Below are 57,671 nucleotides of genomic sequence, written 5' to 3' on the forward strand. Positions count from 1 at the left end.
ATCGACTCTTCGACGGCGTCCTGTATCTTGGCATTAACTCTCCAAATCCAGGTCGTGATTTCGGCGGGCGGGCTTATATGGAAGATTGGAAATGGTATCTGGATAAAACCTTTGCGGTAGGCGGCGATATGGATGCGTTAAACGAAGCGGCTAAGGAAGTATCCGATGCGCTGAACGAGTCTGGCGTGAAGGAAAAGGTTGTCCTCATGATTCCGGATCCAGGTGAATCGATCACTAATTTCGGAGCTGTTGAACAAGGTGGAGAATCGCTGAACTTCAATGATTCCGTTGGCAAAGAGAAAGCCCTTGCGAACCGTGAAAAAGCAGTTCAATGGTGGCTGCAGCAAGTCAAATCGAGATGGGAAGCAAAAGGTTACGCTAACCTCGAGCTTGTAGGTATGTACTGGTTCGAAGAGCAAATCAGCACAAGCCAATCCGGACCGGATCTGATCCGTTCGGTGAGCAGTACCCTGCATGATATGCAAATTAGCGGCAAGGACCTGAAGTTCTTCTGGATTCCGCACTTCTTCGCTTATAAAGCGTTCATGTGGAAGGATGTTGGCTTCGATGCGGTGACGATCCAACCGAACTACTTCTTCGAGCCGACGGATATCGAGCGCTTGGAGGATTCTGCGAATCTGGCGAAGCAGTATGGCATGTCCAATGAACTCGAGTTCGATGATCGGATGCTGACGGACGGCGTGTTCCGCGAGCGGTATATCGATTACTTGAACAGTGGTGCGAAGACAGGGCTCATGAAGGATGGCTTCAAATCGTATTATCAAGGCAACAATGCAGTCTATAACACCGCGGTAAGTAAAGATCCAGCGACACGCGTTCTTTACGACTGGCTGTATCAATTTGTTAAAGGAACGTATCAGGTCAATGAGGCTCCGCCTTCCGAGGTAGACGTGCAGATGAACGGCAATCCGTTCCAGAGCGGGTTGAAGCTGCCCGATTCAGAATCCGTATCCTTTACATGGAAGCTTAGAACGGATGATGGTCTGACGAAAGTGACGGCGACGTATGACGGCAAGCCTTATACAGCGGGTACTGTTATTCCGCTTGCAGGCAAGCTTGGCAAGCTTGGCAAACATGAGCTTAACATTACCGTTACCGCGGGGCGTATGGTGACAAAGTCATATGTTATCGAAGCAACGACGAGTGCATCTGGTATGAAAGCGCTAGTCGACCGCTTCGAAAAAGCGAAGCAATTTACGAATTCTGCAACGGTGCGTTCTTTGAACAACTATTTGGAAATGATGATGCGCTATGAAGGGAACGATGCAGCGCAAGTCACCAAATATCTCCAAGGCTTTAACGCAAAGCTGGATGAATTCAAGAAGGCGGGTACGATAAAAGATGAGGCGTACAATACGCTGAAGGAAAGCGTCTATTACCTAATAGGCAATTTGGCGCAGAATAAAACGGTAGAAGCTTCGTCGACCGAAGGCAATAATGCGAATTATGCACCGGCTAAAGCCGTCGATGGATTCCCTGCTTCAAGATGGGCGAGCGAATACGTGGACAATACTTGGTTCCTGGTCGATCTCGATGAAGTGAAGGAAATGGATACGGTTCGAATCGATTGGGAATATGCTCGTGCCGATAAATACAAACTTCTTGTGTCGAACGATAAGCAGAACTGGATCAATGTCATGCCAAATGACGGAATTATTACCGCGCATGATGGCAAAGAAACGATTCAGTTCAACCCGGTCAAGGCAAGATACATGAAGTTACAAGGCATAAAAAGAGCAACCGATTACGGATATTCCATCTACGAGTTTGGTGTCTATAACCTCTCGGGCGCTGTAGACGTGAAGGGCATAGAGGGCATACAAGTAAAGGTTGACGAGGAAGCGAAAAAAGTAACGATTGATGGATTGCTGATGAATGGCGTCCTTACAAATGTGAAGTTGAAGGTGCTTGATCCGAAAGGCAAGGTTCAACTCGAAGATGAGACGAAGAGTACAGTCGCGGGAAGCTTCCAATTCACATTCAAACTTACGGGTAATTTAAAGGGAACCAATGAGGCGTATCTATCGACTGGCTATATGAGCGAGCCTGTAAAAGTGACCTTTGAATACTCAAAAGAAAACCCGGGTAAAGGTCACGATAAGTAATGGAGAAATAATCCATCCAAGCAGCAATACGACCTGCGCTGAAACTTCCTGTACCGGTTATCGAATTATCTGTCCGAGTAAGACTAATAAACGAAGTGAAAACGTTTGAGTCGTAACATAACAAGCCGATTAGGTGCCAGACCACGGGGTCTATACCTAATCGGCTTGTTTCTATGTACAGAGGTGATGATAAGACGGAATATCAAGATATTATTAAGGTTTTAGTGGGATTGTATTATGTATTGTATAATAGAACGACTGCCTCAACAGGTATTTATAACATAAAACATAGGAGGATACATGTCCTGGAGCAAATTGAAGCAACAACTGGAGAGTTTTCTCTGTCCTGCGTTATACGGCAGGGTTGAATATCGCGCAAGCAGTTATCGTTATTTACCTGATAAATCAGGGGATTGTTATATTTCGGTAGATAAAAAGAACGTACTCAAAATGAATGATAGAACTAGCTCAATTAGATGGTATCAGACGGAGCAGGAGATTAAGAATGATTCAGATCTCCAAATTCCTATTAACCATGAAGACATTGAAGCGGTTAGAAAAGATAGTAAGGGGATCATCCCGGAGGATCGGCTAATAGTCATTGCAAGAAGCAGAAAAATATCAGAAGTTGCAAAGGAGCTTTTGTCAGCACAGACATCATTAAGTAAATCGAACTTTATTGTTATAGCTACTAAGTATTTATCTATTTCCATAGAGGAGAGCTTAGAAAGCAATGATATCTTATTGAATATTTTAGCTATAGTGGACAGACGAGTTGGGAAAAAGCGAATTTTAAACATGAGTGAGAAGATGAAGTTAAAGCATCCAATTGTGCAATATTTTTATGAACTAAGGCGTAGTACATTATAAATATAAATAACTTCATTGAATATTCAAGAAACACTCCCTACAAAAATCCCTAATTCTACGCGACTTCTTCCCGCCATAACAATAGCCATGATATTGAGAGGGATGTTCGCATATGGTGCATATGGAATCGGAGAGTGTCGCTCTACTGGTAAGGAAGGATACAGTGTTATGAGATCCTTATATTTATTGGACTTTACGGACAAGTATGAGAAAAAATCGTTGTTAAAGAGAGGGCATCATTGCCGTCTCTTTTTTGTTTCTTTGGTCACTTTTTTAGCATTGCTCTGACTCTGGTTCCCGCTACGGCATCCTACGATCACAAGCATGAAAGAATGCACGGAAATTAACGTTGATGCTTATGTTTAACCCCTCTCTGCTCTGCTAGGTGACGGGAATCATAGACGTACTTATGTGAGGTTGCTACGATGTTCCATGGAAATTAAGTGAAAGTGATCACAAGAAATTACAGAAGGAGTTATTTATCGTGAAAAGAATCGTAACACTGAGCACCCGCAAACTGATGGATACCGCAAAACACGGCGGATGCGGCGCATGCCAGACATCTTGCCAGTCCGCTTGTAAAACTTCCTGCGGCGTAGCAAACCAGAAGTGTGAAAATGCAATGAACAGATAGGATTCGGAATGTTACCGCCCATTGCTCTGCTGATGGGCGGCTATTTTTAAGAAATGGATACTATCCCTAAAGGATGGCAAAGCCGTTTCTACTTGTGTGCAAAAGGAGCTTGATTAGTAAGTATGATTCATCAATATAAACTAAATGGATACAATATCGTGCTCGATACCTATAGTGGCTCGGTGCATGTTGTTGATGACCTAGCATATGAAATTATAGCGGATTATGAGAAAACTTCCCCCGAAAAAATCGTGACAACGCTGTTGGATAAATATAAAGATGATTCCAGCATTTCCGAGAGCGACATTCGAGAAACCATCGCGGATATCGAGGAACTTAAAAATGATGGACAGCTCTTTACAAAAGATGAGTATGAGAACCTCTCGCTCGATTTAAAAAAACGAAAAACTTATGTTAAGGCACTCTGCCTCAATGTTGCGCATACCTGTAATTTGTCATGCGACTATTGCTTCGCTAGCCAAGGGAAATACAACGGAGATAGGGCAATCATGAGCTATGAGGTTGGACAAAAAGCTATCGATTATCTGCTTGAAAACTCAGGTCATCATCGAAACCTGGACATTGACTTTTTCGGCGGGGAACCGCTTTTGGCCTGGAAAGTTGTTAAACAGATCGTAGCTTATGCAAGAAGCAAAGAACAAGAATACAAAAAGAAGTTCCGCTTCACCTTCACGACGAACGGGATGCTGCTGAACGATGAGGTCACCGAGTTTTTAAATCAGGAAATGTACAATGTCGTATTAAGCCTGGATGGAAGAAAAGAGGTTCATGACCGGCTTCGCCAAACGATTAACGGAAAAGGCAGCTATGATCATATTCTTCCGAAGTTCCAGGAATTCGTTCGTAAGCGCGGAGACCAAGAGTACTATGTACGGGGAACTTACACTCGTAACAATGTCGATTTCACCAACGATATATTTCATATCGCAGACCTTGGTTTTGACAAAATCTCTATGGAACCAGTCATCTGTGATCCAAAGGAGCCCTATGCGCTTACCGAGGAGGACCTGCCGGAGATATACAACCAGTACGAAATTCTCGCCAAGGAAATGATCGGTCGCGGCGAAGAAGGCAAGGGGTTTACCTTTTATCACTACATGCTTGACCTCTCAGAAGGGCCTTGCATCCAGAAGAGAATCACTGGCTGTGGGTCAGGAACCGAATATCTTGCCGTCACCCCTTGGGGAGAGCTTTTTCCTTGCCACCAGTTCGTAGGGGATGAAGAGTATAGCATGGGGAACCTCTGGGATGGCATCACAAAGCCTGAGCTGCAATGTCAATTCAAAGAGAGCAACTGCTACTCGAAGCCGGAATGCAAGGACTGCTGGGCTAAACTCTACTGCAGCGGTGGTTGTCCTGCCAATGCACTGCACGCGACGGGTTCTCTGGTCGGAAACTATGACTTCAGCTGTGACGTCTTCCGCAAAAGAGTCGAATGTTCCATGATGGTAAAGGTGGATGAATCCATTAGAGCGATGGAAGAACAACCTAACTAATTAAAATAATGGATCAATAAACCATAACCGAGAAATAGACACTTTTAAATAAAGTGCTCTTTCTCGGTTTTTCAGGCAATTCCCCTATTTCTTCTTCTACGTCGTTCCCCACATCTCTTACTTTTAACCTGGTTGTTCAATTGTTTTTTTAACTCGAATTTATTTGCTTTTTTATTACTTTCTCCGAAGCGGTGCAAAGGTCTTTCCCATGACGCGCATGCAGTCGTGCGTCATCCATCTGCTCCGTAACACAATCAAATATGTCGCGAAAAAGGACGCGTTGGCCGTTATGACTGCCCTCTAACCCGTGTACCAGGCCCACACACTGGAGGAAGTGGTAGTGGCTTTCTCGTCTATTCGGGAGACGTGGGAGAAGAAGTATCCCCTCGTCGTTCGCTCGTGGGAAGGCAACTGGTTGGAGCTCACGACGTACTTTGACTTTCCTGCGTAGATTCGTAAGCTCGTCTACACTACGAACAGCGTCGAAGGGTTCCACCGACAGCTCCGTAAGGTAACCAAGACCAAGACGGCGTACCCTACTGATGACGACGTATTTTGTTAAAAATCCCGGAGAGTTCTTTAAGACGACTATATGAGCACTCAGTATTAGACTAATAGCTGGAGTGTATCTTCAAGCCATTTAACATAACTTTGTTCTCGACTAATAGCCCTGCTTAAAACCAGATAATGTCCAAATTGCCAAGAATCAGGCGACTTAAAATTATCATTTGCTAACTCCAGCGAGTTCTGATTGCTCAATAATATCTCTAATTTTGCAATTCTCTTTGTAATTTGGTCCTGTAGTAGTCGCTTTCTCTCCTCCATAGAAATCGCAGCTGAAAAATACATCATTAACATAAATTCATCTTTTTCTGTCTCTGGTAGTGTTTTAGGTTGTGTTAGCCAATCAAGTAATTCTTGCTTGCCTTTTTGCGTAATGCAGTAAACTTTTTTCTCTAGTTTAATTCCTGTGATAAGGGTACGGTATTCGATCAGCCCCTCCGCTGTCAGCCTTTTAAGTTCTGGATAAATTTGACTATGTTTAGCGCTCCAGAACTCACCAATCTCCCGCTTAAACTGATTTGAAATGTCGTATCCACTTATTTCTTCTTTTTCTATCAGACCCAATAGAGCATATTTTAAAATTCGCATTTGCAATCTCCCTACGATACATGTTTGACATCAATATACCACAATGCTAGAATAATTATGTTGATTTAAACATGTTTATATTTACATGTTTCGTCGTTATATTGCTATTCATTTCAACATGTACCAAAACACTATTTATGAGAGAAGGATTTAAGCATGGACAAGTTTATTGGTAGTCACATGATTTATACTTATGAGAATGGTTGGGAATATGAAATTTACATAAAAAATGAGGATACCATAGATTATCGTATTCACAGTGGCATGGTAGGCGGTCGTTGGGTGCGTGACCAAAAAGTGGATTTGGCTAAACTTGTAGAAGGTGTATATAAAGTGTCCTGGACAGAGCCGACCGGTACGGATGTGTCACTGAATTTCATGCCTGATGAGAAGCGGATGCATGGAGTTATTTTCTTTCCAAAATGGGTCCATGAACATCCGGAAATCACAGTTCGCTATCAAAATGACTTTATTCCATTAATGGAAGAATCTCGTGAGAAATACGATACCTATCCAAAATATGTCGTACCGGAATTTGCCGATATTACATTTTATGAAAACGCGGGTGTGAATAACGAAGAGTTAATTTCAATTGCACCTTACACCGGTATGACGGATGATATTCGTGCGGGAAAACCCTTGAACAAATAAAAAAATAATAATTACAATTTGTGCTGGGCTTACGCTATACTAAACCAGCTTTTTTGGGGCTATCAATCTCTTGTTTGTGCTCTTTACAGCGATTTTTTCTTCGCTACCAACTGCTTGGAGAGTTCGGTTTGTATAAAAAAATGATCGGGCGCGGTGAGCAAAGCAAGGCGTTTACTTTTTATCACTACATGCTTGACCTTTCGGAAGGGCCTTGCATCCAAAAGAGAATGACTGGCTGTGGGTCAGGAACGGAATATCTTGCGGTCACCCCTTGGGGAGAGCTTTTTCCTTGTCACCAGTTCGTAGGGGATGAAGAATACAGCATGGGGAACCTCTGGGATGGCATCACAAAACCTTAACTGCAATGTCAATACAAAGAGAGCAACTGCTACTTGAAGCCGGAATGCAAGGACTGCTGGGCGAAGCTCTACTGCAGCGGTGGTTGTCCTGCCAATGCACTGCACGCGACGGGTTCTCTGGTCGGAACCTATGACTTCAGCTGTGACGTCTTCCGCAAAAGAGTCGAATGTTCCATGATGGTGAAGGTGGAGGAATCGATTAGAGCGATGGAAGGGCAACCTAGCTAATTAACCTAACGGACGAATAAACTATAACTGAGAAATCGACACTTTTAAAAGAAGTGCTCTTTCTCGGTTTTTTTGTTTTAACTAGAACTATGATCATAGATTGTCTTCTTCATCGGCAACCAGGATGTGGAATTCACTAATATATATGACTAAAGTCATAATAAATTCGTGATTTAGCGTATTTTTTTGTCGAAAAATAAACTATTTTCTAAGAAATGTCGATATAATAGGATAGAAATCTGCTTTTCTGTATTAATTGCAATTACGGAAGCGTTAACAATTGTATGAATAGTCATTCGACAAGGAGGAAAGCAATGTTAAAAAAGTTAGGCAAGATTGGATTGGCTTTTATATTAGTCATTGGACTGCTACCGATGATTTCACTCCGGGCATACGCTGCCATACCCTCATTCACCCAAACGGTGGACTTTCCCATTCAGCCTCCAGTTACAAACGCCTCGGGTAAGAATGTTTCTGATGTTGATGTTCTTCCTGACGGAAGTACCGCAGTAGTGTTGAACACATTCGCTTATCAAGGCAATTCCTACGTTTATACTTATTCTTTGAAGGTTTTTGACAGCACAGGAGCACTTAAAACAGATGTTAATCTTAGCAACTTAATGGATACCTACTACCAGATGATTGATGTGAACATGCTTGCGCTAAGTAATGGCAATATTCTGATTACTTACAATAAAAGCGACAGCGGAGCAAACAATTTGCAATTGGGGACTGTTAGGGAGAATAACCCCAACGCCTATTTCATGGTGCTAAACCAGTCAGGACAAAAGGTAGTTGGCCAGACGCAGATTAATACATACTCTGCTGCCAGTACCCCGGCACTCACGCGGTTTATATCTATAACGGAATTGTCCGACGGCAACGTAGCTTTTTCCTGGCAGCGAAACGACAATATGAGCACGGCTACACGTGTATTCTCTGTTACGGGTACCCCGGTTTCGGGCGAAACACTTCTGGTTTCCCATAATGCGAGCATGTCTTATGTATCCGCTGGAGACGGTGTATATATGGTTGCTTATAATTCGGGAGTAGGACCTCAGTCGGATACTATTAAGCTGAAAATATTCAGTAATAAAGGAGATCTGTTAAACACAATTGATAAAGGAATAAGAACGAATGAAAAACAGCTCTATTTGTCTACGTTGAACAACGGGAATTTCATGTTCAGCCAATATTACTATATAACGGACTCTTCAACGGTTTCTTTATATGATAAGAACGGTACGAGTAAGGGTGATTTTACAGTAAGCGGCTATCTAGGTGAATCTTCGGCTGCTATTTATAGGGATGGTGCAAATCCGGGATTCGTAACTGTAAGTACGGACCCTACTTCTACCAATGCCATCAATGATGCGTACAACAACTTTAAAGAATGGTCGGGAACGCAGTATGCTTATCTGAATTATTATGACAATGACGGTAAACTGGTCTTTACATCGGATCAGCCGGTGGATTCCGCTCCGGTGGCTATGCAGGGTTTCAATGAAGACACTTGGATGTTCGATGTGGAATATTATCCAAGCTTCCGGTTGTATCCCACTTTTAGCGACAAGCTTGTCTTTGTAACAACTGATAATACAGATGCAACTCATTTTAGGATAACTGCTAAAATATTGGGGGCGGGAGCTTCTGCACCGGCAGCCATCATTGACTATGCTGCTGAGCAACTGACCGGACTGACGCCAAACAGCGCTTACTCGATTAACAACGGTGCGGTGGCGGTAACGTCAACAGTGGATGGTACGCTCACTATAGACAGTAGTTGGTTGGGAACGTCACTGAGCATCGTGAAAAAAGGTGATGGCTCAACGACAACGGATAGCCCAGCACAAACGCTGATTATTCCATCCCGTCCAGGGGCACCGACTGGTGTAACGGCGACGAATGAAACGGCAATAAGTGCTAACGATGGTACATTGACCAACGTAACAACTGCCATGGAGTATAAGAAGGGTGAGGTGGGTACTTGGACGAATATTTCAGGTGCAACCGTAACGAGACTTGTTCCGGACATGTACTATGTCCGGACAAAAGCGACGGTGACGGCGTTTGCGTCAGAAGCGAAGAGCATGACGGTGGCTACGTTCGTGGCAACACCGGAAGCGACACCAGCAGCCATCATTGATTATACGGCAGAGCAGTTAACCGGACTGGCGCCAAGCGGCTCATACACGGTGAACGGTACGGCAGTAACAGCGACAACAGATGGTAAGCTGACCATTAACAGTGGTTGGTTGGGTACGTCGCTGAGCATCGTGAAAAAAGGCAATGCCTCGACGACATTGGATAGCGCGGCGCAGATGCTAAGCATTCCGTCACGTGCAGAGGCGCCGACTGGTGTGATAGCGACGGATGAAACGGCGATCAGTGCTAACAATGGTACTTTGACGAACGTGACAACCGCGATGGAATACAAGAAGGGTACAGCAGGTGCATGGACGAATGTAGCAGGTGCAACCATAACGGAACTTGTTCCGGACACGTATTATGTGCGGACGAAAGCAACGGCGACGGCTTTTGCTTCAGAAGCGCAGAATGTTACGGTGGCTACTTTCGTGCCAACGCCGGAAGCAACACCGATAGCGACCATTGATTATGCGGCAGAGCAGTTATCAGGCTTGACGCCAAGTGGCTCGTACACAGTAAACGGGGCTTTGGTAACAGCGACAGCTGATGGCAAATTAGCTATTGATAGCAGTTGGTTGGGAACGTCACTGAGCCTTGTGAAGAAGGGCAATAGTTCGACGACTACGGATAGCGCAGCGCAGACGCTGAGCATTCCGATCCGTCCAGTGGCGCCGATAGGTATAACGGCGACGGACGAAACCGCAATAAATGCTAACAATGGTACACTGACGAACGTGACAAGCGAGATGGAATACAAGAAGGGTGCGGCAGGTGCATGGAAGGATGTGACGGGTGTAACCGTAACGGGACTAACTCCGGACGTGTACCATGTGCGGACAAAAGCGACGGCGACGGCATTAGCGTCAGCTTCAGTGCAGATGGCGGTGGTTGCTTTTGTGGCAACACCGGAAGTGGTGCCCGCAGCCGTTATTGATTATTCGACTGAACAACTGACAGGCCTCACGCCGAATGGCTCGTACACAGTAAACGGGGATTTGGTAACAGCAACAACTGATGGTAAATTAGCTATTGGTGGCAGTTGGTTGGGAACGTCGCTGAGTATTGTGCAGAAAGGCAATGGCTCGACGACAACGGATAGTGCGGCGCAGACGCTAAGCATTCCGTCCCGTGCAGGGGTGCCGACTGGTGTAACGGCGACGGATGAAACGGCGATAAATGCCATCGATGGCAAATTGACGAACGTAACAACCGCGATGGAATACAAGAAGGGCACAGCAGGGGCATGGACGGATGTGTCAGGCACAACCGTAACAGGGCTTACTCCTGATACGTATTATGTCCGGACGAAAGCGACTTTGACAGCATTTGCTTCAGAAGCGAAGAGCGTGACGGTAGCTAAGTTCGTGCCAACGCCGGAAGGAACACCGACAGCCATCATTGACTATGCGGCAGAGCAGTTGACAGGCTTGACGCCAAGTGGCTTGTACACGGTAAATGGTTCAGCGGTTACGGCGACAGCAGATGGTAAGCTGGACATTAATAGTAGTTGGATAGGAACATCGCCAAGCATCGTGAAGAAGGGCAACAGCTCGACGACAACGGATAGTGCGGCACAGACGCTAAGCATTCCGTCCCGTTTAGTGGCGCCGACTGGTGTGACAGCAACGGGTGAAACGGGAATGAACACAAACGATGGAACGCTCATCAATGTTACTAGTGCGATGGAATACAAAAAAGGCACAGCAGGTGCATGGACAGATGTACCGGGTACAAGCGTGACGGGACTTACTCCTGACACGTATTATGTGCGGACGAAAGCAACAGCGACTTCATTTTCCTCGGCTTCGGTGCAAGTGACGGTATCGGCATTCACGAAAATGCCAGAAGCGACACCAGTAGCCGTCATCGACTATGCTACTGAACAGTTGGCAGGCCTGACGCCAAGTGGCTCATACATGGTAAACGATACAGCGATTACGGTGTCAGTAGATGGCAAGCTGGAAATAGATAGCAGTTGGTTGGGAACGTCACTGAGCATCCTTAAGAAAGGTGACGGTTCAACAACAACGGACAGTGCGGTACAGACGTTAAGCATTCCATCTCGTGCAGCGGCTCCGGTAGGAGTGACTGTTACGGATGTAACGTACAATGGAGCTAATAACGGCACCATTCAGAATCTGACAGTCCAAATGGAATACAAAATAGGCAGCACTGGTCTTTGGACAGAAGTTACAGACACAATGATTACTGACCTTGCGCCGGACACGTATTATGTTCGGGAAAAGGCAACGGCAACAGCATTCGCTTCTATTGCCGCTCAGATTACTGTTCATGACTCGAATGCGGTCATCCCGTCCGCGCCTGAAGTCACGGCTGATGATCTGAACAATACGATTGTTGGTCTGGACACGAGTATGGAATTTTCAGTGGACGACGGACCATACGTACGGTACGACGGAACCAACTTACCGGACTTGAGTGGTGAGCACATTGTTAAGGTACGGGTGGTAGCTAGCGGGTCCGTTCCGGCGGGACCGGCAACCACGTTGACCTTTACAATTAATATGCTTAACCCTGCCGGTGGCTTGAACGTGATCGCCATCGATCCAAGTGGCTCGGCAAATAACGGCTATACACAAATCACTGTTACGCCTACATTGGCTGATGGACATAAGCTCTTTTATAAGAACTTTGGCGCTGGTAGCGTCGTCGTACCAAATGTGGGAGATGTCCTGACTGGATACATGCTTGTAGGCAGTGAGGGATTGGTTCCTGCGGCCAATGGGGATACGATTGGGATTGCAGAGGTAGATGCTGACGGCAAAGTGGTGAAATACGGTAGTGCAACAGCAGCAGTGGCGGCTGATCCCGTATCACCTGGTACTGATCCGGTCAGCCCAGGAACCGGAAGTAACTCGAATAGCGGAACAACCCCCGGTAATGCGAACACAGTTGTTACCGATGTGATCGTACTAGTTAACGGTAAGGAAGAGAACGCGGGCAAAGCAACAACAACAGCCTTAGGAAACGTGGCAACAACTATTATCGTCGTTGACCCAGCTAAACTCCAAGCGAAGCTGGACGCGGAAGGTAATGGGGCGGTGGTGACCGTTCCTGTGACGCTGGATTCCAACATCATCGTCGCTGAGTTAAACGGTCAAATAATTAAGAACATGGAGAACGCATCGGCTACCCTAGTGTTTCAGACAAGTAAAGGTACTTATACTTTGCCAGCTGACGAAATCAATATTGATGCGTTAGCTAAAAAACTTGGAAGCGGCTTGAAGCTGGAAGATATCACACTGAAGATTACAATCAGCGAATCCTCAGCATCCATGAACCAAGTAGTGACAGGTGCGGCAAGCAGAGGTGGCTTCACACTCGTTGCACCGTCACTAGATTTCACTGTTACCGCTACTTACGGTACATCGACAGTGGAAGTGAGTCAGTTCAATGCTTACGTAGAGCGGATAGTGGCACTTCCAGGTGGTATTGATCCGAATCGGATTACGACTGGAGTCGTTGTGGAGCCAGATGGCACAGTGCGCCATGTACCGACTAGATTCGTTCTGAAGGACGGCAAATACTACGCAGTTATTAAGAGTGTGACGAATAGTTCGTATTCGGTGATCTGGCATCCGCTGACTTTTGGGGATGTGGAGAATCATTGGGCGAAGGATGCTGTGAACGATATGGGATCTCGTCTGGTGATTAATGGAGTGAACAAAATGACGTTTAATCCGAATGCAGATATCACCCGGGCAGAGTTCGCGGCGATCATCGTACGCGGTCTGGGATTGAAGCTTGGTGAAGGGAAGACCGCGTTTGCGGATGTAGCGGCGAATAGCTGGTATGCAGGAGCGGTTGAAACGGCATCTGAGTACGGTCTGATCACTGGTTTTGAGGACGGGACATTCCAACCGAATGCTCCAATCACTCGTGAGCAGGCCATGAACATTATCGCTAAGGCTATGAAGTTAACCGGCCTTGCGGACCAGACTGGCACAGTGGATGCAACAAGTGTACTTGCTGCCTTTACAGATGCAGGCAACATAGGCATCTGGGCTAAGGACAGTCTGGCGCTTGCCGCCAAAGCTGGCTTAATCAGCGGCCGTGGCGATAATAAGCTGGAGGCAAAGGCGAATGTCACCCGCGCGGAAGTGGCAGTTCTGATTCAGCGGTTGTTGCAGAAATCGGGTCTAATTGATTAGATTGAAATGAGTAACGGGAAAAGCGGATTCAGCATAGGGCTGAATCTGCTTTTTTTTTTTTTTTTTTTTTTTTTTTTTTTTTGTTGGGATATTTTATGTCTATCATTGGAGAATTGCTATGTTTGGAATTGAAGTACTAAAATTATGTATAAAAGTAATGACGGAGTTACGGTTCGGATTTATTTTATAGATTCTGACTGAGAGAGTGGAAGTATAGGGAACCTAGTTACTTTAAGATTATCGGCTAGAGTTAAAATTACATATCACTACGAAAATTAAGGATGGGTAAAAAAAGAGCCAGACTGCAATTTTTTGTAGTTCCATTAGAAGTGGGCATATCGTATAAAGTTTGTTAACACTGAGTACTCAATGCATATGTAGTCGGTGGCTGTGTTGGTTAGGAGTAAGTAGAAACAGAAGGGTGCCCTTGAATCTAAGATGATTATTAACGGCACCTCTTTGATTTAATTTTATTCATGTTTTTATAAAAAAGTTAATAATTACGAAAGCTCATTTCTTTCGCTTTAATTGGTAAAGACGATACATTTCTAGTTCTTCCTTTAACCTTTGTGCTTCCTCAGTTGTTATTTCCTCCAATTTATTTTGGCCAAAGAAAATATAAGGTGGACGTTCATCTTTTAGCAAATCTTCAAGGTATGCTTTGTCCTCTCTTCCAAGTAAAAAATCCACAGAGACTTCGAAAGTGTCGGCAAGTCTAATTAATGTACTTAGATCAGGAACTCTTTTTCCTGATTCATAGCCAGATACTGATACCTTTGAAACTCCTATAGCATCCCCTAACTGTGATTGTGTGAAGCCGTTCTGAACTCTTAATTTTTTTATTCTTTCAGATATTAACATACAACCACCTCAGAGATATTTTACCCTAAAGTTAACGAAAGGTTAACAACGAAATATTGAAGTTAACTAATGGATGATTTATAATATTTGTTAACATATAGTTAACTTTTTTATTGTGAGGGAGGCTCTGTAATGAAGAGAATTGTTTTCTTATCTGGTGGGATTGGGAGTTGGGCTGCAGGGATGAGGGTGAAGGAGAAATACGGCAGTGATGACATCATTAACATATTTACTGATACGAAAAAGAAAAATGATAGACACCCTCATCGGGGTGAGGATCAAGATTTATATCGTTTTTTAAATGAAAGTTGGAGTTACATTGGTGGGGGATTGGAATGGGTGTCTGTGGGTAAACATATATGGCAAGTTTTTGAAGAAGTAAGGTATATGGCAAACACGAGACTTGATCCATGTAGCAGAATACTCAAGAGAGAAGCTGCAAGAAACTGGATAGAAAAGAGATTTGCACCGGAAGAAGTTACTTTATATCTTGGAATTGATTGGACTGAAGAACACCGCTCAAAAAAGTGTAGAGAGTATTGGAAACCGTATCAAGTTGAGTTTCCATTAATTAATGAACCATATTTGTCTAAAGAAGATATGTGTCTATGGGTTGAAAGATATGGAGTCAATAGGCCTCGTTTATATGATATGGGTTTTTCACATAATAATTGCGGAGGATTTTGTGTAAAAGCGGGACAAGGACACTTCTACAATTTACTGAAACAAATGCCTGAACGATATGCCTACCATGAAGCGAAGCAAGAAGAGCTATTCTTAGTCATAGGGAAAAGATTTCCTTTCATAAGAAGAACAGTAGATAAACAAATAAACTATTTAAGTTTAAAGGAATTTAGGAAGCTAGTAGAAAAAGACGAATTGAATAACAATGAAACATCGATTGATTTGATGGACATCGGTGGGTGTGGATGCTTTAATGATGTATGAAAGTAAAATAACCAATAAAAATAGAACACAGGTTCCTTAAAGTTCTGTCCATCTTCAATTTAATAGTGTATAATCACTCCTGGAGAGTATTCTCCAGGAGTGATTTTTTTACGGAAAGGAAGAACTACTAATATGGCTTATGCTAGACATCAGAGTTTTTATATAAGAGATAAATGGTTCAGTAAAGGATTAAGGGCAGTAAAGCAAAATAATAGATTTTTCTTTAATGAATATGCCTTTGAAACAGTTGGATTAGGTAAAAATATGCTTGAATCCTTAAAATATTGGTTGTTTGCTTTTGACGTCCTCGAAGAAAGGACAGCAGAAGGTCAACGAATACATGTCCTAACTGAATTAGGTGAAATCTTATTTCAGAATGATCGACTTTTACAAAAAAATGAATCTTTAGCTATACTTCACTATCATTTGGTGAGGAATAGAAACGATCAGTCTACTGTATTTAATTGGTATTTTAATAGGTACAGAGAAACTTCTGTTAGTAAGCCTGATTTGTTTAACTCTTTTGTAACTTGGGTTAGTCAAAACGAAGCAAAGGAAATTTCAGAGAATTCTCTAAAACGGGATATAGACTGTTTGATTCAATTTTATACCAAATCACCCGATGATAACGATCCTGAGGATGCAATGTTTTCTCCATTTTCGAAGCTAACATTAATGAAGAGTGAACGTTCGGGTGAGGGCTTTGACACAATCAAGAAAATCACCCCGGAGATTAATACAATTGGAATAGCTTCACTCTATTATATTCTTCTTAATTTTGATGCTATCCCTGAGGATAGGCTTATCAGTGTTGATGAAATTGTGAATGGTGATAACCTGTGGGGGAAGACATTTAATCTGTCTCGAAATAAGGTGATTGAAGCGTTAAATATTCTTACTAGCCACGAAAAGTACCCAATTGAGTACGTTAGAACAAATAATTTGGATTATATAAAGTTACCGTTGATAACTTCGGTTGATTATATTAAGAGAGAGCACTTGAAAGGATGACCTACTAGACATGGCTTTTAAGTCCAGCGTTAACATAAAATTCGACTTGGGGAACACTGAGTTAATAAGACGATATATCCCCACACCATCCCATGCTGAGGCAATGAAAGGGATAATTAATGGGTTTACTACTGATACTAACCGAGCACATATTATTGTTGGTCCATATGGCACGGGTAAATCACTATTAGCAAATGTAATTGGAAGTATTGTATCAAAAATGGCTAGCTCTAATGACATAGATACATTAGTTGGAAAGTTTGAACAAGTTGATGAACAAATTGCTTCGAAAATTCAGACTGTTAGCAATTTACCAACATCTTATCTACCAATTTTATTGAGTGGTAATGAGGGTAGATTTAGACATTCTATTTTATCTGGGATATTAAAAAAGCTTAAAGAAAAAGGGATTGACGTTGTATTACCTGGGTTATCCACTAAGATCATAAAGTCTGTAGAGGTGTGGAATCAAAAATTTCCAGATACTTATCATAAGTTTTGCCTTCAGTTGAAGCAAGATGGAAGAAATATTGATGATTGGATTGAAGAGATAAAAAAACAAAATGAAGTTGAGATTAAATATTTCTCAACCATTTACCCATTGCTTAGTGCTGGTGCTACCTTTGATATTGACTACGATTATAGCTTTCTTTCACAAATGGAGTATTTAGTAGCTGTTCTTCAAGATAATAACCTTGGAGTTTTTGTCGTTTATGATGAATTTGCAAGATTTTTGCTAGGTTTAAACGCTGCTAAATTTAATGAAGCAATGCAGGATATTCAAGATCTTGCTGAGCTAGCGAACAGATTTAGTTCGATACACTTACTACTAATCACTCATAAGAGTTTGCGTTACTATTTCAGCACATCTAATGATGATACAGCAAAGGAATTTCAACGCATTGAGAAACGATTTAATCAATATTTGGTGAAAAGTGATCAAGTAACGTTTCTAAGGATTGCTGAAATTATATTAGCAGAGAACATTAATCAAAAGCCGATTATAAGTACTTCAGAGTTTAATAGAACACGGGAAATGTTGAGGAAGTATCCTCTCTTTCCAAGTATTAATCAAACAGAACGTGATGAATTGGTTGTTCGAGGTATGTTTCCCCTTCATCCCGTAGCGATTTTTCTGTTGCCAAACCTAACCCGAGTATTTGGACAGAATGAGAGAACGTTGTTTACTTTTTTAGAAAGTCAAGAAACTGGTGGTTTGCTAAATCATATTAATAAGACTAATGACTATTATTTAGCACATCAGTTGTTCAATTTCTTCTTTCCTGACGCTTATGATATCGGTAATGAAGATTTTTCTGAACATATCCTTCTTTACAGAAAAGCAATGGCTCGTCTTCCTGAAGGATTCTTGAATAAGAAATCAGCAATGAACTTAGTGAAAATCATAACCCTTTGGAATCTGTGCGCAGTACAAAGCGAGCAAAAGTTAAACACCGAATTCTTAAAATTTGCAACGCAAATTAATGAGGACGAGCTATCAGATATTTTACAACTATTAAGCAAACATAAGGTAATTCGATTTAATCGAGTGAATGACTATTGGGAGCTATTCGCTGGTAATTCAGTTGATTTGCAAGAAAAATTAGATCATGAAAAGCAACTATTAAAAGTAGACCAAGTAAAAGAAGTAGAGATATTACACAATAATCTAGTGAAAAAATTTTACTTGCCGGAACGTTACAACGATGAAAAGGGAATGACGCGCTTCTCTGCAGTAAGAATTGTATATGGACGAGATATTATAGAGGGGAAATGGGAACAGAAGGCTCAGGCTTGCGATTTGGCAATATACTATGTTTTAGCGAATGACCAAGAAATGTATAAATCATTAGACTTAATTTTGCGAGATTTAAGCAAAGGATCGAACAGGGAGTTATTCTTTTTACATCATAAGCCGATATCAGATATTTTGCCTGAAGTTTATAATTATATTGGATTGGATTTATTAAGAAAAAACAAGACTTTGCTCTCTGAAGATAGAGGTATTAAGGAAGAGCTAGAGATACTTCTTAATGAAATTAAATATAGAATATCTTTGTATCTGTCAGAGATATCCTCTTTCAACGAAGAAAAGGATTGGTATATTACTGGAAGGAAAGTAACAATTGGTTCTGAATTTGATTTAACTGAAATACTGTCGGAAAAATGCTATGAGTTGTACAGTTGTACTCCTGTGATTTTGAATGACTCCTTCAATAGGAACGCAGTTTCGGGGGTGCAAAGAAATGCAGCAGTACAGCTAATCGATAAAATGATTGAGGATCCACGTAATGAGCATTTTGGAATTAAAGGAAATGGACCTGATTATGCTTTGTTTGCTGCTATATTTAAAAACAATGATAGGCTTGATGTGAATGTGAATAATTTGGATTATTCAAACATAAAAAATGAATCTTTTCGTGCACTTAGATCAAGACTGACTGAAGTACTAGAGAGTAATTCGACAGGTAATTTTAAAGATATAGTTGAATTGTTCTTAGCTCCACCGTTTGGTATCAGAAAACCATTGATTCCTATTCTTCTTGTTGCTTTGCTTAGGGATCGTTGGAATGAGTTTATGTTGTATCGTAACGATATGTTTGTTCCAGGTATTAACGGTGCCAAGTTATATGAAATTATAGTGGAGACAGGCCCGGAGAACTATCAGTACGCTTATGAACATATAAATGATAATTATATTGAATTCTTCAACACTATTGAGAAGTTTTTTGTTAATTCGCTAGAAACGCGTTTGAATAATCAATCTAGATTGATTTTCATTTGTGGTACTTTATTGAAATGGCTAAGATCTCTTCCTAGGATAGCGCAAACTTCAGTTAATGTAGATAAGGATTTTAAGGGATTTAGAGATCTTATAAAAAGGTCTGAGGTAGATCCTCAACAATCAGTTGCACAGCTATTGAACCAATACCAACACAACATTGATAGGTTACTAGTTATTAAAAAATATGCGGAGAATTTCACTTCGTTGCTGAAGAGAGAGCTAGCTGATAAGACGTTGCAAGCTGTTGGTGTCAGTAACTTTAATAGCTTAAAAGATTGGGTTGAAATACATCAAGCAGAAGGATCTTATTCAATTAATAAGCTCCCGGAAAGAATCGATAACTCTCTATCCGATGAAAACGAAGAAACATGGGTAGAACAATTTTCTGAAAATTACGTTGGGGTTAAAATTGAAGATTGGTCTGACACCACATACGATTTGTTTTTCACACAGCTTAAGCATGATCTGAAGGAGCTGAAATTAACAGATCGTGAGATAAAACATAATAATTTAAATGTAGTCTCTATTCAACTTAACAACAGTAGAAGATTAATAAATAAGGTTGATTTATCTGTTAAATCGGCAACTGTTTACTCGAATTTAGAAAGAATTGTAAATAACGCTGGAAAGAACGTGCCGCGGCAAGAACTCGAGTATCTTATCTATCAACTGTTTGAAAATTATGTAGTGAAATCGGAGTGATAATATGGACACCCAAGAAAAAAAAGTTGTACATGTAGCAATGTTTAGCGGCGGAGCTGGGAGTGCGTATGTCGCTTATCATATGGTACAAACCTATGGCAAAGAAAACTGCATTTTGTTTTTTACAAACACCTTATGGGAAGATGAAGATAACTATCGCTTTATGGAGGAAGTATCTAATCATGTGGGCCTGGAAATTACAGAAAGGCTCGATGGAAGAACTCCAGAAGAAGTTTTTTATGATGCACGATTTCTTGGTAATGCGCGTTTAGCTAAGTGTTCAGAAGAACTTAAAGTGAGACAAACCATACTCTTCTTAGAGGATGAACTAAGAGACCAAAAGAATTTAGAGCCAATTCTTTATTTTGGAATTGGTCCACATGAGAAGCATCGTGCCGAAAATTTAAAAGAGTTTTATGAACACTATCCTTTAGAACCTATCGAAACGCGGTTTCCGTTAATTGATCTGTTTAGAGAAGATCTTGATGCCAAAGGAATCATTCGGGATGAATGGGGAATTGAGTTGCCTCGAATGTATAATATCGCAGAACAACTAGCTGAAAAGGAGAATAACGAAAACGCCAAACTAGCACTAAAATATGGGATTAAGGGGTTTTCCCATGCCAATTGTGCTGGAAGATGTGTACGGGGCGGATTCCAACATTATGCACTTTTATATGCGATTTGGCCAGAAAGATATCGGGAACAAGAGGAGATGGAGGAACGTTTTAGAGCGAGTTTTAAAAAGGATGTTTCGATCCTTAAAAAAAATGGCGGTTCTTATACCATGAAAGAGTTCCGCGAAGTTATGGAAGCGGAGGGGTTTGAGAAATTTTTGTTTAAAGCAGATGCGGACATTCCTTGTGTTTGTTCATTTTCATAATTTCGACGTTAAGCCCAGGAGATATTTCCTGGGTTTTTTTATGCTGGAAATTTGAATTGATTGCTTGCCAAAGGGATTTGGAACTATATGTCGAATTTATTATTTAGGCATTTTTATCTATGGCTGGTAAAGATCGGATCATTTCACCAATTGAGGAGAATTGTAAATAATGATAAATCCGTTTGTAGATTATTTAAATACATTGAACAATGCAAGCTCAAATAACGAAAACGCTCTTGCGGAATCACAGGTTCTGAATGAATATTATGAAAAAGTTATGGTTGAGCGTAATATCGGTACCAAACTTACTGAAATGGTGACTGAGCAAAACCCCCAGACAATTATTTTAACAGGTCATGCCGGTGATGGAAAAACCTCTTTGCTTATACAAGTGTTAAAGTCGCTCGGTCTCTTAGAGCCTAAAAAGGCATTGAAAAAATATGACTTTGTTAAAAACAGTCATAATCGAGGAATATTTTATGTCAAGGATATGAGTGAGTTAAACTCAGATGAACAACTTAACTTACTTAGTTCCGCATTAAGTGCTCCAAAAGAGGGGAAGTCGGCGATTTTAGTTTCAAATACGGGCCCCTTAATTAATACTTTTGAAAAATTATTTACCAATCAACCCGAAGTTGATGCTATTGATGTGGAGATGACACTCCTGGAAAGTCTGGATCAGAATGATGAAAAAAAAATTAAATTAGGTGAGTACTCGTTTACTGTCATAAATATTGCTCGGATAGATAATGTAGGAATCATCAAACAAATTCTGGAAAAGATATTAGCCGCCGATCTTTGGGAGGGGAATTGCTCTAGTTGTGTAAATCAAGCTGTATGTCCTATTTATAATAACTACAAAAACCTGACTAACAACAGACATAAAAATAGAGTGATAGAATTTATACAGAATTATTATAGGTGGTTGTATGAAAACGACAGCCGTCTGACTATTCGGCAAATTTTATCTCACCTTTCCTTTGCTATAACAGGTAATTTAAATTGTAATCAAGTAAATAAATTATCTGTTAATAGAGACGCTTTATTCAATTATAATTTTTCAAACTTATTTTTTGGTTTTAAGGGTATTAAAGAAATCCCTGATGCGAAGCAAATAAGAGCTATAAGGGAGTTAAATAAACTGAATCTAGATTCGATATGTATTTCGCAAGATTATAAATTGTTTGTTCAAAACGATTTCAGTGACTTTGCAGAAGAGCAACAAAATCTACTAGAACTTACTTATAAGAAGTATATAAAAAGAAGTGTTGACTCCGATATCGGTTCTACTGCATCGATGAATTCAATTCAATTAAGAAGGTCCTTTAGACGGTTTTTCTTTTTCTTCAGTAATATTGATTCTGAGCGCTTTAATTTATTGATACAAGATTTATATAGTCCAGTGTTCCCAATGTTTCTAGAGTATCGAAATTTAGAATATAACAATTTACAAAAAAGAAGATTGTCTAATTTAATATTTGAAGGTTTGTATAGATTGCTTGTAGGAGTTCCACCGCGAAACGAGAAAAAGTTGTTTTTAACACTCAAACGAAATAATGAAAACATTCAAAGTGTTCAATTAATACAGGGAGAAGTGGATTTGAGTCATCTGAAATTGGAACAAAAAAAAGTTAAAGGTCTAGTAGATGATGATTTTCGCAATTATCAAATGTATTTAGGTTTTACAAACATGAAAGAAGAGTTCGAAGTGACCCTCCCCTTATTGGAGTACTTTGACCGATTAGCTCAGGGCTCAATCGCGACTCAGCTAAACCCGGCGTTATCCCACGGGATCGACCGATTACGCGCGGCGTTAATGGAATCTTATAGGTATTCAGACACAGAAACGGTACACTTATTAATAAATACGATCTCTGGTACTGAAATCATTTATTTGGAACTTACAAACGACGAAATATTCGTACATGATATGTAAAGGGTGTATAAAACAATGGTGTTTCCTAATATAAGTCGGGATTTAGAAAGAGAAAGTCTTGCAAATCATGTTTATGGTTTACGTATTCATGAGGATCAGACATTACACGAGTATTTACTCGAGTTCCTTTTAATTTTTGTTTCTCAAAAAGGAGTGGGGACTCAAAAAGGTTATGATAATGCTTTTCCAGATCTCGATCTGCTCCAAAATAGTTCTGATCGATTACAATATTTTGCGGTTAATCGTATGGGGCTAAAGCGTTTTGTTTTCTTTGAAAGAAGCAAAAACGAAAATAAGTATCAAGTAGATAAAGATGCCTATTATGAAATATGTAATTTAATTGAAAAGAAGATAAATGTAGAATCTGATAATTTTGATGAAGCGGAAGTGTTGAATGTTATACAGGATTTGTTTTATGGATTTAATGCAATAATCAGAAATAGGTCCTGGTTTGTTCAATCATTATTACCTATCTGCCCAGAAGTGATTTTCACAGAAACTATGGGACGCAATAAAGATAGGGTCAATCTTAAGTTCGATATAACCTCCAAGGATGCTGACTATAAATTTGAAGTAAATGGTCATTACTTTATGGCTAGAAGTGGGGAAGTATATTTCCTGCATATTTTACAGGGACTGATTCAAACACCTGATAAAAAATCAGAATTAGAATTGGGTCTTCGTAATTTATTAAGTTCGTTCCCACAGTTTTCGCACTTATCAAACTGGATACAGAGACAATGGGAGAAATATGTCGTTTTTGAACAGAATCCTATAGTAAAAACTTGCGAATGGGTTCCAGCTGGCTATGAACGAAGAGCGAAATATTCGGTGAGTGAATTACTCTTGTTTTTGCAGTCAAACATTGATCCATTTCAAAAAATAGAGATCTTGGCGACTGGCATCATTCTTCAGGTATTAAGAATGATGCACGAGCAAGCACATTTAGAACTTAATGGAAAAGATTCGTACCCAGTTTGGATAGTCGATTTAAAAGGTAGTCAGCAAGGAGAAATTCGAAAAAGATCAATAGCATCATATAACTCATGTGAGGATGATTTATTAGCAGTTCTTCATACTAAATTAGACGCAATAAGTGACAAAAAAAAATCTGGAAAGTCAGATGTCAAGTTAATAAACGAAGCTACTGAAAGTTCCCATAAATTATTTAGAAAAATGGGAAAAGACATTGATTTAGTTATACCTCCCAAGGGAGCGGGAATGCGCTTTTCTCTATCTGAGAATCTTGTTAAATTTCTAGTTCTTTCGATTATCCCCCCAGGAAAAAAAGTCTCTTTGACGACTTTTTTAAAGGAAATTTATAAGCATTACTACATTATAATTGGCCCGCAAGAAATGCTTGATCATTCCCTGCAAATCGGAGAAACTGAACTGAATTTCTCCGATTTTGAATTTAATAAACATGCGTTTCAAGATCTGTTGAAGAAATGTGGATTTTTACGAGACTTGTCTGATTCAACTAGTATCGTAGAAAATCCTTTTAGGAGGATCGAATAGTATGAAGTACTATATACATGAATTGATAAAATTAGTACAGAACAGCATAAATTTTGATACTAATTCAACCAAGATAATACGACTAGATAATTTTCCCCATCCGAAAATATATGTAAGTGTATCCTCGTATTTTGAAAACCATTTTAAAGAGAAAAACATCCCATTTATAGCTAAGTTATCATATGGTAAATATCGCGACTTTTCTTCGATTAATGATTCAGGCTTACAAAATTCTTTGGAAAAGTTAAAGGAGTTAAATTTTGTAGATATTGATAATCATATGACAAATTGGCGTAACAAATCTATAGAAGATAAATCTGTATTATTTATGATGGGGACTGAATCGGTAGAAGACAGAGGAGGTCTAGCTGATTTTTTCTCTCTTTCACCGTATGAAATGGAAACACATATCGAGAATAAGGTTAGTAGCTGGTTCCTATCCATTTTACCGGATTTGAGTGACTTGGAGCTTCATGCTATAAATAAATACTTTAATATGCTTTTCAGACATGTTGAAAAAGACTATTTAAAAATTAGCACTATAGTTGAGGGACTAGAGAAACTAGATATAACTACTTCAGAGGAACTATTGGAGTGTTTATTTTCGAGGCATTTCATTGATTGGGGTTTGCCAAACATAAAAGATAATAAGTTAGTGCCAACAATTTTGGACATAAGTAACGGCAGAACTAAAAGTAATATTATAGAAAAATCTGTAAAATATAAAAATAGACAGGATTTTAAAGATGGATTGACAGAGAGTAAATTCGCAAAGTATTTGAAGCAGTTTGAGCAATTTGAGCAAGAGCAGCTCAGTGATTTAACTGACGAGAATTTCTTTCCATTCGATAACTACGAGCATTTCAAGAAAGTAGCCATAGATTATATAAAGGGAGTTAACATTTCCGAAAACCGTGAACTATTGTGTCGATGTGACTTTGTACTTATAGACAAAATAATGCAGATTAAAGTTGGAGGTTCTCCACCTTCCCAGAAAACTCCTAAAGTTCATGGGAACCCTCTAGAGTCACTTACAAAATCATTTCTAAATTCCCTTAAGGATTTCAACGATAAGTCATCTTTATCTTCAATTGAAATACAATTGTCTGATATAAGCTTGGCAAATTGCGCAAATGAAGATGATTTACAAAGGTCTTGGAACCAGGTTTGTCTCTTTTCAGACGGCATATTAGATTTTATTTGTAATGAAGCCTGGTTAAATGTTCAAGGAGAAGAGATAAATTTTAAATGGAAAAGTTTTAATCCCTTCGAGATTTCCAGTATTCATGATTTTATTAGTAACGGTTTAATTAAAAAGGCGGCACAAAACAAGAAGTTTTCAAGTTCACGATTAGCTATTTCGCTGGTTTCTGAAAGTCAGAAAAAAAGTTTTGAATATATATGGGAATTTCCACCGAGTTCACCATGGCTGTATACTTTTTCAACATTATTTGATCAATATGACAATGAGAATTACCAGGATTCTTCCAGTTATATTCCTTTCATAACACATAAGAGAATATATGATCTACTTAACTCATCCAGTGAGGAAGAGTTTTTTCCATTATTAGATAGTATGGGTTTTAATTTTAATACAAACATAGTTAAAGCGTTGGAAACTAAATTGCATTACGGTGAAAACTCAGAATTAATAGATAAAGTACGAATAATGGGTTATAAATATAAGGAATTCTCTGAGGAAATAATGAACCATGGGTTCTTTGGTAGTTTTAATGGCCATCATAAAAATACTAGTATAAACTTTATTGACGAATATACTACTCTTTTTAAATGGTTAGCCAATAATAACTTTTCATCACAAGTGAACAATGTGATTCACTTATTAATAAACTCATTTATAATATCGGATTCCTTGGAAAATGGTGTGAATTATAAGGGAATAACTGGAGCTTTAATTGCGCCTTTTCATCCGGTAATGTTAGAAAAAATACAGGCACAAATGCTTTATTTGAGAGAAGGAGCACAAGAATTATTTAAGGATATTATTGATGACCAGAACTCTAATAAGACTTCTGTTGAAGATTACTTTTCAAGACTAGAACAATTATCAACGATTACGTCAGGAACGGATATGCTAATCTCGACGGAAAATAAGGAATTTCTAACTACAAAAAATGTTTTTGGATATTTTGCACTATACGGGAATAGTGGGGCTAGGAGTAACTCATTTTCTTCAGTAAATCTTCTTAATAGTGAGATTGTTCTGGATGAGGACTTTAGTGTAAAAGAATTTATGCGTTCTAGCCCGGTTTCAAATATTATTAAAACTTCAATTTTTAATTATTTGGAGACATTTCCTTCCCATATTGACGGTGTCAAAATAACCTTTATTAATCCGACAGAACTACAACCGATAATTGCCGGAGTTCATGAAGTTGTTCAAGTACTAAAAAGCTATAAAATAAAGATTAAATTGCAAATTCTAGTCCCTACATTAAAAGTAAATGGGACAAATTATTTGAGGTATTGGTTAGATAACTTCTTTTCCGAAGATGATAATGTTGAAATTAAAACATTTTTTAAAGTGTATGACCTCGAAAAAAAACAATTGGAAAAGCATCTAAGTGATATAGTTGACGACGCTGATATAGCTTTCATTCAAAATGTTCTGGCAATTAAGTCTATAGATTTTGATAAAGCCAATAAAAGCACAGACTTTAAGTCTACGAGATTCCCAATGGTTTTCTATCCATTACCGGTATCAAAAACTTCAGTTCATAGAAAATCAACGATTTCTCAGACCCAATTTGAAGCGAGTTTATATCATTCTCAAATTATTCAACAACTAGAAAATCCTTTTACACCGAAGGATACGTATAGAGTGGTTAAGGAGTTAGAATTAAGTAGTGAGTCTGAAATGCTGCTAAATGTAATTCATGAAAAAGCTAATTGGGTTGTTTGCATGGATCCAGGGATCGATAAAGATTTAATTAAATTAAAGAATAATCGTATTATTAGTTTTTCCACGGGTGAGGGTCCATTTGGTGAGTTAAATGTGACAACATCTGCAAAAGAAAAGATACAGCATGATATTACAAAAAAATTATATAAAAGATTACATCATAAATTCCCAACATGGACAAATGAGGAACTAGTTAAATCAGCGGAGTACTGTACTAGTGTATCAGGTACTTTAGATGGTGCTTGTTTGCTAAAAGCATTAAATCCGAGCGATTATAAAATACATGATTTTCTTGCATATGTTCTTACTGTTAAGTTCTTAAAGATTGAGGATAATAATGAGAACACATTGCTTAGTAGTTTGATTCATTTAGATTCATACCCCCATTGGTTTAAAGGTAAGGACACGAAAAGACCAGATTTTTTGTTCTTTCAAGTTGAAAAGAACGCACTCGATGAAGAAGTTATTACAATTAAAGCTACACTTATTGAGTGTAAACTAGGGAGTTCAAGTACTGCTCACATAGACAATGCGAAGCTACAATTAGATAGTGGATTGAACGTGTTAAGAGATTTGTGGAACCCTGATTCAAATTCAATTGAGAAAAGATATTGGTTTGCACAATTATATAGAGCACTGGTTTTTTCGAAAATTAACCTCCCAGACAATTCTCAAGATTATGTGAATTTCACTAATGCCTTACAGAGGGTTATAGATGGAAAATTCACTATTAATTGGGATGTGAAGTTATTAACCTATTGGTTGGATTACAACGAAGAAAATATTGGGATAGATTCCATAGTTCTTGGGACCAATAATGAAATCATAGGTGAACATTATTCTTTTGGACAATTATTCATACAAAAGATGTTGCTGCCCTATTATATGCAAAATAAGACATTTGAATTTGTAGATATAAAAGATGAAGAAGAAAATGATACCCTAGAATCAGATACATTCACCGATGAATATGAAAATAGAACAGGTTTGAAAGTAGAACCGGTCATTTCTCCTACAGTTATTCATAAAGAGGAAGAAGAATATCAAGCTTACTCAACTGTTCAAACTAAAACACCAAAAGATGAATCGTATGAAAAAGTTGATCAAGCAAGTAATACTAATATTGTGCATGATGCTGATACGTCAACTGATAGCCCTTCATATAATTCGGAGGGAAAGGTGGATATGAGTCAGGTACGTGTTTTGATTGGTGAAGATATTAAAACAAAAGAAAAAGTTTATTGGGAATATGGCCATGGAGACCTTCCAAATCGTCACATTCTTGTCTCGGGAAATTCCGGACAGGGTAAGACCTATGGTATTCAATGCATGTTACTTGAATTGGCTAAAAATGGTATTTCTAATGTCATATTTGATTATACAGATGGTTTTACCGAAGCAAAACTCGAACCTGAATTTAAAGAGTTTCTGGGTGGAAATATTGTTCAATTTCCTGTTTACCATATTCCTTTTCCAATCAACCCATTCAAAAAACATGAGATTGAGATTGCTGGTATAAAAACTCCACAGAAGGATGTTGATGTTGCAGAACGGATTAGAAGTGTGTTGCAGTCCGTGTACGGTTTTGGTGACCAACAAGCTAGTGCCATATACCAAGCAACTAAGAATGGTTTAGCAAAGTACAAAGATAAAATGAATCTTGAATATCTGCGTAAAGAACTTGAATTGATATCTAATGATATATCGAATGCTAAAACAGTCTTGTCTAAAATTTCAGCATTAGTTGATAGAGAACCGTTTGATTCTGAAAATACTAAAGATTGGGGTGATCTTAGAAAGGAAAAAGGAACCGTTTTTATCGTTCAGTTATCCGGCTTTACGCGAGATGTTCAGGTCTTGATAACAGAGTTTATTTTATGGGATAGCTGGTATTATAATGTTAAAAATGGAAAGAAAGAGTTGCCTTTTCTAGTGGTACTTGATGAAGCGCAAAATTTGGATCATAGTGATACTTCTCCTGCGGCTATGATACTTACTGAAGGTAGAAAGTTCGGCTGGTCAGGATGGTTTGCTACACAATTTATGAATGAAAAACTAAAAAAGGGTGGTGTCCAAAGATTACAACAGGCATCACAAAAGATTTACTTTGCCCCGCCGGAACAAGATCTAAGCGATACGGCTAGCACAATTGAAGCGGACAAGGTGAAAGCAAAAGACTGGAAAATTACTTTGTCTAAATTGAGTAAAGGTGAATGCGTTGTTGTAGGATACGCTTTAAAAAATGACCGGTTGGAAAAAGCAAAGCCAAGAGTTGTTAAGATTACTAGTCTAAAGGATAGGATATTATGACAAAGTCAGTTAATTTAAACTTTCACCAAACATTTGCTCCGGAAAAAGAGCATTTAATAAAAATTATTTCGATTTCAGAAGGTTCTAGTACGTTAACTAAAGAGGAAATATTTGAGCAAACAAACATACCTACTGGGGTAAGATCAGGGAAAGTGGTGCCACACATTAAATATGCTGAACATATGGGGCTTATAAATAGTTCAGTCAATGACTCTAAATATTTATTGAGTAGGACTGCATTAGGGGACTTGGTTAAAAAAGAGGATCCTTATATGTTAGAGCCCCTAACCGAATTACTTACCCATTATTTTTTGACATCGAAGGTATTTGGTGCTGCTTTATGGAGTTATATTTTTCGATCCTGTGTGCCAGTTTACGGTGCGGAAATCAGCTCAGTGAATATGATTTCCGCTCTTGAAAGGCATTTTGGAACTAAGAAAATTAATTTATCGCCTTTTAGAACAAGTTATTTGCAGGAAAAATCGGCTCTTTCAACACTTAGCTTTTTAACCTTAACAACGGATAGTTGGATATTTAGTAAACAGCAAATTGTTAGGTCCTATCAATTTTTATATGCCTATACATTGCTTGAAGATTGGGAACAAGTATTTGGAGAACGAACTGAATTATCTTTGGATGAGATTTCAAATAATCTTGGTTGGAATCATGCATATCTGTGGGACAAGAAAACAACATTGGATGTACTAGATTTGCTAGCTGATGCTGGGATAGTATCTATTAATAGGCAACTTAACCCTTTGATCATAATTAAAAATTCAAAGGCTTCAGAAATTCAACTTAAGATATACAGTATGCTATTATAGGTGGGGAATTTATGGTAACTATTTCAGAACTTCTTAACTTTAGACGTGATCTTTTTTTCGAGGGTGCAGTTCAAGCGGATTGGTACTATGATGAGCAAAAAAGATCTAAACCCGCTGAATGTTTTGTTTTCCATGGTCCCGAGTATTTCGGAGTAACCAAAGAAGACATACAATTTAAGGGGCATGAACTGATCGATACATGTTCATTTACCGAGTATATAGGAAGAAAATTGTATCAAGACGATGAAAGCAATCCTTTGGTTTTAGCTATTGCTGGGTATGGAACTGGTAAGTCGCATCTTGCATTAACTTTGGCCACTATTTTTGGAATGGAGCCGGGTTCTGAGAAGTTAACTAAAAGAATAATTAATAATATAGGGCTATCTTCAAAAGAATCAGCAAAAAACTTAGATATTACATTAAATAAACCGAATTTAGTAATTGTATTGAATGGGATGAGAGATTTTAACTTTAATTATGAATTACTATCTGCCGCGAGGAAATCACTTAGGGCCCACGGAGTAGACGATGAATTCTTAAAATCTATTACTAGGTCATACGAGATAGCCATTCATTTTGTAGAAAGGAATTTTGAGTTATTACATGAACAATTTTCTGCTATTGCTGAATCAAGAGGGATAGTTTCTGAGCAATTAAAGGAATATATCCTAAATAATCTAGATACTGATCCCGATATTTTCGAACTTGTAAATGAAGTGTATAAATCCATAAATAACAATTACATAAGATGGGATGACGGGATTTCGGCAGGGGACATTCTTTCTAAATTAAATGAGGCTGTCTGCGGGGACAGGGGATATTTTAATAAAATCCTCATATTATTTGATGAGTTTGGACGTTATATCGAATTTGCTTCTGAATATCCAACAAGAGCTGGTGAATCAGCTATTCAGCAGGTCTTTGAAGCTATACAAAATAATGATCGGCAAATTATATTTGTTGGTTTAATTCAAGCTGATTTGAAAACATATTTAGCCCGTGTAAATAATTCTTCAAATATCCAAAGATATGTAGGCCGTTATGAATCTAGTGATAAAATTCATTTATCCTCAAATCTAGAAACAATATTTGCGAACCTACTTGAAAAGAAAGACAGAGTTTTATTTGATAAACTAATTGTTCAAAATCAAAATAAAGAAAGTGAAATGAACCGTTGGAGAATTTTTCATACGGATCTACTAGAATGGATTCCTAACTCAAGACAGCATGGTGTATGGCGTAATTGGGAAGTTTTCAAAAAGGTAATAATGGAAGGAAACTATCCATTACATCCTTTAACAACATGGGTGTTAGCGAATTTGTCGAGTTGGCTTCAACAGAGATCTTCATTATCATTTTTAAGTTCTGAATTTGATAAGTTTATCAATAAAGAAATTCAAGAACTAGGAAGCTTGCCCTATATTTATCCTATTAATTTAATAAAAACAGACTTTTTTAAAGAACTTCTTTTGGCAGAAGAAGAAGGTAGACAGCAAAGTGAATATTGTATCCAATATAATTCACTATTCAGAAAATATGCCGATAAACTTTCTCAAAATGAGAGTGATGTATTAGCCGCTATTTTGATATTGAAAATCGGCCGATTTAAGACGAAAACAATCGAGGATGTAGTTAGGGGAGTTTTCTATGCCACTGGACTGGATGAATCTAAGATTAATGCTTCACTTATTGTGCTTGAGGATGATTATGGAATAATAGGTTTTGATGAAGCTGCGGGTACATTTGATTTTATCGAGGATGCGACTGGAGCAAATGATTTCAAAAGATTTATCTCTAAGAAAAGAAGTTCTACTAAAGTCGATATTAATTTATTGCTTAACGATGAAGATCTTAAGAGACTTGTAGATCTCTCTCCTATAGCAACGGCATTTTCTTCGAAACATCTCATTAGCACCAATGAATGGCAATTTATTCAAGATATTGCGGGGATTTCATCATTTACCGACAAATATATTGATCTTCAAATCAAAGATTGGCAGCAAAGTACCTCTGCAGAAAAAGCAAAAGGGAAAGTTATTTGGATATATATAAACGATGATTGTCAAACGGAAGAACTTGATAGAGTATTTAATATACTAAAAGGCAAGCATATAGAAACAAAACCAATTGTTATAATGCTTCTTAATGATTCAGGAAATCAATTTTATTCTTCTTTAATAGACTACCATATAATTTATCATTTGACAGAAGAAGAAAAAGCAAAGTATGCACGCTTCACAGTGAGCTTTATTGAAAAAACAGAGGTGGCTCTACAACAGCAATTTAGTTCACTACAAACAAGAAGAGAAAGAGTAACTGGAGATGGTATTACGATCTTGGAGAAAAGGCTAACACATTATTGTGATAGCATCTTTGATGAGATTTATAAGCGTATTGTACCGTTCCCTTTTGAGGGATTCAAAAACAAAAACATAAGCGCAGCAAAAAAGTTATTGATAACAATGGGGAGAAATGTATTATCTGGACTTATTAATTATCAATGGCTGCAGGCGCAAAGTAAGGATTTGAGAAACAGGATTGACTCAACACTTTTTGGTAACCATCCTGGTTCGTGGGGAGTTATCTCAAATTTAAATGATAAAATACAGTTTGTTTCACCAACGAATCCAAAAGTTAGGTTTGTTTTTGAAGAATTAGATAATACCATTCAATCAAAAGGAAATTTATCGTGTAAAGATATTTTTGAAGGATATTTAAAGCCCCCTTATGGTTTCAATGATTTTTCATTGGCTCTCTTAATAGCGGTGTATGTTGCATTTAAAGGAGCAGAGATCAAAGTAAGTGTAGGGAATGAAAAAGTTAAATCTAATGACTGGGCAAACGAGGTCTTTGGTGATAAAGGAATCGACTATAAATTACTAGAACAGACCTACTTTGCAAAGGTCAATATTGATGCTTACTTAGGGAGATATTTGGCGTTATGCACTAAGATAGAGCGGAATAATGATATCACAAAATGTCCAGCATTTTTGGAAGAACTAGAAAGGTTAGAAAGAGAAGAGGATGTGCCAGACGAACTAAAGGATAAAGTAGATTCGACAAAGCTTATTTTATCCGAAGGAATAAGATTGAATCAAAGGCTAACTCGCTTTATTGGAGAGAAAAAACATCAGCTTTCAGTCGGCATGAAGGAATCAAGTTATAAGGAGATTATATCAGTAGTCATTGCATGTAAAAATAGTCATACAATAATAGAAGAAAGCAGTAGATATGTGTACAACCAAGAACATCTTGATGAGTTTGAAAAACTTGAAGCTAATGCGAGGAAATTCATCGAAGAAAACTTTACTGAATGGGCTTCAAAAGTGAAATGTGAAAGCATTGCTCAAGTCACAGCTTTTGAGAAGTGGTTAAGCCATATCATATCTGATCTCAAGGAAATTGGATATTCTAATCTTTCAATGTTAGCGCAAACGAGATTGAATTTAATCTTAGATAATTTGGATATGATTAAAAATTTGCAAATTGCAAAAGAATCACTGATTAAGTTTATTGAAGTGTGTAAGCCTGATCAATATACCAACTATGAGCAACTGTTGTCATGGAAAAAAGAGGCTGAAACGATAAAGGATTATATCAATGGAAACAAAATAATAACTGATTATGATAAAAAAGAATATACTACGAAACTTAATCAGAAAATCAGTGTTTTGGATAATGTAATAGAAGTAATTAATGCTCAAATAACAACAATATATGATAAAGCGGCAGACTTAAAAACGTTAAAGGAATGTAGAGATCTAACAAAAGATATCAGATATCTTTTACAAAAGTCACTTCGTCCGGTTGATAGGGATGGGATTGAAGTAATTGGTGATTATACCCAAGATGTTCTAAATGATTTTGACAGCTTAGAAAAATTCAATCTTAGAAACAGAAATGAGATTTCAATTGAACTAGAAAACTTAAAAAATAAGTGGCAAAGTCGAACGGATGAAATTGTTATTGATGATGTAGTTGATGACTATAAGAAAGCAAAATTTGAAGATTTAGATGAACTTGAAGGAAGATGGATGACAAAATATTTATCATTGTCTCATGAGGTGATCGAGGAATACAGCTCTAGTGATTGTATTAAATGGCTTAAAGAAACAGAGTTTTTACCGGAATATTTGGAGGAACGAGCAAGAAAAAAACATCAGTCAATAGCTAATGAGGTTAAGAATAGACTTAACTCACTTCAAGTAGAGGCTGTAGTTTCAATGTTTGAAAGTTTACCTGAAGGACAGAAAGAAGTTTGCTTAGAGCTGTTACAAATTCGATTGAAGTCAATTAGTTAGTAATTGAAGGATTTGTTACAATATATCAAATTGAAATAATTAAAGGGTAGGCTTTTTCGGTTCTCTAACATAAAGGCGTGTCCATGAAGCCAAACACAAGAGCACATAGGTGTGGGAGCCATAATTTACTTTTGGACTGTCCATGTGACAGTCTATTTCTATTATATGCCGGTTGAACATGTGTTTCTTTCAATACGATTCATTCAAAAAGTTAACAGACTTCCATTTATAGTCTGAATAAAAGGAAACCTTACCAGTTTGTCGAATAACCATACGTATTGTAAGTCTAGCTACTACGAGGTTCTACTGTGATGTAAAACCTATGTTCTCTTCGAAAAGATTCGACTTCAAGCCACTATTAACTTTGTGGACTCACCAACCTCCAAGTTAAAATTGAAGGTTTCTTCCGCACACATTGAAGAGTTATGCGAGCATAAAATCAATATCTAACTTGATCAGCTGTCTAAATAGTATAAATAGTTAAGCGATCTATTACTTCCTAATTCAAGGTCTCGAATCGGTTACCTTAGAATGATCATATACTGATTTTCCAAATGAGTCTATTTCTAGAACTATTGCGGCAAACTTAAACTCCTATTTCTGCGGCGCAGATACAAAAGATTTATGAGCATCTAGTTCAGACAAATGTCCGATACCAAAATTTTTAAGATTCATGTAAAGAGAACAAAGAGGAAGAACTAGAAGCATCAGTAAGTAACTATCATTGTATTAAGGGAGTTAACAGAAATGATCAAACAAGTAAGAAGCTGGTGGAAGGACGCAGAAATCCCTAACTTAATAGCCAGAAAGAAAGTCGACTTCTCTCTCTTTTATGAAGGTACACATATTCCAGTTGAGTTTCACCCGGATTTCTTGGAAGCAAACGGAGGGGAATTACCGAAAAGAGGGGAAAGTCGAACAGTAAAAATGATGTATAAAGATCAAAGCTATGATGCTATTTTGATTAAAATTGATCAAGTATCTGCTAGTCGGGAAGCTCTTCAACTCCGTTATAACGGAAATCAAACGTTGAAGAATTTGTTAATTGAAACCTTCTCGCATTCATATTCCTACATTATGCAAAAGAGAACGAACCAACAAGCAGATGATGCGAAGAGACCTCAGGTTGTTGTTCCTGAAGATCAAGCTGAATACATAGATTTCTTTGCCACAGGAGTTCCTTTCGAATACCGTTTAGAGTTTATAACGTTTAAGTCGAAGCCTAATGTTTGGTGGGTGAATCAGGGAACGACTATTCAAGCGGAGAAGGAGGAGGGGATTCTGTGGGCGCCCCTACTGAATTCGCAAGGCCGAAAGCTATATCATTGGGAGACGATGAAGGATGTTAAACAAGGAGATATCATCCTCCATTATTCAAATAAAGCTATTCGTTATGTAAGCCAGGTAACAGATGCTGCGGTGGAAGCACCCAAGCCAGGCTCTATGGCCAATACGAACTGGCAAGAGGATGGCCGTTTGGTTCGAACAGAGTATGTGGAACTCATTCCGCCCATTATGCTACAACAGTTTAATCAGCAAATTATGCAAGTGAGCTTAACCCAAGGTCCGCTTCATTCTGGAGGCGGAGTTAATCAAGGATATTTGTTTCGCTTTTCAAGACAAGGACTTCAAGTGCTTCAATCGCTAACTCCAGAGGTCACTTGGCCTGATTTTACCATTCTAGATCAAGATGAGGCCGCCTCCAATACGGAGAGCCCGCATGAGGTGATTCCTATTCTACCACCATCAGATTTTAGTATTACAACATTGCTCCACCAAATCCAATCCCATATCCGCCGCAAAGGCTTCTTCTTCCCTGAGCACCTTATCGAGAATTTTTACCTCTCGCTAAAGACTAAGCCTTTTGTCATTCTGGCAGGCATATCGGGAACAGGGAAAACTCGTTTGGTGAAGCTGTTTGCAGAGGCTCTTGGTGCAACGGGGAATAACGGCCAGTTTACCTTGATCCCAGTGCGGCCAGATTGGAGTGATCCTGCGGATCTGCTGGGGTACAAAGATCTTTCGGGCAGGTTCAAACCGGGTCCGCTCACGGAAGTATTAGTAGAAGCGCGGAATCCGGAGAATCAGCATAAGCCATATTTTATCTGCATGGATGAGATGAATTTGGCTCGGGTAGAGCATTATTTCAGTGACCTGCTAAGTGTGCTGGAAACACAGGACTGGCAGGAGGGGAAGATCCAGACACAGGATCTCATATCTTCTACCATGCTGGATACGTCTGAGGATCAAGTGAAGTTTGGCAGCCTTGGTATCCCAGAGAATGTGTTCTTAATCGGGACCGTGAACATGGACGAAACGACACATCCTTTTAGCAAAAAGGTACTGGATCGAGCCAACACACTAGAATTTAATTACATTAATCTGCAGCAGTATCCGGATTTTGATAATCAGGTAGAGAACAATGATAGTTCTGACGCCAGCAAACTAAATCATTTATTTCTTCGTTCTGATTATTTGCAGCTAGTGGATGCCTATGATACCAACAAAGAGCTTGTTGTACGGACGACAGAGAGATTGGTTAAGATCAATGCCTTGCTTGAGGATATCCACGCTCATGTAGGTTTTCGGGTACGTGATGCGATTTGCTTCTATATGATCTATAACGAACGGTACAAGCTGATGAGTGAGGAAGAAGCTTTTGACTGGCAACTGCTGCAAAAGATACTGCCGCGTATTCAAGGGAGCCATTCTTCGGTTCGCCGGGCATTGTTGAACTTGATGAAAGGGGCTCTTGGTACCGGATCTGGTGTTACAGTAGACTTCCAAGCTTTTATGGATGATGCTTCTCCACTATACCTGAAATGGGCTGCCGGCCAAACTCCACCTACGGCCAAACATCCACAAAGTGCTCGGAAATTGGCTTTTATGCTTAGGAGGTTAGAGGAAGATGGATTTACCTCTTACTGGCTCTCTTAATCAGACGGTAGAATTGCTCCGTGTAGAAACGGAGCTTTTTACGCTTTTTCTTCAAGGACGGCCTTATCATCCTACTGTGGAGACATTGCAGCTTCATCGTTCTTCAGGTCAGGAATGGGTGAGTGCGCAGCTAGGGCTTGATTGCTCCGAACGGCTTGGTAATGTTCAGATTAAAGTCTTTTCCCCTGAAGCCCATGGGATGGTGGACTGGCAGCAGAGGGAGTCTGTTTTTCCTTGTTTTTATGAGACACAGTCGTATGAGCTGGTGATTCAGAAGAAGACCGCGGCTAACCTATCTTTTTATCATGAAAATGTGCTACTTCGGCAGGCAATTAGGCCTCTAGGTGAGACTATTTTTGCGGGTGTTCTGAACTTTGGGAATGAGGTAGGTTTGACGGAGTGGGAGATTCGTAGTTCAGGACAGGCTTTGCTGCGGGTAGAGATGGAGATCTTCCCCTCTAAAATGGATTACAAGCTAGATTACCAGAATATTTTGAATGAAGTGAATGAGCAGATTTATAATTTGGCGTTTGATTTTTTGCGCAAAACCTACCAACTAACAGGCTTGCGGGAGACGCAGCATCAGAGCCTGACGGAGTTTTTCACCATATTACAGCATGTCTTTAGACAGCTCTTGGATGCCGTTGAGCGGATTAACAAGAATCCCCATTACGCTCTGCTCCAGGACCGCCGACTAGTCGACGCCAATCGGGTCAAAAAGGCCGGAAGAGAGAACATTCGCGAGCTCGCGAAGCATCCTGAACGATTAAGAGAAGACATGAACCATGGATTCTTGAAAATCGGCAGTCGAAATTACACAGCCACACATTTAATGGAGACACGAAGACGCCTCGCCTATGATACTAATGAGAACCGGTTCATCCGCTGGATGCTGGAACGCATTCATGGAAAGCTGAAAGAGCTCAAGAGTCGCTGGAAGATTAAAAACCGAACCCCAGATCCATTACTAATAAAAAGGATAGACACCATGCTCACTCAGCTAGAGCGGGTGCTCAAGATGGATTTTTTGCGTGAGGCTGGAGTGCTGAAGCAGATGTCCGTTACGCTGGTGCTGCAGATGGCCCCTGGGTACCGCGAGGTCTACCGCTGTTATCTCATGCTGCTCAAAGGCTTGTCGATCCAAGGCGATCTGCTGCGCCTATCCATGAAGGATGTTGCTCAGCTCTATGAGTATTGGTGTTTCTTGAAGCTGAACCAACTCCTGGGTCAGAAGTATAAGCTGGTGAAGCAGGATATCATTAAGGTGAATTGGAACGGCATTTTTGTTACGCTTGACCGCTCGCAGAGCGCTAATATGGTGTACGAGAATCCGGTTAACGGGGAGCAGTTCATCCTGTATTATAATACGATTCCTGGCTCGGATAAGACACCGACGCTCAATCAGCGTCCGGATAATGTACTGACACTGAAGAAGAAGGATGCTGGCAAAATCAAAGAGTATAAGTATGTCTTCGATGCAAAGTACCGGTTAAATCCTGCTTATGAGGGGACTTCCTATCATCAGAAATATGGACAACCTGGACCGGAAGAGGATGACATTAACACGATGCACCGCTATCGGGACGCCATAGTATATCAGGAGAAAGACTCGGGGGAATACGAACGAAGCATGTTTGGCGCCTATGTGTTATTTCCCTACCCGGATGAGGAGCGGTATAAGACCCACCAATTCTACAAAAGCATCGAGCTATTGAATATTGGCGCTTTGCCATTCCTACCGAATTCTACAAGCTTGGTGGAGCAATTCTTAGATGAGATTATTCAGGATAGTCCGGAAAAAGCTTACGAGCGTTCCACCCGTCCACGCGGTACGAAAGAATACTATGCCAACCAACTCGCGGGTAAAAATGTTCTTGTCGGCTCTGTTCGTGGCCCCAAACAAGTGGAGGTGGCCAGGCAGCATTCTTTTTACCATGTACCTGTGGAGAACCTTGCAAGCCAGAAGATAATAACCCAAATCGAATATGTAGCGATGTGCCAATCCCGCAAAAAATTTATTAATCCTGCAAAAACGGGCATTCATTGGGTAGGTAAAGTGGCTGATTGGGAGGTACTGCGGCGTAAGGAGATTAAGGAGGTTCCTTGTCGCCCAGGTACTGAAGAGGATCTTTATGTACGATTTACGGTTGAGGAATGGAAAGCAATTACGTCTCCTATCATGCTAGGTGGTCAAAGAATACAAACGGTGCTCTATACGAGTAAATATATTCTGGATCGCGCCTTAGAGATTGCGGAGCTTCGCTTAGAAACGGAGAAAGATCTTCGTGAATGGCGTGAGAAACGCCGAAAGGGCAGAGTGAAGGTGAAGGTGGATCATGACCAGTATGTGGACTTAGGGAAGGTTGTTGAAGTTCGGAATATTTAAAGCTATTGAAAATGAAGTAAGATTATTGTCCTGCCATTTATCAAGCATCCCGCTGGATAATGGCAGGATTTTTAAATTGGGCAAATATAAAACATTCTGTTAATAGACGGTACTTGGAATGAACATGTTATGATAACAGTTTCCCCTACACATATATCCACCCCGCAACTCAAGTATCGCCGCTTTCGCAGACTGTGATCTTTCACCCTTTTCCCTCTATCCCACAATCATCAAAATATTTGTTAATGGTTTGGGCTTTTCTACGTATTAACTTATGTAAGTTTCTTCACAACAAATTGCGCAATTTGTTTAGCTTTTCGATGAAGGTGAGGTGGAAGGAGGGTGAAGATGGAAGTTATCCAGGGTACTGCGGACCGTTACAAGAATATCGAAAGATCACGTGGTGCCATGATGTCAAAAGAGGAATTTACCCGGATGTACGATACGTACTACAAACGTGTTTACAAATATATTAGTTATCGTATTAATAATCACCACGTGTCGGAGGACATTTGCAGTCAGGTGTTTGAGACGGTGATGTGTAAGTATTACAGCTTTTCAGAAGAAAAATCGAATTTTGAGGTTTGGTTGTTTGCCATTGTAAGGAACGCTGTGACGGATTACTTCCGGGGGCAGAAGAAAAGAAGCTATACCTCACTAGATTCTTTGCTGGAGCTCATATTTCCCAAGCCGTCTCCGGAGGAACTGGCGATTCGTGAGGATAATAATCAAGCACTGTTTAAGGCGCTCTCCAAGCTGCGTGAGAAGGAACGTAATATCATTGCAATGAAATATGGGGCTGGGCTGAAAAATTCCGAAGTCGCACAGATCATGGGCGTCAGTGAGTCAAACATTGGTGTCGTATTGCATAGAAGTCTGAAGAAACTGCATATTTCCTTAAAAGCAGGAGGATTCAACCATGAATAAGAAAAATGATGATCTCACAAAATTCAGCAAAACCATAGAGCTGCTTGAGAATGTTGAACAGGATAACACAGCCGCCAAAGAAAGAATTTATAACCGTTTAGTATACAAGCTGGACCACGGAGCTCTTGAACCCAAATCAGAGAAAAAGGACGGGATAACGATGAAAAAAAGCAGCTGGAGAAATGCAATAGTGATTGGTAGTGCAGTCATTTGTTTGGGTGGCGCATTCTCTGCAACCTCCTATGCACAAGATATGTTCCAATCGATCATGGCAAAGTTTGAAGTGGGAAATCTCGAAATCACGCAATACGATAAGGAAATTCCTTCGGCTGCACAGTCAATGACTCCATCTGAAGAGGGGAAAGGCGGGGAGAATGTTGCCATTGAATTGCCGATTGCAGCCAAGTTAACCCTGGATGAAGCACGTGCAGAGCTTGGAATGAACTTCCCGGCACCAACCTGGATGGCAGACTATGAGTTTGTGAATGTTGTTCTTCAGGGGACCAGCATGGTTGAAGTGCAGTATAACTCCGGGGATAAAGCTGTTAATTTCCTAATCTCCAAGGGCTGCGACAATGGGATCAGCACTACGGAAGAAGTGAAAACAGAAGTAATCAACGGAACTAAGGTTTATTTTGCAAATGGAATTGTAATTTGGGAAAAAGATGGCTTTACCGTTGAACTTTACGCTCAAGAAGACTTTGACAAAGCCACACTTGGAAAGATCATCGACAGTTTTAGCATCGGTGCTCCTGTACAGTCCTTAGGGACTGAAGAAGTGAATGAGAATTTGCAAAAGAATGAAGGGGGAGTTGCAGGTCCGGCTCCGGTTGTAGATTCAAAATAAATGACCTACTTAGGGTAGAGATGCCATAGATACATATAAAGAAGACGCTAGGGGATTACCCTGAGCGTCTTCTTTATATGGTTTTCGTTTTCAGCTTTTCTAAAAGAACTTTCCACCAGTGAATAGATTGCTCTAGTTGAGAATCGTAGTAGCTTTCCATGAAATCTACGACTTCACGAGAGGAGCTTTTCACATCTATTTGATGGTAAATTTGATTTAAATGATCTTTTTTTATCAGTGACTGTTCAATTTTCTTCTCGATGATAGGGATCACTTTATCAGTCTCTACAAAACGAAGATTCACAAGAGCGACAATCATCTCTGAAATAGATTCTGCATTTTCTATTACCTTATAAATTTTGAGCGGGAGTTCTTTACGCCCTTTATCAGTAATGGAAAACACCTGTTTGTCTGGGCGATGTTCTTCTTTGATAATCTCTACCTGTTCAACTAAGCCCTGTTTCGAAAGAGATTCAAAGTGATAATATAGCTTGCTTTCAGATAGATTGAGCAATTTATCAAAAGGAATAGGGGTGGATAGTTCTTTTTTTAATTTATAAGGATAATTATTTTCATCCATTAACTTACTTAAGATATAAATTTGAATTGACATCACAGAACCCACTCCTAATTGTTGGCTAAACTCTATCTTACCAAACCTAGGCGGTTATTTCAGCTGTATTTTTAACTTCAACGGGCAGTATAGCTTCTTTAGTCACAGGTACAGGCTTATGAACAAACCGGACGATTACAATGTTAATCAACATTGCCCCGGCAAATACGCCCGCTAATCCCCATAAGAAGGGTGCTGGACTAATTGAACCAAACATTTGTGCCAAATAAGCTTGTACAGAATAATACATTGGTGTGATGCGGCCGAACCAATCGTATGGTGTATACATCATATCACGAGGCATGGTAGCACCATTGGCGATGGTTTGCATGAGCAGGATTGGAATATTTAAGATCATACCGCCTTCGCCAACTAGGAAGACCATAATCGCACATACATTAAATGCAGCCATATACATTAGAATTTGCTGAGCAGCAACTGGTAATAGTAAGGATAGGTCGACATCTGCAATAGAAAATGCAATGGCTAAAGCGGCGACTGTCGATAATACAGCGATTAATAAAGCTGTGAATTGAACGAACATAAACAGTTTCGTCTTGCTTGCTTTCCCACGGTTCGCTTTAAATGAAGCAACCAATTGCATGGAGGCAATCATTGCCCCAACATAACCAGCCATAGTTAAGAACATCGGTAGCATGTTGTTGTGCATACCGTTCGGAACGTCATTGATGACAACATAATTCCCGACATAACTATTTTCAATTTGTGCAGCCATTGCGGTGGCTTGTTCTTCTGGTACGTTAAAGTTCATTAACACACCTTTTGCGGTTTGCTCTGAGAAGTTGGCGCTTAATTGTTTGTTAATCTCTCCTACAACGGAAGACATCGCTGAAGATACCATGGTGGCAGAAGCCTCGTTGACTGTGAAATCAATACTTGCGGATACCTTACCGCTTTGAACGTTGGCGGAGAATGCTTCTGGAATATGAACAACTAGAGCTAACTTATTATACTCTAATTCATCCATCGCTTCTTTATTAGATACATCGGTTTTTATCGTTTTGAATGGTAAGCTCTCCGATAACTGACCCGAAATCTGAGCCCCGTATTGACCTGCATCATCATTGATGATAGCAACTTTTAAATCATCCATGTTCCCTGGAAGTGCTGTATACCCTGGTAAGAAAATACCAAGCATAGCAATGGCATAGAACACACCCATAAAAATAGAACCGATGGCCCCTTTGGATTTCAAAAACTGTGAAAACTTCAACTGTATACCTTCTTTCTTTTGAATAACACTTTTATTCTAGTACTTCAATTAAAGTACTTTTAACTGAGTGAGGTTTATAGTACGATAATTCATTAGAAATGTCAAATTTAAGATACAATGGGTAAGTAGTGAATGAATTATCATTCTTGTTGTTACATTGATACATAGTAGATGTGTTAATGTATTGATTAAAAGTGATAACTGAAAGGATTTCAGACATGAAAAAGGTTATTGTAATTGGTGCAGGGATATTAGGGGCTTCAGCGGCATATCAGATCAGTAAGTTAGGTGCTGAGGTCATCATTATAGATCGTAAAGATGTTGGACAAGCAACGGATGCAGCAGCAGGGATAATTTGTCCATGGTTGTCTCAACGCAGAAACAAAGCATGGTATCGTCTTGCTAAAGCGGGAGCAAGCTTTTATCCAGCACTTATTCAAGAGCTTCAAGAGGCTGGAGAAACCGAGACTGGATACGCAAAAGTAGGAGCGATCTGTATTCATGATGATTTGAAAAAGTTAATCGCGATGAAAGAAAGAGCGGAACTGCGCAGAGAGGACGCTCCTGAAATAGGGGAACTTACGATGCTGACGGATCTTGAAGCGCAAGAGAAGTTTCCATTATTATCGGAAGGCTATCATGCGCTTCATGTATCGGGTGCAGCAAGAGTGGACGGACGTGAATTACGTGATGCTTTGCTAAGAGCGGCACAGCGTAACGGTGCGCAAATGATTGAGGGAGATGCCATTTTAGAGCATGATGATCATGAAATTAAAGGGGTTAGTGTAGGAGAACAGACATTCACAGCGGATGAAGTGATTGTGTGTGCAGGGGCTTGGTCCAACGCTTTGCTTCATCCGCTTGGGATTATGCTCCAAGTACGTTATCAAAAAGCTCAAATTATGCACTTGAAGCTTGCTCAAGGGACAAATACAGAGCAATGGCCTGTGGTAATGCCGCCTACAGATCAATATATCCTTGCATTTGCGGATCAAAATATCGTGGCAGGTGCTACTCATGAAAATGATGTAGTAGGTTATGATACGGCTGTAACCGCAGGTGGCATGCAAGAGATTTTAAATAAAGGGCTTCAAACGGCTTCTGGTCTTGCAGATTGCAGCCTAAAGGAGATAAGAGTAGGGTTCCGTCCATTTACAGCAGATTTTCTTCCCGTGTTAGGCAGGGTTCAAGGCTGGAATAAACTAATTGTTGCTAATGGACTAGGGTCATCCGGATTAACGATGGGACCCTTTCTTGGTGAGCAGCTGGCCAAGCTAGCCATGAATCAACAGGTAGATATTCCCCTTGAAGACTATGCATTAGAGCATGCGATTAATTGATTAGAACGAGCACGTATGGAGGGGAAGTCCAAACATTCGCCGCAGTCACGCACTTACCTTAATAGAGCAATCTTAAGTTCAACTAATATAGCGAAGGTTTTTTTTATCCTTTATACTGAAAAGACCAATTTATCTTCCTAGGAGTTGTCTAACGAACCATGATAAAGAAAGAAGTCGCGCATATACGCAAGCAATTTAAGCTAGATCATGATTTAATGAATATTTACGATATTCTCAACGTGTATATTATGAAGGAAAGCAACGAGATCTATCATTGGGAGCGCCTACCATTTGGAATGGTGGACAGAGAAAAGCAGGAGCTTTATATGGGCAATTTCAAAAAACTGCTGACAGGCGAGTTAGATCAGAAGCTGTTCGAGTTGAAGTTTCAGGCGGAAGCGGAGGAACCAGCGCAGGTGATGCTTCACCAAGCTTTGGTGACAGGGGATCCAGATGAATGGCAGGACCTGATGCTGCTGCTCGTGGACAGAATGATGGCGGATACTCATTATGAACGCGATACGGTGATCACCTTCGTTCGTGGACAGTATTATCGCCCGACTAAAGATAGAAACGATGAAGCCGAGGAAAGTGAGAAAAACGAACTATTCGCGCATCCGTTTATTCTATGCAGCGTGAATTCCACGGAGAAGCAGCGGAAAGCTCTCTTATTTGATTATGTGGAGCGGGAATTCAAGTACAATGTCATTGTAGATCCGATCGTCAAGCTAAGTACACCGGAGCAGGGCTTCTTTTACCCGAGTGTGACGGACAATTATTCCGATGTGAACCGCATTCTGTATTGTACAGGTAAATCGAACTTCCCGGATCCGCATTTCGTCGGAGAGGTCTTGAATGCCGAAAGATCCATGACGGCACTGGAAGAGAGAGCGATATTCGAGGACATCGTGAAGGAAGTGGCGGGCGAACAGCTTGACGCAACCACCCTCGCACAGGTGTACGAGGAGATCCATCAGGTCATCGAAACCAACGACGATAAGGAAGAACCACCAAAGCTCGATTATAGAGATCTGGAACGCGTACTGACGGTAAGCGGCGTAGAGGACGTGACAACGGAAAAAGTGGAACGGGCGTTTGAAACGATCGTTGACGATAAGCATTATGAGATGAAGGCGAGTAGCGTGATGCCGAAATTCACTACCAAATCGATTAAGATCGAAACAAAGGTAGCTACGATTTCGGTCAGTCCGCAGGATTTAAAATATGTGAAACAGGTAAATCATCATGGGAGACGTTGTATCTTGATTGAGGTCGACGAAGATGCCGTGATCGAAGGATTTACACTTACTACAGAGACGCTTTAGACTCTTTTAACAGCGGGCTATCCTTAAAGTCTTTGATCAGACTTGGGATAGCCCTTTTTGTATTTGGATCAATTACGGTGCTTAAAGATATAGTTGATATATTCTTTTGCGCTAGTATTAATTTCTTCATCACTGGTATGGAGCTGTAGCCTTGAAATAGGTTGCGCATCGTTTGGATCAAACTGATTTACAGAATTGTTATCAAACTATTAAAAAAAAGTAGGGTTGTTCAAATCCCTTGGTAGAGCCAATGAAAGTGTTCCTAGTAATTTTGTAACCGCTCTCCTAAAAATGAGTTGGCATTATTTAGCATCTATTATTCCTCTGAATTGGATATTTTATTTATATATTGTTTTATTTCAATAGGATAATGTTACCTCACAGTAACACTGTTCTAGGTTGCTAGGAATATAATAAGTCTGTATTCGACACCAACCTTTATAAACCATCGGAGGAAACACAATGAAAATTAAGAAAACATTATCCGTTGCATTATGTGTAGCAGCTGTCGCATCTTTCTCATCTCTAGCAATGGCAAATCCTGTCGCAACGCCAACAAGCGCAACAGTAGCGCCATCTGTTAATCAAGTAGGACAAAAGTTTACACTAGCTGGTGTCCAAACAAATGCAAACACAGTATTGATTGCAACACAAACTACGGATATTAATTTGGATGGAGTTAAAGATACGTTATATCTCATCGGCGACAAAAATGAATCTCCTGATTTCGACAACATTAATCTCATTGTGGTAAACGGCAAAACAAACAAAGTGTTAAACGCAGGGATTAAAGACTTCGGTGGTTTGAACGCGAAAATCAGCTATGTGAGTGATTTCAATAATGACCATGCACTTGATGTGATGATTACTGCGTACTCCGGTGGCAACCAAGGTTCTACCAATGCTAGAATCGTAACTTTTAAGAATGATACCCCTTCTATTATTCTGGGCGGGGATTTGAAGGTGAAGGGCGAACGGGCACTATTCAGAACATTAGAAGCGGTTGATGTGGAAAATGATGGCGTGAACGAGCTGCTTGGAATCAGAATCCTCCATGGCGAAGCTACTTCAGTGGTAACAGGCTATGAAAAAGTATGGTTCGCATACAAAAATGGCGAATTCGCAGCTACCAAAAGTGAAACTACCAAAGAAGATCCATTCAAGCAACCTGCACTTGGTGAACTGACTGTTGGACAACCTTTCGCATTGCAAGGTGTTAAAACAACAGATAAATCGGTTCTTATCCGTAAACAAGTCAACGATGTAAACAAAGACGGTGTTAATGATAAAATCTATCTGATCGGTGACAAAGCAGATGAGCTTGGTTATGTAACCAACATCAACCTGGTGGTTGTGGATGGCAAAACAAACACCGTGAAGGATGCAAAAATCAGCGGTTTCGATGGCTATAAACCAGAAATTCAATGGATTGGTGATTTCAACGGGGACAAAGCAAATGATGTCATGTTTACAGCATTCTCCGGTGGTAACAACGGTACGACCGATGCTTACATATTGTCTTTCGCAGGTGATAAGGTACAGCCGCTTTTGAGTGTAAAGCCTGTTGTGGATGGTAAAACAGCATTTTTCAACACTTTAGAGCAAGTGGATCTTAATAAAGATGGTGTATATGATCTGGTAGGGACTAGAAAAATTCGCGGTAACGCTGAAGCTATCGTTCTTGGCGAGGAAAAAACAACCTTCACCTTCAAAGATGGTGCCTTCAAGGTTGTGGGTACAGAAACCATTAAATCCGATAGCAAGCCAGCGACTACACCAGCTACAACTACAACAAGTGAATACACCGTTGGCAAACGCTTTGAGCTTAAGGGAGTTCCAACGACAGCAAAAACAATTTTGCTAGCGAAACAAACAATGGATGTAACAGGTAATGGCGTTGCAGATAACGTATTACTGATTGGTAACAAGGATGCCGCAAATGGTGGCTTGGTTACAGATATCAACATCGTCGTTCTAGAAGGTAAAACTAAAAAAGTGATTAACAGTAATATCAAAGGCTTCGAGGGTTACCAACCAAAAATCAACTTCATTGGAGATTTTAACGGAGATAAATCTAAAGATGTCATGATTACTGTATACTCTGGTGGTAACAGCGGCAGCACCAATGCTTACGTAGTATCCTTCAAAAACAGTAGTGTTAAAGTTCTTCTTAACGAGTACGTGAAAGTGAATGGCAAACGTTCGCTCTACAATACAATGAAGGCTTCTGATGTAGACAAAAACGGAGTCTATGAAATTGTTGCAACAAAAACGATTCACGGTGGAGCTACTTCCGTAGTAAAAGGCGAAGAAACCTCTGTTCTTGCTTACAAAAATGGAGCATTTCAAATTAAATCGACGACTGTGAAGAAATCTAAATAATCTTATAGCAAAAACTAACAATGAGAGAGTTTCCAGATAACCATAAATAAGTGGTTACTGAGGGACTCTTTTTTGTGTTTTTAGTTGGATTAACTTATGTACCTGGTGAGGACGTCTAAAACTAAACTCTCCCTTGCACAATAAGTCTACTTAAGCGATTCAAGGCGTGGGATTGGGATGAAGAGTCTGTTATACAACGTCTAGAGACCAAAGAAGAAATAGAATTCGCTTATAACTGTATGAAAAAAGAATATGATACATTCGATAAGATTTCGGTCAGCACAGGATCGATTATTTTCGAGGATTCTTTAACGTTGGATTTAGGGGGCATCACTTGCCAAATTCTCAAGGTAGGAGGGCCGCATGAAGCAGACTCTTGTGTTGTATATGTTAAAGAAGCAGAGGTTTTATTTGCAGGTGATGCACATAGTGGAGATTATTATCATGGAGAAGGTAAGATTGATCCCATAAAAATGAAGGAATATGTTGAGTTTTTAACAACTCTTTCATTTACTACGTATATCCCAGGACACGACGCTCCTATGAGCAAAGAGCAAATCATACATGTGCTAAGTAGATTTTGTGAAGTGAAGTAAACATGGACTCGCTTTCCCTATACCCACCCTGTAAACTCCAATATAGATGCTTTTGCAGATTGAGCTTCGGAATGTGCACCTTTTCGCCATTGTTTGGGTGATTCGCCCATAAGCTTCGAGAAGCATCGGTTGAAGCTGGAAATGGACTGAAATCCGACTTGTTCGGAGATGGAGAGGATGGAAGCATCCGTGCTTTTTAACTGCTTGCAGGCCTCTTCAATACGGGTACTGTTTAGAAAATCGAGAGGTGCAGTTCCCATGATCTCGTGAAACTTTCTTCGAAAATGAGTGGTGCTTAGATGACACAGATCAGCCAGGTCAGCGATGGTGATAGGTGTCATATAGTTTTTAGTGATGTATTCCAGAACCGGAGAGATGACAAAATCGCCTTTCAGGTTATGCTCTATTTCTTGTTCTGCCAAGGGTTCATTCCGGGAATGGATTCTAAGCAGTTCTATATAAAGCGATAATAATAAGCCGTAGGCACTTTCTTGATAGAAAGGATTTTTGTGCTTCAATTCCTCTACGACCGATGTCGCAAGGGTATAAACCTTGGGATGTTCCTCCTTGTTCAAAATACAGTTCATCCCCTTGATCGCCCATAAATTTGGTTCGAAGTCGCTGTAAGCGCTTTTGAATGAATGCTGAAAAAGATCCTCAGGTGAAAAGAAGATATAAGACCAAAGACTAGCCTCATTTGGCGAACTATACGTTGTGTGAGGAAGATACCTAGGGATGAAGGTTACATCTCCGGCTTTAAAAGGTACAGATTCCCCTTTGATCTCCATAATGCCGCTATCCGAATGACAAATGCCAATCTCTAAATGGTTATGAAAATGGAGATGTTCACTTTTAATATCGGAAATCTTCCAACGTTCACCGCTTAACAGTAAAATTGGGAAGTTTATCGGCAAGCTGTAGTGGCGGTATTCAATGACGGGTTTCTTTTTTCTGGGCATAATCTCAATACTCCCGTTCCGTTGATTTGTGTAGATTATAGGTGAAAGAGCTTTCAAGTTCAACTGTATAAAGAGAACTTGATATTATACAATTTGGGAAAAAAGTGGCGGAGGAGAAGTTTGGAACTGTAGGAGCGTTAGCGTCCGCCTGAAAGCTTTCCATAGGAAAGCTCGCTTCGGAAGCATAAGCAGTCTGCAGATTTCCACCGCGAAGAGCGGTATAAAATCAAGAAATCTGCAGACAACAGCGGCCGGAAGTCCAAACATTCTCTGTAGTCACGGCCAATCCCGAAATATAAGAACCACTAGTAAATGGTCGAAATTGCACAGTTTAGTTATGAATATGCTTAGAATCAGACTATTTAACTCCTTACAATGGAGTTAGTAAAGCGTTTACATAGTACGGACAGCTCTCAAGCGCCAACGAGGGCGTGTGCGAAAGAGAGGAGAATCAAGATGCTTCAATTAACTTATGACAGAGAAGAGATTCTAAGCGTCATCGACAAAGTAGTTAGAAAAACAATGACGATGGATTTAACATGGGACTGGCCTTGTGGTGTGGCTTATTATGGGGTATCCAGAGCTTATAAAACGACAGGTAATAAAGAGTATTTGGATATGCTTGTCCAGTGGGCAGATGAATATATTGAGCTGGGCCTGCCGGACTGGACGGTAAACACCTGTGCCATGGGGCATATGCTGATCACATTATATGAAGAAACAGGCAATCAGAAATATTGGGATATTGTAATGAGCAAGGTGGATTATCTGCAGAACCATGCGCTCAGATTCGGAGATCATGTGCTGCAGCATACCGTATCCGTCTCTAATGATTTTCCAGAGCAGGCATGGGCAGATACGTTGTTTATGGCGGCATTTTTTCTACTCAGAGTAGGAAGTAAATTAAACGATCAGGAAATGATCCAGGATGCCCTGAATCAATATTACTGGCATATCAAATACCTGCAAGACCCTAGCAGTGGCCTTTGGTACCATGGCTACAATAATGTGAAACAGGATCACATGTCCGGACTATATTGGGGCAGAGCAAATGCTTGGGGCGCATATACCATGTCGCAGGTCAAAATGCTTTTGAAAGACTGGTATTTGTATCCGCAATGTATGGATGTGGAGTGTTCGCTGCGCGATCAACTGGCGGCACTTAAGCTTGTGCAAACGGAGAACGGCTTGTGGCGTACCGTACTGGATGACGAAGAATCCTATGAAGAAGTGTCTGCCTCTTGCGGGATTACGGCTGCTATGATCAATAATGGCAATCCGCTGCATACCAAATATGTGCAAAAGGCTCTAAAGGGCGTCTTGAACAATATCAGCGAGGATGGACGAGTACTGGGAGTATCGGGTGGAACAGCGGTTATGAAGGATCGGGAAGGCTATCGCAATATTCCAAAAGACTGGATTCAAGGCTGGGGTCAAGGCTTAGCACTCTCTTTTCTGTCCGATATGCTTAAATAGGAGGGATCCAAGTTGTCCGAGCAAACAAGTGGGGCCTTTACACTACCGGGCGAATCCGGTTATGAGGCACTGACCTTAGAGTTAGCTGAACGTTGGGGTGCCGATGTCATCCGTGACAGTGACGGTACGCAGTTATCTGATGAGATTATCAACGCAGGATACGGCATTTATTCTACAATCTGTATCATCAGAGATCATAACGAATGGGCATCCCAGAACCCTGATAAGCTGCAGCAGAGCTTTTTAATTACCAATCCGAAGGTAGCGGTCGAAGATTATGTATCCATCTATTTGATGGAGGACTTTTTCGCTGAGCAATTTCGAGTAAATGATTCCAAAGAGGCGTTTAAGTACTGGCAGGTTTATGACCGAACTACAGGTGAAGAGATTCCAAGAGATCAGTGGAATTATGAGCGGGAATCAGGAAATGTGGTCATTACTGGCATTGCGCCTTGGCATAAGTATACTGTCAGCTTCATGGTCTACCGGATTTGGGAAGAGATCTCCATGTACAATCACACCACGAATCATTGGGAAAAAGAGCATTTGATGCAGATTGATCCCATCTATGTTGAAACGCAAAAATATTTACTCCATTGGATAGAAGATTGGTGTCATAAGCATAAGGAAACAACAGTGGTTCGGTTTACCTCACTCTTTTATAATTTCGCCTGGATCTGGGGCAGCAATGAGCGCAATCGCCATTTGTTCTCGGACTGGGGTTCATACGATTTTACGGTAAGCTCAAGAGCGCTTGATCTGTTTGCTCGGAAATATGGGTATTCGCTCACGGCCGAGGATTTTGTGAATGGTGGAAAATATCGAGTCAGTCATATCCCGGCGCAGCAGCGCAAGCTGGACTGGATGGCATTTATCAATGATTTTGTCATCGGATTTAGTAAGCAGTTAATTGATATAGTGCATAAGCACGACAAGCTGGCGTATGTTTTCTATGATGATAGTTGGGTTGGTATGGAGCCTTACAATGATCGCTTTGAGGAGTTTGGCTTCGACGGAATGATTAAATGTGTGTTCTCAGGGTTCGAGGCAAGAATGTGTTCAGGTGTAAAAGTAGATACCCATGAGATTCGGCTGCATCCCTACTTACTTCCGGTTGGATTGGGAGGGCTTCCTACTTTTATGGAGGGAGGTAACCCTACACTAGACGCCAAAAAGTATTGGATCAATATCCGGCGTGCTCTACTCAGAGAGCCTATAGATCGAATTGGATTGGGCGGTTACTTGCATCTTGTAGAGCCTTACCCGGATTTTTGTGATTACATCGAAAAGATTGCAGGTGAATTTAGAGAAATAAAAGAGCTGCATCATAAAGGCAAACCGTATCATATGAAGACTAAGGTAGCCATTCTGCACGCTTGGGGTAAATTGCGATCTTGGACCTTGTCCGGGCATTTCCATGAAACGTATATGCATGATCTGATTCATATCAATGAGGCTTTATCTGGATTGCCGATTGAAGTACAGTTTATTGATTTTGAGGATATCCGTCAGGGAATTTTAAAAGATTATGATGTAGTGATCAACGCCGGCTCTGCTGGTTCAGCATGGAGTGGTGGAGAACACTGGAGGGACAGCAAGTGCGTGGACTTACTGACAGAGTGGGTGTATGAAGGTGGTACTTTTATAGGCGTGAATCAGCCTTCGGCGCTTGAAGGGTATGACAGCTTTTTCAGAATGGCACATGTGCTCGGTGTAGATGAGGATACAGGCTCCAGAGTAGCGCATGGAAAATGGACATATGAAGTGAAGGATGAGTTTGGTTTAGTGCCTATTGGGACTACCATTAAGCCCAAAAACAACCTTAATCTTACCGATGGATCGGCAGCAGTTGTGAATGAAACGGATGGTCTAATAACACTGTCTACTCATGCTTTCGGTAAAGGAAAGGGGATCTATCTACCTTCTTTCACCTTCAGCTTTGAGAATACAAGATTGCTGCTGAATTTGATTCGTTTTGCGGGTAATGAGTTCACAGAAGCAAAGTACATTACAGATAACTTATATACAGAGTGTGCTTATTATCCGGCAAGTAAAATCCTCGTGGTGATTAACAATAGCGATGAACTTCAAAGCACTACGATTCAAACGGAGTATGGGCAACAAACCATGACATTAGATCCGTATGACACGATGATTAGAACAATTGGCGACTAGTAAAAATCGATGTAGGAACGGAAAAGCGATCCACGAGTATAAGACTTAAAAGCTCAAGCCTACGGCAGTCAGTCTGCGGATGCTTGGGCTTTTTTTTGCAGCGATAAACCATTCGCTCTTACCTACCTTAAGAAAAATTGTAACCAACGAAAAAAAACTATGCTTCCCCTCATGATAAATTGAATAAAGACTGATAAAATGAGGAATGGTTGAAAAGAGATCGGGATAACAGTGCTTTACTATATAATTTTTAAATAGACAGGTGAGGAAATGGTAGGTAACAAAGGAATAACAGATCAAATAAAAGAAGATAACTACAAAGTATTCGCTTTGCTTAGCCAGTATTTAAATCATTCACCAGACTTTATTCACGAAGATGAAATTGGAGAGATCGTAAAGTGTGGCGTAACTTATGAATACGCTTTTGGTCTACTATTGGCTTCTGCTTTTGGGATGGACACGGTTGATAATGCTGAGGATAAGGAATTGTTCAACAAATATTTTAACAATATGCTTCATAAGCTTGATGCAAATGAATTTTATGACAATCCATATTATAAGAATATCAAGATACCAACTATAAAGATTGGTAACAGTGATTTGAAATATGAAACCTATAAACCTTTTGAAGGGTTTGTATGTAACGATATCATGCAGACAGCAGAGGGAAGACAAATTCCTCAAATCGGCTTTTTTGAAACGGAATTTAGCTTTCCCGCAGTATTAGAAAACGATAGGATCTGGATGACGATTACGCCTAATGAAATAGAAACGATGAAAGAAGCAGTGGATCAAGCGTTTGGGAATGTCCTTACTTTTGGACTGGGGCTTGGCTACTATGCATATATGGTATCTGAAAGAGTTAATGTTGAAAGCATTACGGTTGTTGAAATGAATGAAGATGTCATCAAGTTGTTTAATAACTATGTATTGCCACAATTCAAAAATGCTCACAAGATTAAGATTATCAAAGCAGATGCCTTCGAATATGCTCAAAAATATATGTCTAAGGGAAACTATGATTTTGTATTTACCGATTTATGGCATGATGTTTCGGATGGAATAGACATGTATTTAAAAATGAAAAAATTCGAAAAAGAAAGCCCTGATACTGTATTTACGTATTGGATAGAACAATCTATTTTATGTTATTTATAAAAAGAAGCTCAAGCCTGCGGTTATCTGCGGATGCTTGAGCTTTTTTGCTGTGTTGCACCGATTGACCCTTGCTATATTTTGAAGTTTTGTACGGTAAACCGGGTTAGACGTCCCGAATTTAGATCATGCTATGTGTTGAATCTGTTTATTTTATACATGTGGAGGAGGCTTTCCCTTGGATTGGCAGGATTTAATATTTAAATTCGTTGGTGGACTTGGGATTTTTCTGTTTGGTATTAAATATATGTCGGACGGGCTTCAGAAATCCGCTGGGGATAAAATGCGAGGCCTGCTTGAGAAGTATACATCCAATCCGATTTTGGGTGTTCTTGTCGGTATTAGCGTAACCGTATTGATACAATCTTCTACGGGGACAACGGTTTTGGCGATCGGGCTTGTAAATGTGGGACTGATGACTTTGCGTCAAGCTATTGGTGTAGTCATGGGCGCCAATATCGGAACAACAATGACAGCGTTTATTGTAGGGATCAAGATTGAAGAGTATGCCCTTCCCATTATTGCAGTAGGTGCTTTCTTCTTGTTCTTCATTCACAAAAAGCGATACCAGTATATTGGACAGATTATCTTTGGCTTTGGTACCTTGTTCCTTGGCCTTGGTACGATGGGAGGGGGACTTAAACCACTTCGGGAATTGCCTGCATTTACAGATTTTATGATTGAGCTGTCTCACCAGCCCGTCTTAGGCTTGATTGTCGGAACGGTATTTACAATGATTGTTCAGAGTTCGAGTGCAACGATTGGTATTCTACAGACAATAGCTGACGAAGGCATGATTAGTTTGCGGGGAGCTTTACCGATCTTGTTCGGTGACAATATCGGAACAACAATAACGGCGGTGCTTGCATCGATCGGTGCGACGGTGGCTGCTAAACGTACAGCTCTCGTACACGTTATTTTTAATATTGTTGGGGCAATTCTTTTCACGATCCTGTTACCGGTCGTGTATAACATTGTCCTGTGGCTTGGAGAAGGTGTGAATATCCGTATGCAGATTGCTTATGCTCATGGTTTATTCAACGTTACAAATACATTGATCTTCCTGCCTCTTATTCCAGTGCTGGCTTGGATCGTAACAAAGGCTATTCCAGGCCAAATGCAGGAGATTCAGTTCAAGGCAATTTATCTGGATGAACGTTTTCTTGCGACACCTGCTATGGCTCTTGGACAAGCTCAGCATGAGATTGTACGGATGGGACAATATGCATACGAATCCCTTCAGGATGCAACAGGGTTCTTTTTCAATAAGGATACTAAATCTGCAGAGTTGGCACTTCAGAAGGAAGAGCTAGTAAATGAGCTGAACCGTAAAATCACCGATTATATCGTGAAAATTCACCAAAAGGGTCTTTCGCCGGGAGAATCTGAGAAGGCAACAGGCTGGTTCCAAACCGTAAGTGATCTGGAACGAATCGGCGACCACGCTGAGAATATAGTGGAACTAGGCGAATTCAGAATGACGAACAAGCTGGAGCTATCAGCCGAAGCGGCCGCTGAGCTTAAGGAAATGATTGAGGTTGCGAATCAGGCTGTGAATAAAGCACTAGTTGCTCTTGAACATAATGACAAGGATATAGCTAAAGAGGTGCTTAAACTTGAATTAAAGCTGGATGATCTGGAAATAGAGTACCGTAAGAATCATATTCAGCGTTTGCATAAGGATTTGTGCTCTGTCGGAACGGGGTCCATTTATCTTGACCTGCTGACCAATCTGGAGCGAATTGGTGATCATAGTAAGAATATTGCGCAGTTCGTTTTGCACGAGTAATAAAATGCACCTCTAAGAATAGACATTGGATAACCTCTTCTGGGTTGTCCGATAAAATTCTGAGAGGTGTTTTTTTTGTGGTCAGTAAGGGATAGAAGAAACTTGATCTTATATTGATAGATACTGAGTTTCCCTTCCATGACATACAATAACGATATTATGAAAATCGATTATTCGAAATAAGCAGACACGCAAGAGGAGGGAAAATTATGCTCTCAAAGATGACCATTCTAAATGAGGTGGGTGTTCTCATTAATACAATCGATCAATTGTATACATCCAGCATCATTAATCGCAGAGGTAAGACAGCAGATGGCCAATTCTGCACAGAAGTAATTGCTGAAGAATTGCTGAGACTGGATATAAAAAATCGACTGAAGGAGATTAATGAAGTAGTAAGAGAGAAAGGGTATCGCGTGGCAACGCATAACGGGGTTGTTACTACCGGGCATAAGGAAGAGGACTCTAATCGAAAAGAAGAGCGAGTTGCCATCCAATTATTTAACTTGAGTCAAAGTGGTACAATATTCGATCATATTGGAAGGATTATCGACTATCAGGTCCCTTTAAAAAATAGTAGGGCAGATAAAGGATTAGGCAAGATTGATTTGATTTCTTTGGTGGATGATTGTATTGTTCTGATCGAATTTAAAATTAAAGAAAATCGAGAA

At 39.9% G+C, this 57,671-nt stretch carries 33 protein-coding genes and 1 pseudogene (2 of these 34 only partly in view); 29 read left to right on the top strand and 5 right to left on the bottom strand.

Annotated elements, in window-relative coordinates; all coding sequences use genetic code 11:
- The 4 genes from NSU15_RS03370 to scfB form a co-directional block, all read left to right on the top strand.
- Positions 1–2,126, top strand: partial view of a DUF4855 domain-containing protein gene (locus tag NSU15_RS03370; protein WP_339289165.1) — the 3' portion only. It extends 904 nt beyond the left edge of the window; only the last 2,126 of its 3,030 coding nucleotides appear in the window; its start codon lies beyond the left edge, outside the window; its stop codon occupies positions 2,124–2,126.
- A gap of 300 nt (positions 2,127–2,426) precedes the next feature.
- A complete protein-coding gene (locus NSU15_RS03375) occupies positions 2,427–2,996 on the top strand; it encodes a hypothetical protein (RefSeq protein ID WP_339289167.1) in 570 nt (189 codons plus the stop codon).
- Positions 2,997–3,480: 484 nt separating this feature from the next.
- On the top strand, positions 3,481–3,630 hold the full coding sequence (gene scfA / locus NSU15_RS03380; protein ID WP_076098734.1) for a six-cysteine ranthipeptide SCIFF: 150 nt from the start codon (positions 3,481–3,483) through the stop codon (positions 3,628–3,630).
- A 122-nt stretch (positions 3,631–3,752) separates the two neighbouring features.
- The gene (gene scfB, locus NSU15_RS03385; RefSeq protein WP_339289169.1) at positions 3,753–5,147 is read left to right on the top strand and encodes a thioether cross-link-forming SCIFF peptide maturase; all 1,395 of its coding nucleotides are present in this window, start codon (positions 3,753–3,755) and stop codon (positions 5,145–5,147) included.
- 606 nt (positions 5,148–5,753) lie between these two features.
- On the opposite strand, the gene NSU15_RS03390 is transcribed toward scfB, so the two are convergent.
- Positions 5,754–6,299: a PadR family transcriptional regulator gene (locus tag NSU15_RS03390; RefSeq protein ID WP_339289171.1), complete on the bottom strand. Its 546-nt coding sequence runs from the start codon at positions 6,297–6,299 to the stop codon at positions 5,754–5,756.
- Between the two features lie 156 nt (positions 6,300–6,455).
- Between NSU15_RS03390 and NSU15_RS03395 the strand changes: the two genes are divergently transcribed.
- From NSU15_RS03395 to NSU15_RS03405, 3 genes and pseudogenes are all read left to right on the top strand, one after another.
- A complete protein-coding gene (locus tag NSU15_RS03395) occupies positions 6,456–6,950 on the top strand; it encodes a phenolic acid decarboxylase (RefSeq protein WP_339289173.1) in 495 nt (164 codons plus the stop codon).
- A gap of 170 nt (positions 6,951–7,120) precedes the next feature.
- Positions 7,121–7,537 (top strand): annotated as a pseudogene (locus NSU15_RS03400) (SPASM domain-containing protein); the annotation flags it as partial.
- 314 nt (positions 7,538–7,851) lie between these two features.
- A complete protein-coding gene (locus NSU15_RS03405) occupies positions 7,852–13,857 on the top strand; it encodes an S-layer homology domain-containing protein (protein ID WP_339289175.1) in 6,006 nt (2,001 codons plus the stop codon).
- Between the two features lie 510 nt (positions 13,858–14,367).
- Here the strand turns inward: NSU15_RS03405 and NSU15_RS03410 are convergent.
- Positions 14,368–14,718 carry a helix-turn-helix transcriptional regulator gene (locus NSU15_RS03410; protein ID WP_339289177.1) on the bottom strand — a complete coding sequence of 117 codons (351 nt, stop codon included), beginning with the start codon at positions 14,716–14,718 and terminating at the stop codon, positions 14,368–14,370.
- Positions 14,719–14,850: 132 nt separating this feature from the next.
- On the opposite strand from NSU15_RS03410, the gene NSU15_RS03415 reads away from it, so the two are divergent.
- The 13 genes from NSU15_RS03415 to NSU15_RS03475 all read left to right on the top strand — a co-directional run bounded on the left by NSU15_RS03415 (position 14,851) and on the right by NSU15_RS03475 (position 41,956).
- Positions 14,851–15,666 (top strand): hypothetical protein, encoded by an 816-nt coding sequence (locus NSU15_RS03415; protein ID WP_339289179.1) that lies wholly within the window; start codon positions 14,851–14,853, stop codon positions 15,664–15,666.
- A 132-nt stretch (positions 15,667–15,798) separates the two neighbouring features.
- Positions 15,799–16,677, top strand: a complete 879-nt coding sequence (locus tag NSU15_RS03420) for a DUF4007 family protein (protein WP_339289181.1) — start codon at positions 15,799–15,801, stop codon at positions 16,675–16,677.
- A 10-nt stretch (positions 16,678–16,687) separates the two neighbouring features.
- Positions 16,688–20,164, top strand: coding sequence for a hypothetical protein (locus NSU15_RS03425; protein WP_339289183.1), 3,477 nt, complete (start codon positions 16,688–16,690; stop codon positions 20,162–20,164).
- Between the two features lie 4 nt (positions 20,165–20,168).
- On the top strand, positions 20,169–21,047 hold the full coding sequence (locus NSU15_RS03430) for a hypothetical protein (protein WP_339289185.1): 879 nt from the start codon (positions 20,169–20,171) through the stop codon (positions 21,045–21,047).
- A 169-nt stretch (positions 21,048–21,216) separates the two neighbouring features.
- Positions 21,217–22,983 carry a hypothetical protein gene (locus NSU15_RS03435; RefSeq protein WP_339289187.1) on the top strand — a complete coding sequence of 589 codons (1,767 nt, stop codon included), beginning with the start codon at positions 21,217–21,219 and terminating at the stop codon, positions 22,981–22,983.
- A 15-nt stretch (positions 22,984–22,998) separates the two neighbouring features.
- Positions 22,999–24,501 (top strand): hypothetical protein, encoded by a 1,503-nt coding sequence (locus tag NSU15_RS03440; RefSeq protein ID WP_339289188.1) that lies wholly within the window; start codon positions 22,999–23,001, stop codon positions 24,499–24,501.
- A gap of 1 nt (position 24,502) precedes the next feature.
- Complete coding sequence (locus tag NSU15_RS03445) at positions 24,503–29,734, top strand: DUF87 domain-containing protein (protein WP_339289190.1); 5,232 nt, start codon at positions 24,503–24,505, stop codon at positions 29,732–29,734.
- A complete protein-coding gene (locus NSU15_RS03450) occupies positions 29,731–30,558 on the top strand; it encodes a hypothetical protein (protein WP_339289192.1) in 828 nt (275 codons plus the stop codon). The genes NSU15_RS03445 and NSU15_RS03450 overlap by 4 nt, the downstream gene beginning before the upstream one ends.
- Positions 30,559–30,569: 11 nt before the next feature.
- Positions 30,570–34,859, top strand: a complete 4,290-nt coding sequence (locus NSU15_RS03455; RefSeq protein WP_339289193.1) for a hypothetical protein — start codon at positions 30,570–30,572, stop codon at positions 34,857–34,859.
- 747 nt (positions 34,860–35,606) lie between these two features.
- Entirely contained in the window at positions 35,607–37,796 is a 2,190-nt protein-coding gene (locus NSU15_RS03460; protein ID WP_339289194.1) for an AAA family ATPase, read from the top strand.
- Positions 37,768–40,182: a restriction endonuclease-like protein gene (locus tag NSU15_RS03465; protein WP_339289195.1), complete on the top strand. Its 2,415-nt coding sequence runs from the start codon at positions 37,768–37,770 to the stop codon at positions 40,180–40,182. Before NSU15_RS03460 ends, NSU15_RS03465 begins: the two co-directional genes overlap by 29 nt.
- A gap of 348 nt (positions 40,183–40,530) precedes the next feature.
- Positions 40,531–41,109, top strand: a complete 579-nt coding sequence (locus NSU15_RS03470) for a sigma-70 family RNA polymerase sigma factor (RefSeq protein WP_052404147.1) — start codon at positions 40,531–40,533, stop codon at positions 41,107–41,109.
- Entirely contained in the window at positions 41,102–41,956 is an 855-nt protein-coding gene (locus NSU15_RS03475; protein ID WP_339289197.1) for a hypothetical protein, read from the top strand. The genes NSU15_RS03470 and NSU15_RS03475 overlap by 8 nt, the downstream gene beginning before the upstream one ends.
- Before the next feature lie 73 nt (positions 41,957–42,029).
- On the opposite strand, the gene NSU15_RS03480 is transcribed toward NSU15_RS03475, so the two are convergent.
- The gene (locus NSU15_RS03480) at positions 42,030–42,569 is read right to left on the bottom strand and encodes a helix-turn-helix transcriptional regulator (protein WP_339289199.1); all 540 of its coding nucleotides are present in this window, start codon (positions 42,567–42,569) and stop codon (positions 42,030–42,032) included.
- A 46-nt stretch (positions 42,570–42,615) separates the two neighbouring features.
- A complete protein-coding gene (locus NSU15_RS03485; protein ID WP_339289200.1) occupies positions 42,616–43,803 on the bottom strand; it encodes an ABC transporter permease in 1,188 nt (395 codons plus the stop codon).
- A gap of 218 nt (positions 43,804–44,021) precedes the next feature.
- Here NSU15_RS03485 and NSU15_RS03490 point away from each other — a divergent pair, with 218 nt between their 5' ends.
- The 4 genes from NSU15_RS03490 (at position 44,022) to NSU15_RS03505 (ending at position 49,446) form a co-directional block, all read left to right on the top strand.
- Positions 44,022–45,143: an FAD-binding oxidoreductase gene (locus NSU15_RS03490; RefSeq protein WP_339289201.1), complete on the top strand. Its 1,122-nt coding sequence runs from the start codon at positions 44,022–44,024 to the stop codon at positions 45,141–45,143.
- 158 nt (positions 45,144–45,301) lie between these two features.
- Positions 45,302–46,468 (top strand): DUF4317 domain-containing protein, encoded by a 1,167-nt coding sequence (locus NSU15_RS03495; protein ID WP_076120134.1) that lies wholly within the window; start codon positions 45,302–45,304, stop codon positions 46,466–46,468.
- A gap of 462 nt (positions 46,469–46,930) precedes the next feature.
- Positions 46,931–48,850, top strand: coding sequence for a hypothetical protein (locus tag NSU15_RS03500; RefSeq protein WP_339289204.1), 1,920 nt, complete (start codon positions 46,931–46,933; stop codon positions 48,848–48,850).
- 239 nt (positions 48,851–49,089) lie between these two features.
- Positions 49,090–49,446: a hypothetical protein gene (locus tag NSU15_RS03505; protein ID WP_339289205.1), complete on the top strand. Its 357-nt coding sequence runs from the start codon at positions 49,090–49,092 to the stop codon at positions 49,444–49,446.
- Positions 49,447–49,463: 17 nt separating this feature from the next.
- On the opposite strand, the gene NSU15_RS03510 is transcribed toward NSU15_RS03505, so the two are convergent.
- Entirely contained in the window at positions 49,464–50,405 is a 942-nt protein-coding gene (locus tag NSU15_RS03510) for an AraC family transcriptional regulator (RefSeq protein WP_076120131.1), read from the bottom strand.
- A gap of 456 nt (positions 50,406–50,861) precedes the next feature.
- Between NSU15_RS03510 and NSU15_RS03515 the strand changes: the two genes are divergently transcribed.
- The 5 genes from NSU15_RS03515 to NSU15_RS03535 form a co-directional block, all read left to right on the top strand.
- Complete coding sequence (locus NSU15_RS03515; RefSeq protein WP_339289207.1) at positions 50,862–51,881, top strand: glycoside hydrolase family 88 protein; 1,020 nt, start codon at positions 50,862–50,864, stop codon at positions 51,879–51,881.
- A gap of 12 nt (positions 51,882–51,893) precedes the next feature.
- Positions 51,894–54,056: a 1,3-beta-galactosyl-N-acetylhexosamine phosphorylase gene (gene gnpA / locus NSU15_RS03520; protein WP_339289208.1), complete on the top strand. Its 2,163-nt coding sequence runs from the start codon at positions 51,894–51,896 to the stop codon at positions 54,054–54,056.
- Between the two features lie 270 nt (positions 54,057–54,326).
- A complete protein-coding gene (locus NSU15_RS03525; protein ID WP_339289209.1) occupies positions 54,327–55,214 on the top strand; it encodes a hypothetical protein in 888 nt (295 codons plus the stop codon).
- Positions 55,215–55,389: 175 nt separating this feature from the next.
- A complete protein-coding gene (locus NSU15_RS03530; protein ID WP_339289210.1) occupies positions 55,390–57,000 on the top strand; it encodes a Na/Pi cotransporter family protein in 1,611 nt (536 codons plus the stop codon).
- Between the two features lie 209 nt (positions 57,001–57,209).
- On the top strand, positions 57,210–57,671 hold the 5' portion of the coding sequence (locus tag NSU15_RS03535; protein ID WP_339289211.1) for a hypothetical protein. It continues 300 nt past the right edge of the window; only the first 462 of its 762 coding nucleotides appear in the window; it begins with the start codon at positions 57,210–57,212; the stop codon falls past the right edge of the window.

The sequence above is a fragment of the Paenibacillus sp. FSL E2-0201 genome, assembly GCF_037963325.1.
Lineage (GTDB): Bacteria > Bacillota > Bacilli > Paenibacillales > Paenibacillaceae > Paenibacillus_AQ.

What these genes read in the sequence shown, in the direction of transcription:
- NSU15_RS03375 (WP_339289167.1), top strand. Translation starts at nt 2,427, where the DNA reads ATGTCCTGGAGCAAATTGAAGCAACAACTGGAGAGTTTTCTCTGTCCT.
- scfB (WP_339289169.1), top strand. Translation starts at nt 3,753, where the DNA reads ATGATTCATCAATATAAACTAAATGGATACAATATCGTGCTCGATACC.
- NSU15_RS03390 (WP_339289171.1), bottom strand. Translation starts at nt 6,299, where the DNA reads ATGCGAATTTTAAAATATGCTCTATTGGGTCTGATAGAAAAAGAAGAA.
- NSU15_RS03395 (WP_339289173.1), top strand. Translation starts at nt 6,456, where the DNA reads ATGGACAAGTTTATTGGTAGTCACATGATTTATACTTATGAGAATGGT.
- NSU15_RS03405 (WP_339289175.1), top strand. Translation starts at nt 7,852, where the DNA reads ATGTTAAAAAAGTTAGGCAAGATTGGATTGGCTTTTATATTAGTCATT.
- NSU15_RS03410 (WP_339289177.1), bottom strand. Translation starts at nt 14,718, where the DNA reads ATGTTAATATCTGAAAGAATAAAAAAATTAAGAGTTCAGAACGGCTTC.
- NSU15_RS03415 (WP_339289179.1), top strand. Translation starts at nt 14,851, where the DNA reads ATGAAGAGAATTGTTTTCTTATCTGGTGGGATTGGGAGTTGGGCTGCA.
- NSU15_RS03420 (WP_339289181.1), top strand. Translation starts at nt 15,799, where the DNA reads ATGGCTTATGCTAGACATCAGAGTTTTTATATAAGAGATAAATGGTTC.
- NSU15_RS03425 (WP_339289183.1), top strand. Translation starts at nt 16,688, where the DNA reads ATGGCTTTTAAGTCCAGCGTTAACATAAAATTCGACTTGGGGAACACT.
- NSU15_RS03430 (WP_339289185.1), top strand. Translation starts at nt 20,169, where the DNA reads ATGGACACCCAAGAAAAAAAAGTTGTACATGTAGCAATGTTTAGCGGC.
- NSU15_RS03435 (WP_339289187.1), top strand. Translation starts at nt 21,217, where the DNA reads ATGATAAATCCGTTTGTAGATTATTTAAATACATTGAACAATGCAAGC.
- NSU15_RS03440 (WP_339289188.1), top strand. Translation starts at nt 22,999, where the DNA reads ATGGTGTTTCCTAATATAAGTCGGGATTTAGAAAGAGAAAGTCTTGCA.
- NSU15_RS03445 (WP_339289190.1), top strand. Translation starts at nt 24,503, where the DNA reads ATGAAGTACTATATACATGAATTGATAAAATTAGTACAGAACAGCATA.
- NSU15_RS03450 (WP_339289192.1), top strand. Translation starts at nt 29,731, where the DNA reads ATGACAAAGTCAGTTAATTTAAACTTTCACCAAACATTTGCTCCGGAA.
- NSU15_RS03455 (WP_339289193.1), top strand. Translation starts at nt 30,570, where the DNA reads ATGGTAACTATTTCAGAACTTCTTAACTTTAGACGTGATCTTTTTTTC.
- NSU15_RS03460 (WP_339289194.1), top strand. Translation starts at nt 35,607, where the DNA reads ATGATCAAACAAGTAAGAAGCTGGTGGAAGGACGCAGAAATCCCTAAC.
- NSU15_RS03465 (WP_339289195.1), top strand. Translation starts at nt 37,768, where the DNA reads ATGGATTTACCTCTTACTGGCTCTCTTAATCAGACGGTAGAATTGCTC.
- NSU15_RS03470 (WP_052404147.1), top strand. Translation starts at nt 40,531, where the DNA reads ATGGAAGTTATCCAGGGTACTGCGGACCGTTACAAGAATATCGAAAGA.
- NSU15_RS03475 (WP_339289197.1), top strand. Translation starts at nt 41,102, where the DNA reads ATGAATAAGAAAAATGATGATCTCACAAAATTCAGCAAAACCATAGAG.
- NSU15_RS03480 (WP_339289199.1), bottom strand. Translation starts at nt 42,569, where the DNA reads ATGTCAATTCAAATTTATATCTTAAGTAAGTTAATGGATGAAAATAAT.
- NSU15_RS03490 (WP_339289201.1), top strand. Translation starts at nt 44,022, where the DNA reads ATGAAAAAGGTTATTGTAATTGGTGCAGGGATATTAGGGGCTTCAGCG.
- NSU15_RS03495 (WP_076120134.1), top strand. Translation starts at nt 45,302, where the DNA reads ATGATAAAGAAAGAAGTCGCGCATATACGCAAGCAATTTAAGCTAGAT.
- NSU15_RS03500 (WP_339289204.1), top strand. Translation starts at nt 46,931, where the DNA reads ATGAAAATTAAGAAAACATTATCCGTTGCATTATGTGTAGCAGCTGTC.
- NSU15_RS03505 (WP_339289205.1), top strand. Translation starts at nt 49,090, where the DNA reads ATGAAAAAAGAATATGATACATTCGATAAGATTTCGGTCAGCACAGGA.
- NSU15_RS03510 (WP_076120131.1), bottom strand. Translation starts at nt 50,405, where the DNA reads ATGCCCAGAAAAAAGAAACCCGTCATTGAATACCGCCACTACAGCTTG.
- NSU15_RS03515 (WP_339289207.1), top strand. Translation starts at nt 50,862, where the DNA reads ATGCTTCAATTAACTTATGACAGAGAAGAGATTCTAAGCGTCATCGAC.
- NSU15_RS03525 (WP_339289209.1), top strand. Translation starts at nt 54,327, where the DNA reads ATGGTAGGTAACAAAGGAATAACAGATCAAATAAAAGAAGATAACTAC.